The sequence below is a fragment of the Nitrosospira briensis genome (assembly GCF_900115125.1).
GTDB lineage: Bacteria > Pseudomonadota > Gammaproteobacteria > Burkholderiales > Nitrosomonadaceae > Nitrosospira > Nitrosospira briensis_A.
This window is the reverse complement of the sequence record NZ_FOVJ01000001.1, coordinates 1,084,757-1,142,427: the sequence shown is the minus strand read 5'-3', so window position 1 is coordinate 1,142,427 and position 57,671 is coordinate 1,084,757. Positions and strand designations below refer to the sequence as shown.

48 protein-coding genes, 1 tRNA gene and 1 pseudogene (2 of these 50 running past the window's edge) are annotated in these 57,671 nt (G+C 54.3%); 27 read left to right on the top strand and 23 right to left on the bottom strand.

The window, feature by feature from the left end:
* The 7 genes from BMZ14_RS05155 to BMZ14_RS05125 form a co-directional block, all read left to right on the top strand.
* Nucleotides 1-376: the end of an endo alpha-1,4 polygalactosaminidase gene (locus BMZ14_RS05155; protein WP_256208399.1), read on the top strand. The gene continues 2,378 nt to the left of window position 1, outside the view; only the last 376 of its 2,754 coding nucleotides appear in the window; its start codon lies off the left edge, out of view; its stop codon occupies nt 374-376.
* Nucleotides 366-3,098 carry a tetratricopeptide repeat protein gene (locus BMZ14_RS05150; protein WP_074795261.1) on the top strand — a complete coding sequence of 911 codons (2,733 nt, stop codon included), beginning with the start codon at nt 366-368 and terminating at the stop codon, nt 3,096-3,098. The genes BMZ14_RS05155 and BMZ14_RS05150 overlap by 11 nt, the downstream gene beginning before the upstream one ends.
* Nucleotides 3,095-4,366 (top strand): protein PelD, encoded by a 1,272-nt coding sequence (locus BMZ14_RS05145; protein WP_074795259.1) that lies wholly within the window; start codon nt 3,095-3,097, stop codon nt 4,364-4,366. Before BMZ14_RS05150 ends, BMZ14_RS05145 begins: the two co-directional genes overlap by 4 nt.
* Nucleotides 4,366-5,478 (top strand): protein PelE, encoded by a 1,113-nt coding sequence (locus tag BMZ14_RS05140; protein ID WP_074795258.1) that lies wholly within the window; start codon nt 4,366-4,368, stop codon nt 5,476-5,478. The genes BMZ14_RS05145 and BMZ14_RS05140 overlap by 1 nt, the downstream gene beginning before the upstream one ends.
* The gene (pelF, locus tag BMZ14_RS05135) at nt 5,475-7,061 is read left to right on the top strand and encodes a GT4 family glycosyltransferase PelF (RefSeq protein ID WP_083396669.1); all 1,587 of its coding nucleotides are present in this window, start codon (nt 5,475-5,477) and stop codon (nt 7,059-7,061) included. Before BMZ14_RS05140 ends, pelF begins: the two co-directional genes overlap by 4 nt.
* Before the next feature lies 1 nt (nt 7,062).
* The gene (gene pelG / locus BMZ14_RS05130) at nt 7,063-8,433 is read left to right on the top strand and encodes an exopolysaccharide Pel transporter PelG (protein ID WP_074795256.1); all 1,371 of its coding nucleotides are present in this window, start codon (nt 7,063-7,065) and stop codon (nt 8,431-8,433) included.
* 204 nt (nt 8,434-8,637) lie between these two features.
* Nucleotides 8,638-9,624, top strand: a complete 987-nt coding sequence (locus BMZ14_RS05125) for a glutathione S-transferase family protein (protein WP_074795254.1) — start codon at nt 8,638-8,640, stop codon at nt 9,622-9,624.
* Between the two features lie 22 nt (nt 9,625-9,646).
* On the opposite strand, the gene BMZ14_RS05120 is transcribed toward BMZ14_RS05125, so the two are convergent.
* Together BMZ14_RS05120 and BMZ14_RS05115 are read right to left on the bottom strand one after the other, a co-directional pair.
* The gene (locus BMZ14_RS05120; RefSeq protein WP_074795253.1) at nt 9,647-11,161 is read right to left on the bottom strand and encodes a RimK family protein; all 1,515 of its coding nucleotides are present in this window, start codon (nt 11,159-11,161) and stop codon (nt 9,647-9,649) included.
* A gap of 97 nt (nt 11,162-11,258) precedes the next feature.
* Nucleotides 11,259-12,764, bottom strand: coding sequence for a hypothetical protein (locus BMZ14_RS05115; RefSeq protein WP_074795251.1), 1,506 nt, complete (start codon nt 12,762-12,764; stop codon nt 11,259-11,261).
* A 203-nt stretch (nt 12,765-12,967) separates the two neighbouring features.
* Between BMZ14_RS05115 and BMZ14_RS05110 the strand changes: the two genes are divergently transcribed.
* Together BMZ14_RS05110 and BMZ14_RS05105 are read left to right on the top strand one after the other, a co-directional pair.
* Nucleotides 12,968-13,696 (top strand): c-type cytochrome, encoded by a 729-nt coding sequence (locus BMZ14_RS05110; RefSeq protein ID WP_074795249.1) that lies wholly within the window; start codon nt 12,968-12,970, stop codon nt 13,694-13,696.
* Nucleotides 13,693-14,988, top strand: coding sequence for a c-type cytochrome (locus tag BMZ14_RS05105; protein ID WP_256208398.1), 1,296 nt, complete (start codon nt 13,693-13,695; stop codon nt 14,986-14,988). The genes BMZ14_RS05110 and BMZ14_RS05105 overlap by 4 nt, the downstream gene beginning before the upstream one ends.
* A gap of 87 nt (nt 14,989-15,075) precedes the next feature.
* On the opposite strand, the gene BMZ14_RS14760 is transcribed toward BMZ14_RS05105, so the two are convergent.
* The 3 genes from BMZ14_RS14760 to BMZ14_RS05095 form a co-directional block, all read right to left on the bottom strand.
* The gene (locus tag BMZ14_RS14760) at nt 15,076-15,333 is read right to left on the bottom strand and encodes a hypothetical protein (protein ID WP_143071894.1); all 258 of its coding nucleotides are present in this window, start codon (nt 15,331-15,333) and stop codon (nt 15,076-15,078) included.
* Nucleotides 15,334-15,459: 126 nt separating this feature from the next.
* Nucleotides 15,460-15,897: a CHRD domain-containing protein gene (locus BMZ14_RS05100; protein ID WP_074795245.1), complete on the bottom strand. Its 438-nt coding sequence runs from the start codon at nt 15,895-15,897 to the stop codon at nt 15,460-15,462.
* Nucleotides 15,898-16,193: 296 nt separating this feature from the next.
* Nucleotides 16,194-16,670 (bottom strand): CreA family protein, encoded by a 477-nt coding sequence (locus BMZ14_RS05095; protein WP_074795606.1) that lies wholly within the window; start codon nt 16,668-16,670, stop codon nt 16,194-16,196.
* Between the two features lie 365 nt (nt 16,671-17,035).
* On the opposite strand from BMZ14_RS05095, the gene BMZ14_RS05090 reads away from it, so the two are divergent.
* From BMZ14_RS05090 to BMZ14_RS05080, 3 genes are all read left to right on the top strand, one after another.
* On the top strand, nt 17,036-17,392 hold the full coding sequence (locus BMZ14_RS05090) for a DUF488 domain-containing protein (protein WP_074795243.1): 357 nt from the start codon (nt 17,036-17,038) through the stop codon (nt 17,390-17,392).
* Nucleotides 17,393-17,651: 259 nt separating this feature from the next.
* A complete protein-coding gene (locus BMZ14_RS15035) occupies nt 17,652-17,801 on the top strand; it encodes a hypothetical protein (RefSeq protein ID WP_177186911.1) in 150 nt (49 codons plus the stop codon).
* A gap of 33 nt (nt 17,802-17,834) precedes the next feature.
* The gene (locus tag BMZ14_RS05080) at nt 17,835-18,473 is read left to right on the top strand and encodes an SRPBCC family protein (RefSeq protein WP_083396631.1); all 639 of its coding nucleotides are present in this window, start codon (nt 17,835-17,837) and stop codon (nt 18,471-18,473) included.
* 164 nt (nt 18,474-18,637) lie between these two features.
* Here the strand turns inward: BMZ14_RS05080 and BMZ14_RS05075 are convergent, their stop codons facing one another.
* The 3 genes from BMZ14_RS05075 to ypfJ all read right to left on the bottom strand — a co-directional run bounded on the left by BMZ14_RS05075 (nt 18,638) and on the right by ypfJ (nt 21,560).
* Nucleotides 18,638-20,254: a phospholipase D-like domain-containing protein gene (locus tag BMZ14_RS05075; protein WP_083396630.1), complete on the bottom strand. Its 1,617-nt coding sequence runs from the start codon at nt 20,252-20,254 to the stop codon at nt 18,638-18,640.
* 85 nt (nt 20,255-20,339) lie between these two features.
* Entirely contained in the window at nt 20,340-20,654 is a 315-nt protein-coding gene (locus BMZ14_RS05070; RefSeq protein WP_074795239.1) for a phage protein NinX family protein, read from the bottom strand.
* A 39-nt stretch (nt 20,655-20,693) separates the two neighbouring features.
* A complete protein-coding gene (ypfJ, locus tag BMZ14_RS05065) occupies nt 20,694-21,560 on the bottom strand; it encodes a KPN_02809 family neutral zinc metallopeptidase (RefSeq protein WP_074795237.1) in 867 nt (288 codons plus the stop codon).
* A 358-nt stretch (nt 21,561-21,918) separates the two neighbouring features.
* On the opposite strand from ypfJ, the gene BMZ14_RS05060 reads away from it, so the two are divergent.
* Complete coding sequence (locus BMZ14_RS05060) at nt 21,919-22,104, top strand: hypothetical protein (RefSeq protein ID WP_074795236.1); 186 nt, start codon at nt 21,919-21,921, stop codon at nt 22,102-22,104.
* Between the two features lie 64 nt (nt 22,105-22,168).
* Here BMZ14_RS05060 and BMZ14_RS05055 read toward each other — a convergent pair whose 3' ends face one another.
* On the bottom strand, nt 22,169-25,543 hold the full coding sequence (locus BMZ14_RS05055) for a bifunctional diguanylate cyclase/phosphodiesterase (RefSeq protein ID WP_256208397.1): 3,375 nt from the start codon (nt 25,541-25,543) through the stop codon (nt 22,169-22,171).
* A 195-nt stretch (nt 25,544-25,738) separates the two neighbouring features.
* On the opposite strand from BMZ14_RS05055, the gene BMZ14_RS05050 reads away from it, so the two are divergent.
* Nucleotides 25,739-26,617 carry a hypothetical protein gene (locus BMZ14_RS05050; protein WP_074795234.1) on the top strand — a complete coding sequence of 293 codons (879 nt, stop codon included), beginning with the start codon at nt 25,739-25,741 and terminating at the stop codon, nt 26,615-26,617.
* Between the two features lie 64 nt (nt 26,618-26,681).
* Here the strand turns inward: BMZ14_RS05050 and BMZ14_RS05045 are convergent, their stop codons facing one another.
* Together BMZ14_RS05045 and BMZ14_RS05040 are read right to left on the bottom strand one after the other, a co-directional pair.
* A complete protein-coding gene (locus tag BMZ14_RS05045) occupies nt 26,682-27,404 on the bottom strand; it encodes an HAD family hydrolase (protein WP_074795232.1) in 723 nt (240 codons plus the stop codon).
* A 186-nt stretch (nt 27,405-27,590) separates the two neighbouring features.
* Nucleotides 27,591-28,589 carry a phosphotransferase gene (locus BMZ14_RS05040; RefSeq protein ID WP_074795231.1) on the bottom strand — a complete coding sequence of 333 codons (999 nt, stop codon included), beginning with the start codon at nt 28,587-28,589 and terminating at the stop codon, nt 27,591-27,593.
* Nucleotides 28,590-28,845: 256 nt separating this feature from the next.
* On the opposite strand from BMZ14_RS05040, the gene BMZ14_RS05035 reads away from it, so the two are divergent.
* On the top strand, nt 28,846-29,988 hold the full coding sequence (locus BMZ14_RS05035) for an NAD(P)/FAD-dependent oxidoreductase (RefSeq protein ID WP_074795229.1): 1,143 nt from the start codon (nt 28,846-28,848) through the stop codon (nt 29,986-29,988).
* Between the two features lie 32 nt (nt 29,989-30,020).
* On the opposite strand, the gene BMZ14_RS05030 is transcribed toward BMZ14_RS05035, so the two are convergent.
* The 4 genes from BMZ14_RS05030 to BMZ14_RS05015 form a co-directional block, all read right to left on the bottom strand.
* Nucleotides 30,021-31,814 (bottom strand): hypothetical protein, encoded by a 1,794-nt coding sequence (locus tag BMZ14_RS05030; RefSeq protein ID WP_074795228.1) that lies wholly within the window; start codon nt 31,812-31,814, stop codon nt 30,021-30,023.
* A 59-nt stretch (nt 31,815-31,873) separates the two neighbouring features.
* A complete protein-coding gene (locus BMZ14_RS05025; RefSeq protein ID WP_074795226.1) occupies nt 31,874-32,470 on the bottom strand; it encodes a TetR family transcriptional regulator C-terminal domain-containing protein in 597 nt (198 codons plus the stop codon).
* Between the two features lie 127 nt (nt 32,471-32,597).
* A complete protein-coding gene (locus BMZ14_RS05020) occupies nt 32,598-33,260 on the bottom strand; it encodes a hypothetical protein (RefSeq protein WP_074795225.1) in 663 nt (220 codons plus the stop codon).
* 623 nt (nt 33,261-33,883) lie between these two features.
* The gene (locus tag BMZ14_RS05015) at nt 33,884-34,072 is read right to left on the bottom strand and encodes a hypothetical protein (protein WP_074795223.1); all 189 of its coding nucleotides are present in this window, start codon (nt 34,070-34,072) and stop codon (nt 33,884-33,886) included.
* A 574-nt stretch (nt 34,073-34,646) separates the two neighbouring features.
* On the opposite strand from BMZ14_RS05015, the gene BMZ14_RS05010 reads away from it, so the two are divergent.
* Nucleotides 34,647-36,635, top strand: a complete 1,989-nt coding sequence (locus tag BMZ14_RS05010; RefSeq protein ID WP_074795221.1) for a GumC family protein — start codon at nt 34,647-34,649, stop codon at nt 36,633-36,635.
* 159 nt (nt 36,636-36,794) lie between these two features.
* Here BMZ14_RS05010 and BMZ14_RS05005 read toward each other — a convergent pair whose 3' ends face one another.
* Nucleotides 36,795-37,148 carry a hypothetical protein gene (locus BMZ14_RS05005; protein ID WP_074795220.1) on the bottom strand — a complete coding sequence of 118 codons (354 nt, stop codon included), beginning with the start codon at nt 37,146-37,148 and terminating at the stop codon, nt 36,795-36,797.
* Nucleotides 37,149-37,522: 374 nt separating this feature from the next.
* On the opposite strand from BMZ14_RS05005, the gene BMZ14_RS05000 reads away from it, so the two are divergent.
* On the top strand, nt 37,523-38,959 hold the full coding sequence (locus BMZ14_RS05000; RefSeq protein WP_143071893.1) for a homospermidine synthase: 1,437 nt from the start codon (nt 37,523-37,525) through the stop codon (nt 38,957-38,959).
* A 196-nt stretch (nt 38,960-39,155) separates the two neighbouring features.
* On the opposite strand, the gene BMZ14_RS04995 is transcribed toward BMZ14_RS05000, so the two are convergent.
* Nucleotides 39,156-39,362 (bottom strand): hypothetical protein, encoded by a 207-nt coding sequence (locus BMZ14_RS04995; RefSeq protein ID WP_143071892.1) that lies wholly within the window; start codon nt 39,360-39,362, stop codon nt 39,156-39,158.
* Between the two features lie 353 nt (nt 39,363-39,715).
* Entirely contained in the window at nt 39,716-40,966 is a 1,251-nt protein-coding gene (locus BMZ14_RS04990) for a vanadium-dependent haloperoxidase (RefSeq protein WP_074795217.1), read from the bottom strand.
* Nucleotides 40,967-41,151: 185 nt separating this feature from the next.
* Between BMZ14_RS04990 and BMZ14_RS04985 the strand changes: the two genes are divergently transcribed.
* The gene (locus tag BMZ14_RS04985; protein ID WP_074795216.1) at nt 41,152-41,388 is read left to right on the top strand and encodes a hypothetical protein; all 237 of its coding nucleotides are present in this window, start codon (nt 41,152-41,154) and stop codon (nt 41,386-41,388) included.
* A 397-nt stretch (nt 41,389-41,785) separates the two neighbouring features.
* Here the strand turns inward: BMZ14_RS04985 and BMZ14_RS04980 are convergent, their stop codons facing one another.
* Nucleotides 41,786-44,389 (bottom strand): class I SAM-dependent methyltransferase, encoded by a 2,604-nt coding sequence (locus BMZ14_RS04980; protein ID WP_074795214.1) that lies wholly within the window; start codon nt 44,387-44,389, stop codon nt 41,786-41,788.
* 311 nt (nt 44,390-44,700) lie between these two features.
* Here BMZ14_RS04980 and BMZ14_RS04975 point away from each other — a divergent pair, with 311 nt between their 5' ends.
* The 8 genes from BMZ14_RS04975 to BMZ14_RS14615 all read left to right on the top strand — a co-directional run bounded on the left by BMZ14_RS04975 (nt 44,701) and on the right by BMZ14_RS14615 (nt 53,150).
* The gene (locus BMZ14_RS04975; RefSeq protein ID WP_074795213.1) at nt 44,701-45,834 is read left to right on the top strand and encodes an HAF repeat-containing protein; all 1,134 of its coding nucleotides are present in this window, start codon (nt 44,701-44,703) and stop codon (nt 45,832-45,834) included.
* Nucleotides 45,835-46,040: 206 nt separating this feature from the next.
* A complete protein-coding gene (locus BMZ14_RS15030; protein ID WP_177186910.1) occupies nt 46,041-46,193 on the top strand; it encodes a hypothetical protein in 153 nt (50 codons plus the stop codon).
* 377 nt (nt 46,194-46,570) lie between these two features.
* Nucleotides 46,571-46,646 (top strand) — tRNA-Asn (locus tag BMZ14_RS04970).
* A gap of 741 nt (nt 46,647-47,387) precedes the next feature.
* A complete protein-coding gene (locus tag BMZ14_RS04965; RefSeq protein WP_074795211.1) occupies nt 47,388-48,428 on the top strand; it encodes a hypothetical protein in 1,041 nt (346 codons plus the stop codon).
* A 221-nt stretch (nt 48,429-48,649) separates the two neighbouring features.
* On the top strand, nt 48,650-48,859 hold the full coding sequence (locus BMZ14_RS04960; RefSeq protein WP_074795209.1) for a helix-turn-helix transcriptional regulator: 210 nt from the start codon (nt 48,650-48,652) through the stop codon (nt 48,857-48,859).
* Between the two features lie 11 nt (nt 48,860-48,870).
* On the top strand, nt 48,871-51,858 hold the full coding sequence (locus BMZ14_RS14755; protein WP_177186909.1) for a DUF927 domain-containing protein: 2,988 nt from the start codon (nt 48,871-48,873) through the stop codon (nt 51,856-51,858).
* Nucleotides 51,848-52,351 (top strand): hypothetical protein, encoded by a 504-nt coding sequence (locus BMZ14_RS04950; protein ID WP_074795207.1) that lies wholly within the window; start codon nt 51,848-51,850, stop codon nt 52,349-52,351. Before BMZ14_RS14755 ends, BMZ14_RS04950 begins: the two co-directional genes overlap by 11 nt.
* Nucleotide 52,352: 1 nt before the next feature.
* Nucleotides 52,353-53,150 (top strand): hypothetical protein, encoded by a 798-nt coding sequence (locus BMZ14_RS14615; RefSeq protein WP_083396629.1) that lies wholly within the window; start codon nt 52,353-52,355, stop codon nt 53,148-53,150.
* Between the two features lie 135 nt (nt 53,151-53,285).
* Here BMZ14_RS14615 and BMZ14_RS04940 read toward each other — a convergent pair whose 3' ends face one another.
* Together BMZ14_RS04940 and BMZ14_RS04935 are read right to left on the bottom strand one after the other, a co-directional pair.
* Complete coding sequence (locus BMZ14_RS04940) at nt 53,286-54,596, bottom strand: Y-family DNA polymerase (RefSeq protein ID WP_074795204.1); 1,311 nt, start codon at nt 54,594-54,596, stop codon at nt 53,286-53,288.
* 1 nt (nt 54,597) lies between these two features.
* On the bottom strand, nt 54,598-55,068 hold the full coding sequence (locus BMZ14_RS04935; protein WP_083396628.1) for a LexA family protein: 471 nt from the start codon (nt 55,066-55,068) through the stop codon (nt 54,598-54,600).
* A gap of 64 nt (nt 55,069-55,132) precedes the next feature.
* Here BMZ14_RS04935 and BMZ14_RS04930 point away from each other — a divergent pair, with 64 nt between their 5' ends.
* Nucleotides 55,133-55,834, top strand: a complete 702-nt coding sequence (locus BMZ14_RS04930) for an SOS response-associated peptidase (protein WP_074795202.1) — start codon at nt 55,133-55,135, stop codon at nt 55,832-55,834.
* 49 nt (nt 55,835-55,883) lie between these two features.
* Here the strand turns inward: BMZ14_RS04930 and BMZ14_RS04925 are convergent.
* A pseudogene (locus BMZ14_RS04925) lies at nt 55,884-56,958 on the bottom strand (IS481 family transposase).
* Between the two features lie 82 nt (nt 56,959-57,040).
* Nucleotides 57,041-57,671 carry the 3' portion of a DNA ligase D gene (ligD, locus tag BMZ14_RS04920; RefSeq protein ID WP_256208419.1) on the bottom strand. Its footprint extends 1,112 nt past the window's final position, so only the last 631 of its 1,743 coding nucleotides appear in the window; its start codon lies beyond the right edge, outside the window; the stop codon is at nt 57,041-57,043.

The following is a 57,671-nucleotide window of genomic DNA, read 5'->3' as shown; positions in this document are numbered from 1 at the left end:
AACGGTGCGGTTGCCTGTCGCCGAAATGACACCCGCGATCTCGGCCGATGTCGTCGGCTATTCCGACCGAAATGCAGATCGCTATGTTTACCTGGCACGCAACCATGCCGTCCTCAAGCACAAGCGTGAGATTGAAGAGACGAGCCCGGCTTTAAGGCTGATCGATGCAAGTGCGCCGCTGAAATCCTGGCACCTCAATGATGATGGTTCTGCAACTCTCTTGTTTGAACCCCACGGAGATTTGACGCTTGAGGTACCCAAATCCTGCTCGCTAAACCTGGACAGCGGGGCATTGGCTCCTCGCACCGAGGGCTCGCGATCTGTTTACGCAATACCAGCGAACAGTGCATCGGGAGAATTCCGGCTTGAGTGTTGATACCCGCCGGGAGTCACTGTTAAACGCGCCCGCGTTAATGTTCATGAGTGCGGTGCTTCTGGTCGCTTTCTGGGTGTTGTTTCCACGCCAGCCCGCGTTCAGGGACCCAGCCAATCTCTCTGCTAATGACGCTCTATCCGTGGCTTATCTTCGCGTTCTTGTCCAGTCCGATCCTAATAATGTGCCGTTGCGGTTGTCGTTCGTCCAGGTATTGACGGAAGCCGGCATGACCGATGAGGCTGTTCTCGCATTTGATCCTTTGCAGCAGGCGCCTGAATCGGGCCTGACTTATGAAATCCGCCTTGCGGAGCTCAAGCTGTCCTTGCAGCAGCTTTTCCGGCATCCCCCGGAGGATGTCGAGGCGGCGCTGCGCAAGCGTATCGCCGAGCTCGTTCCGGCATTGCTGCGCATTGCCGATAATGACAACAGAGTGAGCCTGGTGGTCAAACTGGCGGAACAGTTCGGCGAGCCCACCGTATTGGCCGAAACCTTCGAGCAATTGCTTGTTATGCGAAATGAAACCAGCGAAAAAAAATCGCGCTGGCTGATTTTTGCCGCGAAACAGCGCATGGCTGCTGCTCAGCCCCGGCTCGCGGCACGGAATCTGTGTCAGGCATTTCTGCTCGAACGAACCCCGAAGAAGAAAACGGAAATCGCGAAATCGTGTTTGCGCGCCTATCTTCAAGCCGGTATCGATCAAGAGGCCTTGAAGGCCGCGATGAAGGTCCTGGGCGCATCCGCAAGCGCCAGCAGTCTCAGGGGCGATGCCGAGCTCCTGTTGCTGGCCGCAAATATTGCCGAGCCGCTTGACGATCGCGAGCACGCATTGGCCTGGCTGGAAGAATCAAGCAGGCTACTGCCTCGCGATCAGAAGCTTGCCGAGCGTATCGTTCGATTGCAGGTTTCGATGGGCTTGCTGGATGAGAGCCTTGCGCGTGCTGCATCTCTGCGAACATCGCTGGTCCCCGGGAGCGACCGCCACCGTTTGCTTGCACACATTTATGACTGGAACGGGCAGTCCGACGAGGCTCTGACCCTGTGGTTGTCTTTCGCTCGCCATCAGGCCGACGAGGAAGCGGAAGCTCGCGCCTTTGCGCTTGCGCAGGCGAAACCGGATTATGAAGCCGTGGTACAGTTGCTGGAGGCTGTCATGCCGCGCCGCAGGCTGACCGCTGCTGAAGCGGAGGCTTATGTCAAGGCCGGCCTTAACATAGCGCAGCCTTCCCACGTAGAACAGCAATTGCGCAAGCACGCCGAACGCTTCGATAACCCCGCCGAGACAATGAAAGCACTGACGGATGTCCTGGTCCTTCAGGGCAAACCTCGTGCGGCCCTCTCGTTATATGAGGAAATGCCCGATACGCACAACGGGCGGCAAAGACTGGCGCTGGCCAAGCTATATGAAGAGGCGGGGAATGCGCAAAAGAGCTTCAACCTGCTGCTTCGCGAATCGGGCTCCCCTGACCCGGCGTATGCCGAAGAGTATTGGCGGTTGTTGGCTAATGTTGCCACACAGCTGGGTCAGGATAATCATGCGAGTAAAGCATACGAAAAGGTACTGAGTCTTCGGCCAAAGGATGTGGAAGTACTTGAGCATCTGCAGCGATTGACGGCGCGTCATCGCGACGATAAAAAAAGCGAGAGCCTGGCGCAATACGGATGGGATCGGTTGCGGCGCATCGAAGACCTCCAGCGCCTCATGCGTTTTTCCTGGAAGCGGAAAAACTGGAAAGAGCTCGATCATTGGCTCTCGCTGGCCGAGTCGCAGCCATCGATGGCCCAGGCGCCCGATTACTGGTATTTTCGTTCGATACGAAAAATGGCAAGCGGAGAGCGGGACGCAGTTCGTCACGCCTTGCGCGAGCTGCTGCGGCTGCGAGGGCCTGATCCTGAAGTTACGGAAGCGCTGATCTGGCTGCTTTTGTCCGACAAAAAAATCGATCACGCATTGCTTCAGGCAGTCGTAAAGCCGTACCATAATCCATCGGGTACTCAACCCGCGGTAAGTCCACCTCTGGCCGAAGCCCTGGCTGCGGCGGAGCACACCTTGGGCAGGTCCATCCAGGCAGCGCCCCGGTACCTGCAAACTTTGACAAAACGGCCGCAGGATTTTTTGTGGACATTGACATTGGCCGATAATATGGAGTGGGCGGGCTGTCCCGCCAGCGCCAACCACGTTCGCTTCTACGCGCTACAATTGTTTGCGTCTCCGTCTTTTTCTCAAAAAGAAGTGGAATATCCTGCGCGGTTGTCACAGTACCTGTTCGGATCGAAAGATCAGTTGCTGCAGCATGCTGATCGGGATGACCTGAAAATATTGCAGCCAATACGCGAACGCTGGAACTTGACAAAACCCCTGGATAGCGCACAGTACTTTGCTCTGCGGCGTCAGACCGAGCGGCTCCGGTCGTCCGGCTGGGAAAAATTTGCCGATGCAGTGCAAAAAGATGATTATCCCGCACTGTCAGCGCAGCTAGCGCAAGTTTCAAGGCATTTGGAGCGCCAGCCAGCTGACCCCGCTCTTCCCGAAACGATGCCGTTGTCCATGGATGACGTCGACCGGTCGACCCGGTGGCTTGCAGGCGAAGCTCCGCCGAATGAAAGCGCTGTACATACGGAGTTGGAGATCTGTCGCCAGACGCTGGCAAAACTTCGCGAAACGCCTGTGCCACCACTGATGCGAGATATATCCAAACCAGACAAGGAGCCCGCAAAGCAATGAAAAAACCCTGGCTGGAGGGCATTGAAGTAGTTGACGTCAATACTCCCGTATCGGTATGGGGTGGATGGCTCGAAACATTCGCGTTAACCATAATTGTTATCGCGGCATCGTTCCTTACTCAACAGCAAGATCCTTTCCGGCTGAGCGGGGGATTTCCGTGGCCCGTCCTGGCTCCTTTACTGGCTGGACTACGCTATGGATTCGTTTACGGTTTTGCCAGCGCCTTGCTGATACTGGCAAACCTGGGCGTGGCTATCAATCTGGAGTGGCAAAGTTCGTCCGGATTTCCGCTGCCGTGGGCAGTCGGAATTGTGGTCGTGGCAATGGTGGCCGGAGGGTTTCGCGACATGTGGGGACGCCGTTTACACCGGCTGGAGGGCGCCTATCAATACCGCGCGGAACGGCTTGAGGAATTCACACGCAGTTACCAGCTATTACGCCTGTCCCATGATCGCCTGGAGCAAACGGTCGCCAACAGCGGATTCTCTTTGCGTGAAGGCATTATGCACCTGGAGCCGGTATTGAACGGCATTAGCGGGTTAACCGAATCCTCGTTACAAAAACTTATCGAATTCATTGCGGAATACGGTGCGTTGACCCAGGCATGCATTGTGGGAATAACGGCTGACAATATCGATACAGGTAGAGTCCTCGGCAGTATCGGGGACAGATTTCCGATTGACGACGGCGATCCTGTGGCGAGAAGTGCGCTTGAAAGCGGCGAACTGACAGCGGTAAACCTTATGGAAGAATATGCGCTTGATCAAAACCAGTTACTGGCCGCCATTCCTCTGGCTGACTCCACCGGTGAGATTCATGCGATGTTGCTGGTCAAATCCATGCCTTTCTTTGCATTTCACGAAAGCAATTTGAAGCTCATCGCGGTACTTGCCGGACATGGCGTGGACCATCTCCGTTTTGGCACGGGCGGCTCATCCATTGCGCGTTTTATCGCTGCATTTGGACGGGTGCATCAGGATTTTTTGAGATTCAGGCTAGATGCAACCTTGCTCAGGCTGTCGGGTGCGTACTCTGAGATCATGAGCGTTTACGAAAAACTGCGATCTTCAACCCGCGCTATCGACCTGATTTGTATTACCCGGTATCAGGACCAGCCGGTCATCTGGATCCTGCTGCCTTTGACGAATACTTCAAATGCACAGGCGTGGATGCAGCGGGTTGATGGTGTTCCGGCAACGTTGACGCTGGAGTTTGTAGCGGTTGGAGACATCGATCCCCAAAGGATCCGATCCATGGAAGCGCACTGATGTATCGCCGCCCGATGTTGCGGGGATTAGCAGCCGAGGCGATGGCCGGATCGCTGCTGTGGTTGAGCGGAAGCGGCTGGGCTGCAAGCTCGATTGCGAATCTGGCGTTGTTGGCCGCGGTGGCATTGCACTCTATCTCATGCTACTTTTTTGCCCGGGGTTTCTGGCTGCTACTGCCGCGCCGCTACAAGCTGCCCGTGCGGGAAAGCCTGGCTTTTCTGTTTGTCTTTTTATGGATTCTGCCGGTGGTGGGTGCGCTGGGCGTGTGGTGGAGCGTGGCCACGGCCTTGAGACGCCCGCGCAGCCGTTCTTCAAAAAATGTAAAGACGGTGGTGTTGCCTGAACTGCCTTTTTCGCCCCCGGCCATTTTCCCGGTGCCACCCTATAGCGAAGGCGCGTTGCGCCAGATCGTTCATTTCGCCGGGCGGCCGCTCAAGCGCCTGAAAGCGGTGATGGCGACGCGGCACATGGCGCCGCGCGAAGCCATGGTCGTGTGGTCCAAGGCGACCCGCGATCCGGTCGACGATGTGCGATTGCTGGCGTATGCCATGCGGGACGATAATGAGAAAAAACTGATCGATCGTATCCTGACCCTGACAGAGGCACTGCCGGAGGTTCCCCTCCGCATGCAGCACTCCTACCATAAAACGATTGCCGCATTGTGCTGGGAACTGGTATATCACCGCCTGGTACAAGGCGCGGTCAGGCAGCACTGGCTGCAGACGGCCAGGCATCACATGGAGCTGGTACTCCTCCCGTCATCCCATGCGCCGGCCAGCGTTCCTCCGGCATCCGCGAGGCCGGCTGTGCCTGCATCAACCGATGGACCCGATCGATCTTCCACATCCCCTGCATTCCACACAATAGATGCGAACAGCTGGCTATTATATGGACGGATTCTACTGGAATCCGGCGATCTCGCGTCTGCACGGCAGGCTTTTACCAGCGCGCGCGCTGGCGGCATGGAGGAACAAAAAATTCTGCCATGGCTTGCCGAAACAGCTTTCCGCGAACGAAAATTTTCGGATGTAAGGCGCTATCTCTCGGCGCTTACGCGGCCTGGCGAAAAGGGACGCGAACTTGCTCTGGTGAAAGCGTGGTGGAACAGGTGAACAGCACTGTCCGGGCAGGAGCGCGCAGACCGGTAGCGGCCCCGGCGCGAGAATCGGTGGCAGACATCGCCTTGTTGCTGGAAGGCACGTACCCTTACATCCGCGGCGGGGTTTCGTCGTGGGTGCACCAGATCATCGGGGGTTTGCCGGAGATTCGATTCGCCGTTATTTTTATCGGCGGTGAATCGGAAATGTACGGTCCCGCGCAGTATCAATTCCCGCCCAATGTAACGCATGTCGAAACACACTACCTGATACACCGGGAAAAAACGCTTAAGCCGAATGCGCGCAAGGGCAACCAGCGGGCTTTTTCGGAAATGGATGAGTTGCACGCGTACATGCGTCAATCCGGGCAGATCCCGGATGATAAAATGATAAGCGCATTCACCCGGCTGGGCTCGGCAGGCGGTATCAGCCAGGAAGACTTTCTGTATAGCGAAGCCTCATGGGATTACATTACGCGGCAGTATCGGGAGCGGTGCACGGAGCCATCGTTTGTCGACTATTTCTGGGCGATACGGGCCATGCACACGCCTCTCTTCGTATTGGCGGATATCGCGGCCGGACTCCCTCCCGTACGTGCCGTGCACGCCATTTCTACGGGATATGCCGGATTGCTGGGCGCCATGATACGCCTGCGGCGCAATATTCCATTTGTGCTCACTGAGCACGGCATTTATACCAAGGAGCGGAAAATCGATTTGGCGCAGGCGACCTGGATTCATGATCACAACGATGACGTATGTAATACGCTGCATGATGAAATGGGATACATCCGTGGTCTCTGGATCAGGTTTTACGAACAGATCGGGCGCATGGCCTACGGCCAGGCGTCGCCCATCGTCAGCTTGTACGAGGGCAACCGCTTGAGACAGATTGCGGATGGAGCGGCCGCGGAAAAAACGCTCGTCATTTCCAATGGAATCGATGTTCAACGCTATGAGGCCGCACTTGAAAAGCGCCCGGAAGAAATCCCGCCCGTGCTCGGACTGATCGGGCGTGTCGTACCCATCAAGGATATCAAGACATTCATCCGTACTCTGCGAATACTGGTCAAGGAGCGCCCCGATGCGCAAGGATGGATTGCCGGGCCTGAAGATGAAGACCCATTGTATGTGAGCGAGTGCAAGGAACTGGCCGCCAGCCTGGGTCTGGAAAACAATGTTAAATTCCTGGGTTTTCAAAACATGCTTGAAATTCTTCCACAACTGGGCCTGATGGTACTGACCTCGATCAGCGAGGCACTGCCGCTGGTGGTGCTGGAGGCGTTTGCCAGCGGCGTGCCATGCCTTGCCACGGACGTAGGTTCCTGTCGTGAGCTTATAGAAGGCCGTACCGAGGAAGATCGTGCACTCGGCGCCGCGGGAACCGTCGTTTTCATTGCCGATCCCGAGGGGACGGCAAAAGCGGCATTGGAGCTGCTCAATAACCCGGCGCGGTGGCGTACCGCGCAGCAGGCAGGGCTTGAGCGGGTGAAGCGTTATTATAACGATGAGCTGATGTTCTCCTCCTATCGGAATCTTTACGCAAAGGCGCTGGACTCGGCAGCGGATCCGGCTACTCAATCTGTTATAAGAGCTTGACATGGCGGGTATCGGTTCTGAAATTCGCACGATCCTGGAGCGCGACAGCTACTGGTCAGTGCTGCGCGCCTATGGCTATGCGGGTTTGGTCAGCGGCGGCCCATGGGTGATTTCCATCCTGAGCATCATGATGATAGGCGTTCTCGCTGTCATACTTGGTGTCGCCCAGCAGGAGGTCAACGCATTCCAGATTTGCGTAACCTATCTGATGGCCGGATCGTTGATCTGGACCGGGGGCATGCAATTGATGTTTACCCGTTTCGTCTCGGACCGAACGTATGCGAATGACAAGGCAGAGGTGCTGCCGAACCTGTTTGGCGTTCTCATTGTCACGATGGCGGCTGGTTTTGCCTGGGCTGCACCCTTCATATTCTGGTCTTTCACCGGTTCGTTTTTCCAGGAATTGCTGTTACTGAGCAATTTCGTGGTACTGAGCGGCATGTGGATCGCCCTGATCTTTCTGTCGGGAATGAAAGCCTATCGCCGCATAGTCTGGACATTAAGCAAGGGGTATCTGCTCGGTATCGTCGTGGCGCTTCTAGCGTCTCGATGGGAGTTGACCGGCTTGTTGCTGGGTGTATTGACGGCTCATGCCTACCTGTTGTTTTCCTTCCTGCATCATATTGTTCGCGAATATCCCGGCAGTTCCCTGCTCAAGTTTGATTTTCTCGACCGCAACCGGAGTTTGTACAGCTTGTTCGCGGTTGGCACGCTTTATTATCTGGCGGTCTGGATCGACAAGTTTATTTTCTGGTTCGTGCCGTACACTTCGGAAGCGGTCATTGGTCCGCTTCGGGCATCCGTCATTTACGATCTTCCCATTTTTTTGGCTTACCTGTTCATTTTGCCCGGCATGGCTGTATTCCTGGTAAGCATCGAAGCCGATTTCGCCGAGCAGCACGAGCGTTTTTACCGCGCGGTCCGGGAAGGAGACACGCTTATGCACATCGAATACAGGCGCGACCGGATGGTTTATGCCGCACGGCAGGGAATCTACGAGATTTTCAAAGTACAGGGCTTGACGGTGGTGCTGTGCCTGCTATGGGGCAGGGAGCTATTGCATGCGGTGGGCATTTCTCCTCTTTACATCCATTTGTTCTACATTGACGTGGTCGCGGTCAGCGTGCAGGTCTTGCTGATGGCGATTCTCAACGTGCTTTTTTATCTCGACGCCCGCCGCGAGGTGCTGATCGTTACGACATGCTTTTTTATCACGAACCTGCTGTTCACCTTTGCCACGCTGCAACTGGGCGCCGAAGCTTTTGGTTACGGATTTGCCGCCTCTGTAACGTTTTCGGCCTTTCTCGGTCTGTTTATCCTCTCGCATAAATTCAACCGGCTGGAATATGAGACTTTCATGTTGCAGAATTAACGCGTGGAAGCTTATCCCATCGCACGTAAAGCGGGGTGGCGTCAGGCTTATCTGAAGAGTTGATCGTTTCCCAGAAATAATGCGCAGCCCGGATACGCCTCTGACGTGTTAAATCCGATTTGCTTGTTTGATCATCATCTTTCCTGAAATGTGGGTATCCTGGCGTACACAGGCAAACGCAAGTCAACGAAACAGGAGATTTAAATGGGCTTACTGGTCAAGGGGAAATGGGTCGACGAATGGTACGACACCAAATCGACAGGTGGCAATTTTGTCCGCACAGATGCGCAGTTTCGCAACTGGATCACGGCCGACGGAAGCCCGGGGCCGACTGGAGAAGGGGGTTTTCCCGCGGCAGCGGGCCGTTATCATCTATATGTGTCGCTGGCCTGTCCGTGGGCGCACCGCTCGCTGATTTTTCGCGCCGTGAAAGGCCTGGAAAGCAGGATAGGGGTCTCGGTTGTCAATCCCTACATGGGCGATCATGGCTGGACGTTTGAAGAGGCCCCGGGTGTGGTGGCTGACCCGATCGGCGCGGCACGCTATCTTTATGAGGTTTACCTGCGCGCTGCACCTGATTATAGCGGCAGGGTAACCGTGCCGGTGTTATGGGACTTACAGCGGAATACGATTGTCAATAACGAGTCGTCCGAGATCATCCGCATGTTGAACTCGGCCTTCGACGGCATCGGCGCATCAGCGGGAGATTACGCACCCTTTGCGTTGTTGCCGCAGATCGAAGAGAGCAACGCGCGCATCTATGACGCGGTCAATAATGGGGTATATAAGGCAGGCTTTGCCACTGAACAGGGGGTCTACGAGAATGCCGTCACGGCTCTGTTCGACTGTCTGGACGAACTGGAACAGCGTCTCTCACATCAGCGTTATCTCGTGGGTGGCCGGATCACAGAGGCCGACTGGCGGTTATTCACTACGTTGATCCGCTTCGACCCGGTTTACCACGGCCACTTCAAGTGCAATCTCAGGCGCCTGGTGGATTACCCGGCCCTGTGGGCCTTTACCCGCGAGCTGTATCAGTGGCCGGGCGTCGCCGCAACGGTGAACATGCAACATATCAAGGAGCACTACTACCGCAGTCATCCCACCATCAATCCCAACCGTATCGTGCCAGCCGGACCGCTCCTTGACTTCCTTCAACCTCATGATCGAGCACGGCTCCCTTCTGAATGAGGATGAAGAGATCGGATCGGGATCAGCGGAAATGTTCCTGTTTGCGTGCCTCGATACGCCTCAGGAAAACGCTCATTACTTCCCGGTAGAGCCTATCCTTCAGCACGGCATCTTCATTGCCGGCGTCCACGTTGGGGTTGTCGTTCACTTCAATTACATAGCAGCGATTCTCGACCTGCTTGATATCCACTCCATAGAAGCCGTCACCGATGAGATTGGCCGATTCGAGCGCGATCCTTACGACTCCTTCCGGGGTCTGGTCTATCGGGATTGCCTCTGTGACACCTTCGCTCAGCTTGCGCCGCTGTTCGTCGCGCTTTATGATTTGCCAATGCCCCGCGGGGAAGTAATATCTGGCCACGAATAGTACCTGCCGGTCGAGTATGCCAACGCGCCAGTCAAACTCCGTTGGCAGCCATTCCTGGGCAATAATCAGTACCGATTTTGCCAGCAGTTCGTATACCCTGGGTATCAGATCGGCTTCTGTTTCAACCTTTAAGACCCCGCGTGAAAAGGAACTGTCGGGCTGTTTCAGTATGCAGGGAAGGCCGAGCTCAGGAAGGATTTCAGCAATGTTGTCCTTGTGCACCAACAGCGTTTTCGGGGTCTGTATATTGTGCTGAGCGAGGAGTTCGGCCAGATAGACCTTGTTGTTGCACTTCAGGATGGAGTCCGGGTCATCGATCACCGCCAGCCTTTCGGCATACGCGAGACGCGAGAAACGATAGGTGTAGTGATGGACAAAGGTTGTATCGCGGATAAACAGAGCGTCAAACTGAGGCAGGCGGCCGATGTCTGTACGGGTGATGAACTCCACCCGCATGTACAGTTCCTCGGCGGCCTTCCTGAATTTTTGCAAGGCCTTCGCATTGGACGGCGGTTCCGGGTTATCCGGATCGTGGAGAATGGCGAGATCGAAGCGCGGGGGATGCTTCCTGGACCATTGCCTCCGTCCCGAGAAATATTCGGTTGCCGCCAGCACTGCAAGCTTCTGGTCGCCCGAAGGTATATCACTTGCACCCATGGCCCGTACGCTGCGCAAGCTCCATTGGCCATGGCGTCGTTCCAAGTGGGCGGACAGGAGCGGTACCTGCAACAGGTTGAAAAGCTGACGGCTGAGCGAGTCATAACGTTTGGCTGTGGTGCGGCCGAAGTAGCTGGCGATTTCAAAATCATCCATTTCCAGCGGCCCCAGCAGTCTTTGCATGAGCGCGCTCAGATCCTCTACGAGGTAGCGCATCAGATGCCGGGATTGTAAATCCTCGATAGCGCCAACTTTGGGCAGCGGCTTATGCCCTCGCGCCTCCGCGAGCAAGGAAACGTAATAGCCCGAACCCTGGTAGTGACAGGACTTGCAAAGATTAAACAACCTGAGGGAGTGGACAATTGGGCTCCCCGCGCGGTCCGCATCCTCGCCGGCAGTATGGTCAGCAGAAAAAGCCGGGCCAGCCAGATAAGTTTGCGCCGTAACAATCCTTACATCGGGAATATCCAATGGCCAGTCTTCAGGCTCATCAACGACAATGAGTATACTCATGCAAGCTCGACTCTCGGATACGCAGGCATCGCCCACCCGCTGTACAAGATTTAAGCCTGGCGGCCCGACCGTCTCTTCACCTGCCTTCGATCATGCGCTATCGGCGCGCCGCAGGCTTGCCAGCGCTTTTGCTGGTCTCGCCAGGAGGAGTGCCGGCACTGCGCAGATTCACGACTTTACTCAACAGGTCGAACCAGAAGGGTGCGCCCAACGATACGGCGAGCACGGAAATCAGCAGGCCGAACAGCTTGTAAAACGCCCAGCCCGCGTATTCCAGCGATAGTTTGGGGCTTCGGAAATATCCGGGATCACCGGGATTCAACGACCACCCTATTGGCAACTCAAGATTTGCCGCGGTATCAAGGACCAGTTGCAGATCCGGAGTGCTTCGGCGATCTCCTGCGTACGGGGTCGCCGCCGGAGTTGCCGTTCCCTCGGTAACGGGCTCCGGGGCTTTTTCCTTCGAAGCAGGTGCAGGTTCGGTTCCTTCCCGAGAGGGAGCAGCATATTGCACGCCGGACTGAGCCTTCACTACATCCGCTGCCGCGGCCACGAGCGATGCGCGCAGGACGTTATCGTTTGAAATTCTCTTGACAAGCATCACCGTATCCGCATTGGAAGCGATAACAAGGAAAGCTGCCAGCCAAAGCAGGATTCGTTGTGTCCAGCGCTTATACCATCCGCCCACCCGTTCCATGGAACTGATGAACCAGCCTTCGAGATTTTCCCGGAAGGCTTCCGCCTGATGCTCGATGGCAGTGACTTCGCGACGCGTTTTATCAACGAGGACGAGAAGAGTTTCTTTGGTATGCCCTTCGGGAAGCCTCTTCAGCCCTTCTTGAATGTTGCCCAGTGGATTTTGATTTCCGGCCGCGAAGTCACGGGCAAAGGCGAGCGCCTCTTTTAAAGTTGTACTCGCTGCCAGGAGCAACTTGACCTCTTTGGGATTTTTCGCGGAGGCTATTGCAGCGCGGCGTGCATCCAGCATTTTTAGCGCAGCATTGATGCCATCCATGGTATTCCTGGCCTTCACGGCCAGTTCAGCAAGACTTGCATTGCCCGGCGCCGCATCAGCCGCTTGTGCGGCCTGATCGTGTGCTGCCTTTGCCTCGGCCGCGACAGTTTCCAGCGCTGTCCGGGCTTGTTCCCGGACAGCGCTCGCCTGATTGACGGCTTGCGCAAGCGCGGGATCATTTGGTGCCCCGGCGGCCGCTTCCAGGGCTTCTTCATGCGCGTCATCCGCCCTTTCGGCATTGGTCAAAAGATCGCCATATTTGCTGGCGAGCGCTCCCCTTGCGGCAAGAATATCCAGTAAAGCCAGTGAAAAGCTGGTAGGTGACATATAGGAAGGCAGGCGGGTTCGCTTCCCCGGATTGGAAGCATACTGTGAGATGCCGCCTATCAGTCCGTGATTGTAGACTTGCTGAGCCAACCCGGTAAACTTGGGATCGTTGAGAAGGTTCTTGATTCCTTCCAGAAGGTTTTTTCCGCGCTTGTCAAAAAGTGATGCTATCCCTTCGTTTAGTGCCGTACATATCAGGCTGAGCAGCAGGTAGATGAAAATAATTCCGATCGCCACTTCCAGTATATTTGACCCGAACATTTACGCCTCCATTTGCAGGAATCACCAGCGCCCAATACATAATGCAGTCTAGCAGAATAACGCTATTTCGCTGTAATGGCCGGCGTCACGTTTCTACAGCGCATGAGCTTGGCCGGGTTGCCGGAAACATGGCCCTTGCTGCAACTTCAGCAGCCTGCCACAGTCTCATCATTACAATCCGGTCCCAATGCAAGCGGCAACACATGAAGCGAGATATTCCAGTAACGTTTTTATTTGCAATTGCGCTTGCCCACGCCGCCGGGTTTGCTACCGCTGCTACACCGATTGAAGTGCCGAATACCATGGCGGAGCGGGTTAAACCCTGTGTTGTTTGTCACGGCCTGGAAGAAAAGACGGGGAGGGGCAATTACTATCCGCGAATCGCAGGGAAGCCCGAAGGTTATTTGTTCAACCAGTTGCGAAATTTTCGTGATGGCCGGCGGTACTATCGGCCCATGGCTTTGCTGCTTGAGAATTTGACCGACCAGTATCTTCTGGAGATGGCCGTCTATTTTTCCACGCTTGAACAGCCGTACCCTCCGCCGGAGCGCGTGGCCTTATTGCCTGCCAAGACCAAACTGGCCCAGAAGCTCGTCAATGAGGGAGATCCGGCGCGAAATATTCCAGCCTGCACCGAATGTCATGGCCAAGAATTGATGGGGACGGCACCCTTTGTTCCGGGTTTGCTGGGCCTTCCGCGCGTCTACATGATTGCCCAGTTTGGCGCGTGGAAGAGCGGGGGCCTGATGCGAGGGCAAACGGAGGATTGCATGTCGGAAATCGCAAAGCAGCTTACTGCGGAGGAGACCAGCGCGATCGCGGCATGGCTGGCGTCCCAGCCTGTTCCGCGGAATAGTGGTCCCGCCGCCGGACTTTCTGCGGGGATGGCAGAGCGTTGCGCCGGTATCGTTCACGGAGGCGCACGCCGGTGAGACGACGCTCCGCTGCCGCAGCAATTCTTTGTCTGGCGGGCTTTGCATGGCCGGGTATGTCATCCGCATTGACAGGCGCAGCGCCTTTGGAAGAGAAAGCAAGGGCCGGGAAGGCAGCGCCTGCCGAGCAACGCCGGATCCGCGGGGCCTATCTTGCCCGGGCGGCAAACTGCATGGGATGTCATACGGCTCGAGCGGGACGTCCTTATGCGGGAGGCCGAAGTCTCTCCACGCCCTTCGGCACATTCATCACTACTAATATTACGCCGGATATGGCAACCGGAATTGGGGGTTGGAATGAAGAGGATTTCTGGAAGGCGATGCATGAAGGAAAATCGCGCGATGGCCGTCCCTTATATCCTGCATTTCCTTACACCGAATATACAAAAATCACGCGTGAGGATTCGGATGCGATTTTTGCCCATCTTCAGTCGCTTTCACCGGTGAGCCAAAAAAATCCATCCAGCCGGATCGATTTTCCCTACGATTTCGAGCCACTGTTGATCCTGTGGCGCGCCGTGTATTTCAAACCCGGCGTTTACCAGCCGGACTCCTTGAAAAGCCGGGAGTGGAACCGCGGCGCGTACCTGGTGCAGGGCCTCGGGCATTGCAGTGCCTGTCATACCGAACGCAATCCCCTGGCTGTAGTGAGAGGCGCTTACGACGAGGATTCATCTGGTGCCCAGATCATGGGCTCTAACTGGTACGCGCCATCGTTAACGTCGAGCGCGGAAGCAGGCTCGGCGAAGTGGCCTATGGGGGAGATTATCCGGTTACTCACGACGGGTGTCTCTCGGCTGGCAACCACGTCAGGCCCCATGGCGGAGGTCGTTGGACAAAGCCTGCAGCATCTGACAAAGGAGGATGCGCGTGCAATGGCTGTCTATCTCAAATCATTACCTGAGAGCAATCCGCGCCCGAAAGCTGGCGCGCCTGCTCTCACAGAGGAGGTGCAGAAATTGTTCCGGCAAGGCGCGGGAATCTACAAACGGCATTGCCAGGATTGTCACGGCGATGCAGGGCAGGGCGCGCCCGGCATCTATCCGCCGCTGGCGGGTAATCGCGCGGTTACCATGAATCCCCCAGTCAACGTGATTCGCAGCGTGCTCAACGGGGGGTATCCACCCGTTACCGCAGGCAACCCGCGTCCTTATGGCATGCCGCCGTTTGCACAGACTTTAAATGACGGCGAGGTCGCGCTCGTCTTGTCATATATCCGAAACACATGGGGTAACCGCGCCAGCTTCGTCACGCGAGCTCAGGTCGACAAGAGCCGGGAAGGCATACATTAAAATGCCGGGCCGGAGAAGGCAAAGCACTCGGGAATGAGCTACTGCCTTGTGCTGAAGCCACGATTCCCGATAATCTTGTTCGAGTTGTTATAGTAGAGGTTCGTCCGCCGGATCTATTGGGGGATCTCCCGGAGTGGGATCAGGATCATACGGCCGGGGATCTACCGGCTTATCCGGGTCGAATGGCTGAGGGTCTTTCCTTGGCTTCTCAGGGTCGATAGGATGAGGAGGATCCTGGACGGGTTTGTCTGGAGATGGGTCAGGACGGGGTTTGGGGCCCGGGCCATCCGGCCTGGTGGACAAACCTGGTCTGGGCGGCCGGTCTTCGAAGTAATATTTCGTCATGGTCACTCTTTCTAAAAAAAATTGTTGGCCGACTCCCGGCTATCGGAGAGATGCATGGTGCACTTTTTTCAGGGCGACCGCCAGTCCTGACAGGGCGGGCGGTACGCAAACAGGTATCAACGTCGGTCAGCGCTTCAGTTGACCGCGTATCTCGCCGTTCTTGTGTTCATTGCTGTGAACATTGACGTAGAGGCCTCCCGCCTTGAAGGCGTCGTATTGGGCATCGGTCAATTTTGCGCCGCTTGGAACGGTCCACTCGTCGTCTGAAGTTTTCTGGAGCGTAATGATATCCGGACCATTTTTCCCGACTTGCGCCTCGTGTATATGCGCGCCCGTACCCTTTATATTGGAAGTGGTAATCTTCCCCTGGATGGATTTGTCATCTTCAACCGTTATGGTGCCGCTGCCGGTCGCGGTAGTCTGAACGGGAGGCACTTCCTGATCACCGCTCAGGCTGAAACTGATTTCGTTAGCATTTGCTATCCCTGCGCTTCCCGCCAGTGTACCCGCTATCAACGCAACAATGGCCAGGCTGAACCGCGATTTGCGAACAAATATATTCATTTAACTGCCTCCTTTAAAATGATACATATAAATCACGAAAATTTCTCGACGAACTCCGTTTGCGGGCTTGTTTGAACTGCCCGATCCAAATCCTGTTTTCCGATCTGCCAAATTGATCTGCGCAATTTTATGCCGGGATTAATGATGAGTCCGTACGGTAGCGTACGTAAGTTAACGATTCTCATTACGTTTCTTGCTGGCCGTTTCGATGGAACACGGATGCTCGCACAATATTATGCCTATTCAAGACCCTCTGGTGGCTGTTCGCTGTTTTTCTGTGATGGCTATCCACCTGCTTATTTGACGGGAATGGATTTTTTATGCGGGACAGGTACGGCGCTGATGCTGTTCTGAGGGCTCCCTTCTATCAATTTGTCGGAATAGGTAAGATAAATAAGTGAGTTGCGTTTGGAATCGACCACGCGCACCACATGGAGACGTTTGAACAGGATCGACATGCGTTCAGTAAACACGTCTTCCTGCCGGGGAAGTTTTTCCAGGAAATGGAGGGATTCCGCCACTTGGCGACAGGCGATGGATGCCTCTGCCCTGTCCTCCGCCAATCCTACCGTACCTTTTATACCACCGGTCCTGGCGCGGGAAACGTAGCACGTAACTCCCTGCACCTTGGGGTCATCATAGGCTTCTATTACCACGCGGTCATCCTTTCCCAGCCATCGGAAGGCGGTGTCCACTTCTCCCACGAGCTCGGCTTTTACCAGCGTGCAACCTAGTGCCATGGCAATTCCCGCTATAAATCCGCGTTTCAACATTTTCCTCCTCTCCTTGCAGGCAATCTCCACTTCCATGGACAATAAACGAGCTGAAACTGCAGTTGCAAATGTCCAGGACGACATATCGCCCGATTTCCTGTCCTTGGACATTTTTCCGTACGTGAACATTATGCGCCTTACGCGGGGCCGGTTTTAGATTATATAGCGGCTGGTAGAGGCATCTCCGTTGGGACGGCACGTTGGGTAGCCATTGCACTCATCAGGGCAGGATTGCGACATGGTGTAACTCGCGCTAAGCTTTCTTGAGGGTAATCGTACCAGTAATCAGGCTCGGCGGCGATAACGCCACTTTACGAATTCACGGGCAATGGAGCTTTTTTTGCAAAGACAAAGGGAGGACAAGAATGAACGTCAAAATCAAACGCGTGTATGAGCCGTCAGAAAAAAAAGATGGGACGCGTATCCTCGTCGACAGGCTCTGGCCGCGAGGTCTGACAAAGGCTAAAGCAGATGTCGGCCTCTGGCTGAAGGAAGTTGCTCCGAGCACGGAACTTCGCAAGTGGTTCGGTCACGACCCCGCAAAGTGGGCGGAGTTCAGGGCGCGTTACCGCGCCGAGTTGAAGGAGAACGATGAGCAGTTGGCGCGTCTTGAAGAAGAAATAAAGAAAGGAGCAGTTACGCTGGTATACGGCGCCAGGGACAAAGAGCACAACGAGGCTGTTGTTCTGCGAGACTTCCTGGCCACTGAGAATTCGAGGTAAAAACGCCGAGGGTTCCGCAAACGGGAAAATGAGATGGCGGCGATGCCCTGCTGAACATTTGCCGAGGATGCGGTCAGACGCGTGGAGAATGCCGATTGTCTGGCATGGCCCTATTGCTGGCTGCGATCAGGCGCTGTAAAACGCCGGTATGCGATCGATCGCGGTACCTATGCACGAATAACCGGCGAAACTTCTGCGGAGATCGGCAGGGCTGATCACTATTATTTTTTCATCGCATTTTTTTATTATTATAGACTGCGTGAATAATGTCGGAAACCTGCCTGCGGTAGTAGATGTGATATGCGAGACAAGACGGCTGGCGGCAGGCAACGAGACAATGGGCAGCGGAAACCGGTACCTGCAATCATGCAGGAAAGAGACGGGCTTCTTTTATTTCGAGGTAGGATGAATGCTACTGCAGAACGTGTAAAACGGAATTTTGATGAATAAAATCGGGATCACGTTTGCCACTATTTTATTGAATCTGTTTCTTTGCGATGCGATTATCGCGGGCGAGGAAAAGCAGCCAAAGAGCGAAAAAATCACTGCTTTGCACCCGGTCAAGCAGGTCCTCGAACCCCATGACAGAAATATTGCGATCAAGGTACAGAATGACGGTGAGCAAATTATCGTGGATGCAAACTTTCTGGTCCCGGTTGTGGCTCAGCAAGCATGGGCGGTACTCACGGATTTCGATAACATGCACAAGTTCAGTACCGGCGTCTTGTCCAGTAAGATCACCGGTGGAAGCGGGAATAACCTGCATGTCTCGCAAAAACGCATCAGCAGGTATGGCTTCTTTACCTTTTCGCTTGACTCGATACGGGAAATCAATTTAATTCCTTTCGCGAAAATTCATGAACGCATGATTAGCGGCAGCATGCGTAAAATGGAAGAAACAACACAGCTATTGCCGGAAGGAGATCAAACGCGCATCACTTACCGTGTAGTGTTTATACCTGGGAGCTGGATTCCCCCGGTGGCAGGGGAAGTATTCATAAAGCAGGAGGCGCGAGAGCAATTGCAGGAAGTCGTAAACGAGATAATCAGAAGAAAGCAGACGAAGCTTGCGAACCAGTAAAAGGTATGGGATGAAAAAGCTGTCATGACAGGAATGCGATTTTGATGCAGGAGACCGGGTAATGCATTTCCGGGAATGAAAGCGTGGCAAAGCAGGAAGGTATAAAGGGGAACCGGGCATATAAAGCGTGAACCGGCCGGCGGCAAAACTGCTGGCGAAATGCTTCAGGGTTTGCTCGAGGTGTCGTGCGGTGTCCGACGGGATGAGCTTTCACGACCCGGTTCGGCCTGCAAGCGGGGAATCTCGACCACCTTGTCCTTCATTCCGTTCTTTGGCATGTCCGATTTCACGTCGGATTCCCCATTTGATGTATCGTCTTGTCCACTTTTATGCAATTTATAGGCCTGGATCAGCAGCGAAGTGCCAATCCAGCCCGCGAGCAGCGAGAAAGGAATTACCATCAGCAGCGGTTGCAGCAATGCAAGCAGGGCCATACCCAACAGCGTGCTACCGCCGAACAGCATGATTTTCGCCTCAGCCGCGCCTAGAACAAGGCGACTGGTAATGGCAGCCCCAACAGTATTGCCGACACGAATTGCGCCCGCCGTCAACCGGCTCGCGCTGCCGTGTCTGGATCCGCCCACACGCTTGAGGGCTGACGGGCCGGATTGGCGTGAGCCGGGTTCTGCTATTGGTCCAACCCGGTTTTTCCTGCTGAGCACGATCTCGGTAGCGTTTTCCAGATCCTCTAAATACATTTGCTCCATTTCTTGCGCAAAATCCATATCTTCAATCGCTACGTCCAATTCCCAATTGCCGAGCCAACTGGCCATGTTGAGGTTGCTTGATCCGACGCGTGCCCAGCGGCCATCCGCGACCGCGGTCTTGGCATGCAGCATCGATCCATTCCATTCGAATACCCGGACTCCTGCTTCCAAAAGGGGACGATAACCGGCGCGCGAGATCGGGCGCAGAAATTTCAGATCGCCGCTCGACCCGGGAACCAGCAAGCGCACATCCACGCCGTCCATCGCCGCGCCCCTCAATGCTTGTACATAGCTTGTCGTACCAGCATAATAGGCATCGGTAAGCCAGAGCGTGCGTTGCGCCAACACTGTTATCAAGTGTTCGAGCCGATATAGACCTGCAGTGGCGGCTACATTGCCCAACACCCTCAGGTCTACTGTCCCCGCGATAGGGATTGAATCCCGGCTCGGCACTTCGTCCGCGGGCAATTCCGGTCCGGTCTCGGCCCACACTCGGGAAAAAGAATGGACCACGTCGGCTACAACCGGGCCGCGTATCTCTATACCCGTATCACGCCATGGCGGAATATTGCGGTCGGGATAACCCGACCACATCTGACCCACACATAATCCGCTGACAAACGCAACGCGATTATCCACGCACAGCGATTTGCGGTGAAGGCGGCTGACCCAGCCCAGCGGGCTATCAAAGCTCAAGGGGTTAAAACAGCGGACCTCGACGCCCCCCGCGGCAAGTCGTTGCCAGAAGCTGCCAGATGTTTCGGTCAGGCCACCCAGCCAGTCGTAGAGCAACCTTACCGGCAGGCCTTCTTTTGCTTTTGCAATAAGCGCGTCGGCAAACTGGTGGCCAATATCATCGTCGCGAATAATATAATTTTCGAAATAAATGTACTTTTGCGCGGACCGGATTGCTTCCAGCCATGCGGGATAATTCTCTCTTGCGTCCTTGAGAAGACGTATGCTGTTGCCATGCACGAGCGGTGCGCCCGCTGCGCGTGAAAACGCTTGCGCAGCGAGAGTACGTGTTGCGTGCGTCCTTACGCGCGCATGTTCTTTCAGATTCATCTTTGCCATAGGTTAGCGCTTCACGCACGTTGTCAGACAGCAGACCTGCTCTGTACGTTCGTTCCACTTTCCGAATGGCAGTGCAGGCATCCGTTTAGTCCGCAACTTCCTCGCCGAACTTGGAGTCGACATAGCAGCGCATCGCCGCGATCAGGGGAGTGAGCCCCTTTTGCCGGTTCCTGCCCGACCGCATATACGCAGTGCAGTGCTCTGAACCTGCTTCCAGGCTATGACTGAGGTTGATTCCCTCACTTTCTATAATCGGCCCCCCCTGACACCAGTCGGTCGATGGCTCCCAGCGGACGTGATTGACGACACAGTGCGAATCGATGACATGCACTTCTGCCGCATCGTTTGCTTTTGCCACCCAATAATCGAGCAGTTCATCTTTCAGCTCGGATACCCTCATGACATTCTCCTTGTGTTCCTTGTTGTTCGTGCGGATAAGTCAAAGCCGCCCTGCTTCCAGCGTATTGCACTGGTTAATGCTTCCCGTTCGAAGTCCGCGTGTGAACCAGTCAGTGCGCTGAGCACTTGTGCCATGCGTGAAGCTCTCGGGCAACACAGTCCCTTGAGTATTACGTTGCAACGCATCGTCGCCGATCTGTGCGGCGGCGTTCATGGCCTCTTCAATGTCACCCTGCTCAAGCCATCCTTTGGATTTTTGCGAATGATAAGCCCAGACGCCGGCTAAACAGTCGGCCTGCAACTCGATGCGTACCGACAGGGAATTTGCCTGGGCCCGCGACATACTGCTGCGCGCGCGGTTTACCTTCTCGGAAATACCGAAGAGGTTCTGAACATGGTGACCGACCTCGTGTGAAATGACATAAGCTTGCGCGAAGTCTCCCCCCGCTCCGAGGCGGTTGTCCATGATATCGAAGAAGTCAAGGTCAATGTAGATCCGTTGGTCGTCTGGACAGTAGAATGGGCCCATCGCCGCGCTTCCCCGGCCGCAGGCCGTCGGCACAGCGCCTCGGAACAGCACCAGCTTGGGCGCATGGTAAGCCTTGCCTTCCTGCTGCATCAAGCTTGTCCACACATCTTCCGTATCGGCAAGCACTGTTGAAACAAAGGTCGCGCGAATATCGCCGGGAGGGGGCGCAGGTGCCGGTCCTTGCTCCTCGACTGCACTGCCTCCGCCCGTAAACATGCCGAGCATGGTAAGCGGATCAACGCCAAACAATAGCCCGCCGAGCAAGGCTACAATAACCGCACCGGCGCTGAGCCTTCCTCCGCCCAGCCCTACTCTTCCACCGCCTGAGCCTCGGCGATCCTCGACGTTGTCACTCCGGCGGTACCCTTCCCATTTCATTCTCGCCTCCCTGGTCAAACCTGACTTAAACAATAACAGTTGGTGGGCCGTTCGACGGTTATGAGGAGCGAGAGGCCGGGCCTCGCTGGCTCCGCCAGGATCAGCGGCGGGAATCACGCCCGGAACCCACCATCGGTAGTTTTCCAGCCGCCTGGCGCGGGCCCCGTCATGGCAGGCGCTGTCGACTGTTAACTTCCAGCACGTGTTTTACAGTATAGCGCCGATACATGAAGACAAATGTTTGTCACCGTACAGACGTCTGCTCATATCCGCTTATTATTGCAAGGTATTCGCTTCCACATGACGTCGAAGCGCTGGTGCAGATCCGGCATTTTGCTAATTTCTCTGGGAGACGGTTATGAAAGCAAAGAGGTTATTCTATCTGGGAACGCTCCTGCTCGTGACTCCGGCACTGTCTGGTTGTTGGCTGCTCGCCGTTGGGGGTGCAGGCGCGTATGGGGGGTACAAGGCGAAAGAGGAGGGCTATACCCTGCAGAACCCGGTTAAAAAGGAGAGACCCGGAGAACAGCCAGACCGGGACTAAAAGGTCGAAACATCGCGAACGCCAGGAAGTTGTTCCTCGGTATTGAGGACGGGGATTACCGATTTCAAGCCGCGCGGCTTTGCCATGCTTTAACCCATGTCTCGAACTCGTCGGCGTCCATAGGCCAGGCATAAAGGTAACCTTGACCCTCCTTGCAAAAAACGCTCTGCAGAAATTCAGCCTGAGCCTGAGTCTCCACGCCCTCCGCAATAATGCGCAAGCCGAGATTGAGCCCCATGGCTACTATGGCGGACGCGATGGCTTCAGCATCGATATTGCCTGGCAGATCCCGGACGAAGGAGCGGTCGATCTTTAACCGGTCAACAGTAAACTGCCTCAGGTACGAAAGGCTTGAGTAACCGGTGCCAAAATCATCGATCGCGACCTTTACTCCGAGAGCGTCCAATTCCCTTAATTTTGCCAGGGTTGGTTCTACGCCCTGCATCACCACGCTTTCGGTAAGTTCCAGTTCCAGGCAGCCCGGCAATAGTCCCGATTCCTTGAGCGCGCGCTTGACCACATCAATGAAATCGGTTTGACGGAATTGCACTGCCGAAACGTTGACCGAGATGCATGCCTCAAGTAATCCGCGCTCGCGCCACGATTGAGCCTGACGGCAGGATTCGCGCAAAGCCCATTCTCCTAGCGTGAGAATTAAACCTGTATCCTCTGCGACAGGGATAAATCGGCATGGTGAAATCAACCCGTGCTCAGGGTGGCGCCAGCGCATCAGCACTTCCGCGCCGATAATGCCTTCAGTTGCAAGTTCGATCTGCGGCTGGTAGACGAGAAACATTTCCGCGCGTTCAACCGCCCCGCGCAAATCGTGTTCCAGGCCGAGCCGTTCAATCGCTCGTGCTGTCATGTCGGCCGAGTAGAACTGATAGCGGTTCCGGCCGGCTTCTTTGGCGGTATACATGGATGCATCCGCGTTGCGTAACAGGATGCCGGGTTCGGTGCCGTTATCAGGATAAATACAAATGCCGACGCTTGCAGTCAACAACAGCTCGTGCTCTTCGATGCAGAATGGGTGCGACACTCCCGAAATCAGTTTTTCAGCAACGCGTGCCGCATCCTCCGACGTTTCGATCTCGCTCAGAAGAACCACGAATTCATCGCCTCCAACCCGGCTTACCGTGTCAACGCTACGGACCGAGGCTTGCATGCGTTCGGCAACGGCTTTCAGCAAGCTGTCACCAATATCGTGACCGAGCGAATCGTTGATCGGCTTGAAGCGGTCCAGATCTACGAACAGTATGGCGAGGCGGGTTGATTGCCGCGCCGCGCGCTTGATGGCGACCTTCATGCGATCCGCCAGTAGCGCGCGGTTGGGAAGTTTTGTCAGCATATCGTAGTGGGCGAGGTTCAGGATACGCTGCTCAGCTGCCTTGCGTTCCGTAATGTCGCGTGCAAGGACTATGAAACGAGGCTCCAGTCCCGGATCGACATGCTTGCGGGAAACGGAAAGTTCGAACCATACGTTGCCTTCCGGAAGTTCCAGCTTCAATTGCTTGCCGGACGAGAGGCCTTTTTTCCTCGCCTCCAGCAATGCCGAGGCGATGGTGTCCGCGGCGGCGGGCGGAAGGACGTCTGAAACCTTTTTTCCCACCAGGTCTTCAAGATGCGCACCCCGCGAGTCGGGATGGCGAACGGTATGACAAACATGAACGCAGCCATCGTCGTCAAGCTCGAACAGCAGGTCGGGTATTGCGTCGAGCGTCGCCTGCAGTTGGCTTCGAGCCGCCAGAATTTCACTTTTTTGACGCTCCTGCTCTGTAATGTCGCGGACCATGGAAACAAAATAGTCGACCTTGCCGTCGTCCCTTCGCACGCATTTGACATCGATACTGGCAAGCATGATTGATCCATCCTTGCGGATGAAGCGCTTGTTCGCCGCATAGCCCTCGGAATGTCCATTTATAATGCGTTCGCGCTCGGCGATATCCTTATCGATGTCGTCCGGATGAGTCATCTCAACCCATGTTTTTTCCGCAAGCTCCTCGCCGGAATAGCCGAGCATTTCGCACAACTGGTTGTTGAACCGCAGCCAGCGCCAGGTGTCGGGCGAGGTAATCGCCATGCCGATGAATGGAAGGTCATAAAAATACTTTAGCAGGCGGTCCTGCTCCGCAGTACGGACAATGAGTGCCAATTGGTGAGCGCGCTGCTGCTGACGCCATAACAGAAGCACTACCACGCTCACCGCAGCCATTGCTATCAGAATTACTACGCTGACCCAGAACACCAGGGTCCACAACTGTGCGAGTACCTCGCTGTGGTCAATTTTGGCGAGCAGCCGCCATTCGCTACCCTCGATCGGCCGGTAAGCAGCCAGAACAGGCTCCCCGCGGTAATCCACGCCAGTTGCCGTTCCACGTTGTCCCTCTTGCGTTGCGACAGTGCTCGGTAGCTCTTTTCTGGCCTTCAGGGACCGGTGCTGCGATGCGCCAGCTTCGGAGTGGCGCCATTTATTAAGGTAGGTGATGTTTTCACCATCTTTACGTATGAGCAGGCTTTCCGCGCTCATACTCTTGCCAGGCCATTTTTCGACTAGCGGGAGCAGAAATTCCTCAAGATCCGCCCGCAAGACTACAATAGCGACGGGTTTCTTGCTCGGCGGGTCAGGCACCAGGGGCACCACGATATCCAGGCGCGGTTTTCCGTTTTCATCCAGAAACAGATCGCTGCTCTGCATATGGGATGTTTGTATGGCCTGGGGCAGCAATGCCCTGGTAGCAGCGGGTAGTGTTTGCGTTTCGCCCAGCGCCAGCAGAGGCCGGCCTGCGGTGTCCATCAGAAGCACCGACTCGTAACTATAAGCTCGCCGTACGGCTTCCAGCCTGTTGCGGATGAGTTGGCGCAGCCGAACGTCGCTATCATGTTCCAGATTGGCCACGCGTTCGATAAATGCCTGACTCACCGCTATTGCTTCCGCATCACCGTTACGCTCGGCGAGCCATAGCTCGATCTGTCCCGCTTTCAGGTCGACGATGGTTTGCAGATCCGCATAGGCGTCCCGTTCCATTTCCGGACCGTATACCTTGACAATGCCGATACTCACCAATGGCGCAACCATTACCAGTGAGAAAAACATCAGCATCAAACGACTTAGCGGGACCAGCCCCGAATCGGAGCCTGCTACGACTGCCGGAATGGATTTGTTCCGCCCCAGCTTGAGAAGAATATAGAAGAGGCCACAGCTAATTGCGACAAGAACAAGTTCTTTCGCCAGATAGGCGTTCCCGCGCAACACCGGATCATCCAGGGTGAGCGAAATCAAGTAGCCGGCGACTACGATCCACAGCGTTGAAAAGGCAGCGTAGAGCAAAACAATGAGCCATGGGGAGCGACTCGTCATATAACGGCCGTGCAGGAGAGAAACTTTATCATCATGGCGTAAAAGGCCTTCTCCTCGCGTGGCGCTGCTTGCCTCGCTCATGTGTGGTTATTGATTGTAACTCAGAGGCGATCAGGCTTCGCCTTACAGGAGATGCGGGCACAGTTGAGCATAAGAGCACCCGCTTGTCTGTGTGATTGCTAACAATGGGAAGACCAGGGTGACGGTCCGCTTCATCTTATTGCACGAGGTGCACCTTATCTTATATATAATACGCATACTGTCACGAGGAACATCATGAAAAACAGGTTCTCCCCTACCACCTTCATTCTGCCCGTTTCACTCATTTTGTTTCTGCCGGTAGGCGCGTCTGCCGGGGACAGCTGCCGTAACATCCTCGCGGATGGATTCTATAAGGAATACGCAAAGAGCAACGTCCAGCGTAGGGACCGGTCGATGTATGCGGACTTGTGTTCTTTAGACTTTCAGCAAGCCAGTAACGCAATAAAACGCGTGCAGCAGACGGGGGCCGATCAAGCGCCCGGTCTGACATATGGACTGTACAACCTTGACGAGGTTGATGTGGATGCCGGCGGCAACCCGAAAGTTGGGTCGCCGGTTCCCGATGTGAGCGAAGAAAAATTCGGCCAGTGGAAGAGCGGCTATTGCTCGAAGAGTTCCCCAGCGGATTCCTCCCAGGCGGCTGAGTTCCTGATGCAGAAGACTGTTGGCGGGAGCACGTCGTCCCCAGCGCCTGCGGTTGATTCCTGGGCCGCCTGCAAGAAGAAGCAGCAGGGGCTCACATGTTGGGCTGCGCCAGCCCCGGCATCAAGCGGGGGACAAAACGAAGAGTTTCTGCTGAATGTCAATTGGACAAAAACGGGATCTTCCCAATCCCGGACACCGCCGGAGATAAAGTATTCTTTTCTGACCAGGGGCGCGGTCTCTAAATTCGAAGGCGCTCCAGCTAAAAGGATTTTGCCGGCTGATTACAAGCTAAGGGCGGGAACTTTGCAGATCCCTGTCGTGCGGCCAGCGGATACGGGAGTATTCGCCAGTCTCAAGGTCAATCACGGCGGGACAGAACATAGCTGCAAGGTTTTTGTGCCGGGGGAAAGGGACTTTACACTTTCGGAGCCTTTCCTCAATCGATTGAAGTTCAGGTATCCAGGCTAATAATCACGATTCCTGACTCTGATCATTTAATACGTTCCCTCAGCGGGGCAACTCCGGAGATCGACTATGTGAGGGCCGCCACGCCCTTGAGCACATCCTCGAATTGCTGGACCCGGTAATCCGGCATCACGTTTTCAAAGGATTTTACGCCTTGGTTGGAGTCGATAAAAATACTTTTGATGCCAACCTGCTTTGCCCCGTGGATATCCCGGAACATGTCGTTGCCCACCCATATCACTTCGGCCGGTTTGAGCTTCAGCTTGTCAAGCGCTCTTTGAAAAAGACGTGGATCCGGTTTCCGGAACCCATAATGACTGGAAATGACGACCGGCCCAAAATAGCCTTCCAGCCCAACTGCTCGAATCTCCGGAAGTGCGTAACAGGACTGGGCGTCCGAGATGAGCGCAAGGCAATACTTTGCCTGCAACTCGTTCAATACTCTTTTGACGTCGGGATATAACTGAAGGCGATGGCGGGAGATTGCACGATAAATATGCGCAATAACCTTGGCCAGTTGCCCTCGGATAAGTTCCGATCTAATTCCTTCCTGCATGAGGAATTCGTTCCATATTGCTTCCACGTCAATTTCCGGATATTCCTCGCCGCGGACTTCTTTCTGCTGTTTCATGATCCGATAGTAGCGTTCCCGAACCTCCCAACGGTGCAAATACACACCATGGTATGTCAGATAGTGAGCAATCGCGCGGTAGATTTCCTCCTTTGATTCATCGGTCTCGATGTCGATCAAAGTGCCGTAGAGGTCGAACACTATGCTTTTTATTGTCATACTTTAAACCCTCCAAACAAGTTCGAGGTAGAGCGGTTGTGACAAATCGGGATGCTGCAAGCGCGCCAGGCAGGTCCCTAGCTTAGTCCACGATGCCAGAGAGTGCAACGCGGCGGGAGCTCGATTTCGCGCAATTCATCCCACAGGCAACCGCCACTTCTGTGGAGGGATTACTGCGAGGTTCTCTTACCTCAATGTTTTCCTGGCTTCATCCCGTAATTGCCAGCTGTAGCTTCCCTCAACCCAGGTATTGCGCGCGATACGCAGGAGCGTAAGTCCCGCATAAAAGGGCGTACGCCGGGTAATGGCGGCAAAAGCAGCGTCACGGTCGGGAAATTGGCAAGCGTATTCCCACAGGAAGTGCCCGATAAAAGGCTCGGCCAACCATTTGTCACCCGCCTGCTGCATGAAAAAATGCTGGAGTTCGCCGACGACCCTACCCAGATCAAAAACCCTGTCTGCCGACTTCATTCGTTCCAGATCGATAATGATTACCCAAAGGCCGTCACCAAAGAGAATATTAGCGGGAGTCACATCGCTGTGGACAAGGACCTGCTGGTCTTCCCACATACAGGCTCTCCCTCGCCATTGGTTCTTTAGCTGATGGAACTCGCGGACCTCCTCCCATCCGGCGCGTCCGGCATTTGTCAACTGCTCCATAATGCGGTTGAAGTATTCACATTCCTTGTTGAAGTCCACCTTGTTATCAATCACAGTGCGGTTGTGCAGGGTGGCGAGAAAATAAGCCAGGGCGGTCAGTTTTTGAAAAAGTGCGTCTCGGGCATTTCGCCGGATCGCGTTGACGATGAAATCCGTGAGAGGCACCCCGTAACAGAATTCCTCGACCAGTACTTTATTAAGGTTGGCGTTCCGCCCCAAAGGGCGCACCACATAATGCGGGTAGCCGGTAAAACCGATGTTACGCAAATGGTTTAAATTATTGAACTCCCGTTCCATATGGCGCAGCGCCGCTCCAGGATCAAGACCCGGAACGCCGCCAAAAAATTTTCCGATAATGCGAGCCTGGCTGTGCTGGTCTTCGTAGAGGTAGACATGGTGGGAGGCGGGAAGCTGGTAAACCCGAAAGTCAGGACAACTTGCATTCAAGCTCAGCAGTGGGAGGATGTCGCAACGAAGGTAGGCAAAAAAAGGGTCATCCGCCGGTAGATGGCCGAGGTATTTCATGCGAGTTGCTTTTTCTAAGTATTTCCCTTGCATCTGCAGCAGTTCATGCAGGCGCTTTTACGTGTTCTTTCATGCTAAATCACATTAGTACAGAATAGAAGCATTTACCAACGCGATTAATGCGTCAATGGCGAGATTCATTGCTTTGCAGCATAAACTGTTTCCCCATGAACTGGCATCCATATTTGAACGCGGTTTTCAACATAGCGAAAGCTGAGCGAACCCGGCCTTGGCAAGCTTGCGGGTGGCGGCCGGGATGACCATCCCTATTTCCGAGGAGCCCGACAGGGATGTCATGGTCGTGGGCGGGGGACCGGCCGGTGCGATGTGCGCGCTCATGCTTGCTCGCGGTGGTGCGCGAGTAAGCCTTGCCCATTGGAGCGGCTACGCTCCCGGCGGCATTGAACTTGTGTCCGGTCATGCACGCAGCATTATCGAACGGCATTGTTCCAGCTTTTTTCGGGAGGCCGTACCCGGAGTGGAAGTCCACGAAACAATATCCGTGTGGGATACGCCCGAGCCCGTTACATTCAACGCCATGTTCAACCCGTGGGGTCCCGGCGTGGCCGTGGAACGCCAACCCTTCGATCGAGCATTGTGCGATCTCGCCCGAGCGGCGGGCGTATCGATCGTTTCCGATGCCAAAGTTACAGGAATTGAGCGGCGGGGCGACCGGTGGCGCATTTTGATGCGCCTCGCGAAAACCTCCGCGGATGAGGCGGGAAGCAGTGGCGTGTGCAGCGCCAGTTTTCTGGTCATTGCTACCGGACGTGTGGCGGCGCCTTTTTTAGAGCGCTCGCCATTGGTCGAATCATCACAAATAGCGCTGATGACATTGTTGCAGGAGCGAAGCGATAAACCTTGCGCCGCGCCGGCCCATGCCCCGCAGCATGCCCTCTATATCGAGGCGACGGATAAAGGCTGGTGGTACGCCCTGCCGGCTATGGGCGGCAAATATTTCGCGGGTTTTTGTATTGACCGAGATGAGCTGAAACGGAGGCAGGTCCCATTGAAAGATTTTTTTTTCCAGGAACTGCAACGTACTCGGCTGCTCGCTCCCCGGCTGCCGAGTACTCAGGGCATGCAGCCGATATCCGGGCGTACGGCTGGCGCAGGTGCATTCATCAGCGCCGCGGGAGATGGCTGGCTGGCAGTTGGCGATGCGGCTTATGCGCCGGATCCTCTGAGCGGAATGGGAATCAAATGGGCGATCGAAACCGCCGAGCTGGGAGCACGCACGTTGCTGGAAGAGATGCAACGCGCGACGCAAAGCCCGACGCACCGCAATTCATCCACCGGTTTTGCGGGATATGAAGACGCCATTCGCGCCCGCGCCAGTCAACAAGATAAAACAGCCGCCTATCATTACGGCCGGTTTCAAAAGTGGAAGCATAAGTAAAATATGCTGAGATCCCGTACATCTTGTACCCGTCATCGTCCAAAACGCGATGAACCGAGTTCCACGTCGGCCCGCGCCCAGGATTTTTTGAAACGTGTCTCGATAAGCGCTGCCTCATCGTACTTCTTCTGAGCCCGCAACGCTTGCATCAGCCCATACAGCGCCCAGCCGCTATCACGGTTGCGCCGCAGATCTTCCCAATACACCGTCTCCGCTTCAGCCGGACGCCCCGCTTCCAGCAGAATCGCGCCCAGCGCCAGCCGCGGCGGGTAGTGCCATTCCGACGGCTCCGTGTATATTAGAGCATCCTCGAGGCGAACCGCGCGTTCAAGATGCGCGACTGCGGAATCAAATTGCCCCCGCGCAGCGGCGATTTCACCCGCAAGTACCTCAGGCCCGACCTGTAACACGGTGCGCGGCGTATTTTTCGAAAAGAGCGGACCATCGAGTGAGGGATCTTTCATGATCTCATGCAACGCGCCAAGTTCCTTCTCGGCCTGGCCGAGCTGCCGGGTCGCTACGTACGCCAGACCTCGCACATGATGCCAGCTGCCCTTCAAAAATGTGTTGGTGGAGGGTGGCGCCGGTTCCTCGAGGATCTCCTTCCAGTGCCCGAATCTTGCCAGCGCCCAATACGGCACCATACGGAACACGGCGGTAAACGGCATCTCCTTCAGCACCTCATCGTTTATCTTGGCGGCAATCTCCCGCGCAGACTTGATCGCAACCCTGCTTTGACCATCGGCAGTGGCCGCAAACCAGAGAAAATGAATGTTATGGGGATAGTACGCCATCGGGTATAAGCCTTGGGCGCGGCACTGGGCGATGTAATCCTCATCAGCGGCGATTGCGAGACGATTGCTCCTCATCGCGTCCGCGTACCGCCCGACCCGCTGATAAATGTGCGATGGCATGTGTATCATATGCCCGGCGGCTGGCATCAGCGTCAACAGGGTGTCGGCTGCCTTCTCCGCGCGCTCGGGCGTAGCCGTTGGCTCGATGAGGTGAATATACATATGCAGTGCGGCGGGATGGGCAGGGTGGCGGCGCATCACGTCCTCGGTGAGCGCCACGATCTCAGCCGTTCCCTCATGTGGGCGTCCATCGGGCATCCAGTAGCCCCAGGGACGGAGGTCCATCATCGACTCCACATAAAGCATCGCAATGTCAGGGTCATCCGGAAAGCGGCGGTGTACCTCCCGCATCGCGTCCGTATAGGCCTCGTCGTTTGCCGTGCGATGCTCTGTTTTGCCCGAATAACGCTTGTCGAGAGCGCTGATAAGCGCCTGCTCTCTCGGCGACGCATTACCCATAAGCGACTTGGCCTGCTGCACCATCTCGAGAGCCTGCGGCTCCTCGTTCGGTTCCATCATCGCGTTTATGTTGGGACCGAGTACGAGTGCCTGGCCCCAGTAAGCCATCGCAAGCGTGGGATCGAGCCGGGCGGCTTCGCGGAATGCGCGGCGCGCCTCGGCGTGGTTGAAACCATACGCAAGATTAAGCCCCTGGTTGATGAATAGCTGTGCCTGTTTGTTCCGCGTGCTGACAGGAAATATGTGAGAACCGAGTTCTTGCAGCCTGGGGGCAAGTTGGCCGTCCGGTCCCGGCTGCTCGGCCCCGTCTGATTTCTCATAATGTTTGTGGCCTGCTCCAGACACTGTAGAGCCTGCTGCAGAGCCGTCGCGCTGTTTCGCTGGCGCTTCCTTGGCAACCCGAGTGTCAGCCTGAGCGCCCGCCTGGGCGTCAGCATGAGCAAATGAACCTGGTACGCTTATAACAGATAGCACCAGTGCTGACATCAAAAGCTTCAATGTATGGAATGGCATAAATCTCCCAAAAAAACGTAAATTAAAACGACCGGTCGTATTCGATAAGAGCAAAAAAATTACGCTCTGAAAAACTCGCCTAACAACTGTTCACAACACTGCTTGACGGGCATGGACGACTTTTCTATTTTCATCCTCAATAAAGCTCCCTGCCAGGTATTTATCAATAAATCCGCCATGTCTTCCGCTGATTTATCCAGCCTTACCGTACCCTGCTGTTGCGCCTTGGCCAAACCGGCCTGCAATAAATCGCGGTAGCGCTGCACCGCCGATTGGAGAGATTTCTGGCAAACCTCGCTGGTATCTCCTATTTCTCCCATCAGATTTCCCAGCAGACAGCCGCCTCTAAACTGGTCCTTCTCCAGCTCCGCTATGAGTTCATCGAAGTAAAGCCGTATCGCGCCCAATGCATCCGTCCCGGATTGTTGTAAATGAGCGGCTAAACGCGTAATGAATGGATCGATATAGTGTTGAATGACTTCTGCGCCAAAATTTTCCTTGCTTCCGAAGTAGTTATAAAAAGAGCCTTTGGGAATGTTGACCGCATCCAGGACCTCCTGCAGTCCCGTACCATGATAACCCTGCCCCATGAGCATGGTTACACCCTGGTTTAACAGGTTTTCTCTATTGGTCTCTTTTTTTGTTGATCTGGTCATGTACAAATGATACGACCGGTTGTCTTACTATGTCAAGAGACGCTAATTCCAGTCATGGCGCCTCGTTTGATATCGGGGTTCAAGGACGCGGAGATTCAAGGAACCGGAGTTTTGGGGTGGATTAGCGTTAGGGAACGCCTGTGTTCGTCGTCGCCGGTTTGGGACGCCAGAAATGGATAAAGCCGCCGACGAGCCCCGCAAGACCTGCCACCAGTAACAGAAAACCCCATCCGGTTCCGCCATTGCCGGTATGAACATAGTCACCCGCCTTTCTTACTTCCAGAGGAATGCTGACGAGATTATCCGTTTTTCCCGAGGCATCGTTGCCAATCAGCAGCACCTTATACTTGGCGAGCGGCTCCAGGTTAACTGCAAGGGGAATGTTTCCGGAAGTATATTCTGTAGCCGGCACGGACAAAACCTCGCGCTCTTCCCCGCCTTCCACTTTCATCAGTCGCACGGCAAGTGGAGTGTCCCGAACCTCTCGCGCAAGTATATCTATCACAAGATTCAAGGCGCCGGCGGGTACTGGCGAGCAAAAGGGAGGATATGAAGGATGGTCCCCATCCGGCACGACGTACGCATTGAAGCCCACCGGAAAAGCGCCTGTCTCGACGACACATGCGCCGCCGGAGATAGACTCTTTTTGGGTCGCGTGATTGTCTGGGCGGTGAAGTTGCAAGATCCCGCTCGAGGCTTCGGCTTGTTGGGCAAGAACGCTCGGCGAAAATGCCAGGGCCATCAGTGGCAATGCTAAATTGAGTGCTATGCGGAAAATTCGTTGAGCCATGCTTGTTTTTCTCCTATTGCTTGAGCCCGAGGAGCAGACTTGATACATGAGTGCAACATTATGCCGTAGATGTCCTTGATGTGTAATAACTCCTGACTCTCGAATCGGAAGTAAAAAAACGGGCTTTAAATTTTAGCTACCCCCGGATTATCCATTCAATGTAGCGATTGCATAGTCCATTCTTCCTGTTGGAACATACAGCAGAGCCGCGTAGGATGCATATTCCGTTTTTCGCTTTTTACCCGCCTCGTTGGATCCGCTCAATAACAAAGGTTATAGGCGTCCTGCGGAATTGATTCTTCTGGTATACCGGCGGACAGGTTATCAACTATGAGCAGCAGCTAACTGGTAACGGCTAATCAGCAGTATTCCCTCTGAAAAGGGTAGACGTGTGCTGTCATTATGCATGACGGCTATCCGGCAAATACTATCGGACAACAGGTTGAAGAACGGGATGGGAAAGGATCAAAGGACAGGACAATATCGGGGAGGGGCGATGGGTTGATGATCATCCGAATGCAGCCATGAACTGAGCAGCCAGGATATCAGGTATCGATCGTCTGACATGAGAGCGGGGGAGGCAAGACAGCGCGTGTGACACGCATACCTATGCTAAGCCGGCATCATGCGCTTTCTTTAAAAAGTATCACTGCCTCGTCTTTTTTTCTTTCCCGTATTTTTTCAACGTTTGCCAGATGGTTGTAGCCGCTCGACTGGAAGTGTTTGAACCTTTTTTGCCGAAAGGCTGCTGATCTGTAGTCGAACAAGGTAAAAGCAGTGCCAAACACATCCTGATCATGACGTTTTTTCATTTTGCTGTCCCTGAGGGGAATAAATAAAAAGCTGAATAAACCACAGCCCGTTCGCCAAAGCGCATACCGATAAGATTGACGGGGTATCTTTAAAACTGGCGGTCATGATTTTTCAGTTACCTTGAAAATTTACTACGGCTCTCGCTAATGTCTTCAGCTTAGGGCTAAACTTTTACAGTAATATTAAAAGCTTCTTTTTTCGAGTTGTGCACATTGTCATGGCGCAGACCGCTTTCCGTTTGTGCGCAACCGTACGAAAGTTGTCTTTGCAGCATGGGATTTCAGTATTTGTTGTTTTTCGGGTTTTCGACACCCGTGCAGCACTTCTCCCGGCCATGACGTTCGCCAGCGGTTATCATTGTTTTTATCCAGTGATGCCGGGTAAATAGAGAAGAACACTTCACAAAACAACAAGGCAGGTTTTACTTTCAATCCTAGCTGAATTTCGCATACCTGAAATTTGTGCGTACTTGTCATCTCCGGATGTATCCCGCTAATATTTGCCCAGCTATCGTAATCGCGGGTTGCGTTCGCCTATATCGAATTTTGAGGCCGTTGAGGGTTTAGCCCGTTTATGAAAAACAGGATCAGTTCACGCTTGTCCGGAAGTGTCCCGCTTTCTGCGGATGTGGATGAGCAGCCATGGTACCGCTCGCGCAGATTCAGCATTTTCGTTTTGGTATTTTTAACCAGCGCTGCTATCAGCCTGGCTTACATCTACAGTCAGCCCGCCGTCTATCAAAGCAGGGCAACATTGCTGACCTCGGCGATGACGGCCATAGACCGCGAAAGCAGCGACGCCGATATCCAGCACGTGGCCATTCAGCGTCAGATTTTTTTAGGCCATGAGCTTGCTGCCGAAACCGTGTCCAGGCTGAAAGCATCCGCTGCCGGCAAATTTCTGGTTCAACTGAAACCATCCGATATCCAGAATTTGCTGAATGTCTCCCCTGTCGCTGAAACCAATCTCGTCGAGATTATGGCGGAGGGTACCGATCCCAAGTTTTTACCGCTGCTCATCAACACGTGGATAGACGTTTACCTTGATGCGCGGACTGAAGAAGTCAAAAAGTTGACGAGCAATACCGAACGCATTGTCGAGGACGAACTGGATGGCCTGGCCGACAAGGTCAACTCCGCCAGGCTGGCACTGGAGGACTTCAGGAGAAATAACGATATCTCTTCTACAGAGCGGGAAGAAAATGAAGCCGCAGCCCGCATGAGAGGCCTGAATGAAGCGCTGAATAAAGCCTCCGAAGCTGAGGTCAAGGCGAAATCAAACCTGGATGCTGTGAAAGCCGCGATATCCCGGGGAAAAGCAGTTGTCCCTGATGACGAGAAGGGTAGTCTGGTTGATCTGGAAACAAGGTTGCAGGATTTGCGCGAGAAACTGGCGGGACTTGACAAGAAATTTACCCGCGAGTATTTGAATCTGCAGCCCGATTTGAAATCAATTCCGGAGCAAATCAAGGAACTTGAGACAGCGGTCAACAACAAGCGCCGATATGGTCAAAACGTGGTATTGACGGATGCAGAAATGGCTTACACAGCCGCACAGCAGACCGTCAGGGATATTCGGGCGCAACTGAGCGAGCATAAAAAGGAGGCATCGGCGTTCTCATCGAAATTTGCGCAACATGATGCGCTGAAAACCGATCTGGAAGGGCTTGAAACCCTTTATCGTGAAGCGCAGGAGCGGCTGGTACAGGTCAAGACGGGGCGCAAGGACAAATACCCTCAGGTAACCGTCATTAGCAGGGCTTATGAATCAACGGATCCGGTGAGGCCGGCCTATACGCAAGAAGCTTTGATAGCGATAGTTGGGTCCCTGTTTTTAGGGCTCTTTGCCGTCTGGGTTTTCGAGTATTTAACCCAGAAGAAGGATCAACATCCGGCTATTGCCATTTTCGGCATGCAGAATTATTCAGCTGCCAATGCAGGTACCAAGTTGATTGATGATCCTCATCCCGCGCTGGGGACCACAGCCCGTTCACTGGATAATAAAGCGGCTCACGTGCTGACGAATTCTGCGCCTCCGTATCGAGAGCTCAGCAGTCATCAGTTAAGGACTTTAATCAATGCTTCAAACCTGAAAGGAAAGCAACTGATCGGTTTATTGCTCAGTGGCGTGAGCATTAATGAGGCTGCGATGTTACGGCCGAATCAGATTGATCTCGAAGCGGCAACGATCAACCTCGACGGGACCTCGTCTAGAACCATTCCTCTGAGCAAGCCGCTCAAATCCCTGCTCATTGAATCAGACGGCCACCCCGTCTGGAGTCCCGGCGATGCGGGGACGTGTATAGATCTGTCAGCGGCACTGGTGTGCGCAGCGGTTGACTCGGGCTTGCCCGATCCCGAGGAAATAACCGCCGACGCAATCCGGCATAGCTATATCACTTATCTCGTGCGCCAGGGGCTGCGGCTGTCGGACCTTGAACAGATCACGGGACACCTGGAGCCTTCAGTTATTTCCAGCTATAGTGCCTATTCACCGCCGCAACAAGGCCGTCACATTAGCGATATTGAGTTAACTCACCCTGCATTGATCAATACAGTTTGACCAGGGAGGTATGCACGGCTGTTCACAGGGCAGGGTGACAGTGCAAAACCGGGAAGCTAAGTCGAGCAGAATCTGGACTGGAGCACAGCCCTGTAAAGCGCCATTTTGCGAGTTGGCAAATGAGTGCTCTAACGAGGTTTTTATTCCCGGATCCTCGGATTATGCCAGCGTTACCGGTCCGTGATCGTCACAATGATCACCATGCGGGTGATGAAGATGGCCGTCAACCAGATAGTCGATATGTTCGCCATGCGGCACCATCTCGTGCCCGCATTCCGGGCCGTGAGTATGCTCTTGTTGATGGCTGTCGCATTGGTGCCCAGGCGTGCATTCGTCCGGATTGCTCTCCGTTATATCCAGTGAGTGTTCGTCCATATGGTCGCCGTGCGGGTGATGCAAGTGGCCATCGTGCAAGTAGTCAACATGGTTGCCGTGCACAATACGTATATGCCCGCATTCAGCGCTATGCGGATGAGTATGATTTTCGTGCTGTGGCAGGATACAATTAGCCATTTGCCGCTCTCCTTCAATAAAAACATGGATTAATCTCGGTATACACTGCATGCAAAGCAATTAAAAAGATGCGTGCGACCGGATCCTGACGTTAGCGATTGCCACGAGACCTTCGATCATTTCGCCCAGCCGGATCCCAGCATACCAAGAATTGATTTGACCGATACTACGGGGTTGCAGTTCCTTCAGCGCGGGTGAATAACACCTAGAACGAGCAGGTCGAGACAGAAATCCAGGCTGGATAAAGGCGAGTGCCGCCAATAGAGCGTTCGCTTGCGCACGGACGCAGTGTTTACAGTGTTTATATGGCAAGGGAGTGGCGATTGAGCCAGCTTGGGTCAAGCAAGGCCGGTTAAGCAAGGGAAAATCTCGTAATGGAAATGAAAGCACACAAGCAAGCACATACCAAACAGGGGCATTTACAGGGAAACCTGGTAATAGTAGGTTTTGGCAGCATAGGCCAAGCCTTGCTAAGGTTGCTGTTCCACAACATTGAAATAGCCCCCGAGCAGGTCAAAATAATTTCTGCCGACGAGAATGGACAGAACATTGCAAGAGAATTCGGCGTTGCATTTACGCCTCATTTGTTGACAGAGGAAAACTATCTTGCCGTGCTCGAACCGTGCCTGAACAAGGGGGATTTCCTGCTCAACCTGGCAGTGGATGTTTCCAGCCTTGCGCTTGTAGATCTGTGCTGGCGGCGAGGATCATTATATCTTGATACTTGCATTGAGCCCTGGTCAGGCGGCTATACCGACAGGTCGGTCTCGGTGTCGCTGCGCTCCAATTACGCTTTGCGAGAAAAAGCCCTCGCTTTCGCGCGTGAAAAAGGGGAAGGGCCGACGGCCCTCCTGGCGCACGGCGCCAATCCCGGCCTTGCTTCGACATTCGTTAAGCAGGCTCTGCTGAATATCGCCGCCGATACAGGCATGAAAGTAAAAAAACCGGTAAGCCGGGTAGAATGGGCCGAGCTGGCATCTCGCCTTGAAATAAAGGCCATTCATATCGCCGAGCGCGATACGCAAATAGGGGCGCAGCGTAAACAGGCCAATGAATTCGTCAATACCTGGTCTGTGGATGGATTCGTGGGCGAGAGCCTTCAGCCTTCCGAGCTCGGATGGGGCAGCCACGAGCGTCACTGGCCCCTTGACGGAGCACGTCATGGATTCGGCTGTGATGCAGCCATTTACCTTAATCGCCCGGGTGCCGCTACACGCGTACGTAGTTGGGTACCTCTTGGCGGTTCTTACCATGGTTTCCTGATCACACATGGTGAATCCATTTCAATAGCGGATCATCTCACCTTGAGAGAACATGGAAAGGTGGTCTATCGTCCGACAGTGAATTATGCCTACCATCCCTGTGACGACGCTGTGCTTTCCATCCACGAGCTGGCAGGCAGAAATTGGCGCTTGCAGTCCAGCAAGCGAATTCTTCGCGACGATATAGTGGATGGCGTGGATGAGCTCGGCGTCCTGCTCATGGGGCATCGCAAAGGAGCCTATTGGTACGGTTCGCGCTTGTCGATCCATGAAGCGCGGCGATTGGCACCGTATAACAACGCAACCAGCTCGCAAGTCGTGGCTGGGGTTCTGGCTGGCATGGTCTGGATGCTTCAAAATCCTTACGCGGGCGTGGTAGAGCCCGATGACATCGACCATGAAGTTATCCTGGAAATTGCACAGCCTTATCTTGGCGAGCTTGTAAGCGTATACACCGATTGGACGCCCCTGCAAGACAGAGGATGGCTGTTCCATGAGGATGTGGATGGCGCCGACCCGTGGCAGTTCAAGAATATCCGGGTGATTTAGCGCTTTCCTTAACCTGGATTACAGTAAATTGGACGTGGTAACGACCGGCCTGATCCAGCAAGATCTAAAGAGGAACAGCCAGACCTGTTTTTCTTTTATTACCAGTGTTTGGATTGTGGGATTTTTGACGTTGAAAGCTGCAGGTTCCCCCCTTTGCGTGGGGCTTACTACCAGTGGTCATGCCTGGGCGCGGTGATCAGTTCCGATTCAACCCTTCCTTTCTCGACCTGGATTTGATGGCGACCATTTTTTCTTGCCGGGTTTTTTTTATGTCGTCCCAGACTTCCTGAGTCTTTGATTGAGAATGTTTGAACATTTTTTGTGTGAAGACCTCCGCTCCGTGGTCCAGCGGACCAGAAAAGGAGGTGAATGCTTCATGATGATTGTGATTTCGCTTCTTCATTTTTTTCTCCTTCCAAAAAACAAACGGCAAAGAAAAAATCCGGTGATAGCACAGCCGGCCCTGCGTCATACCCTTTCCAGATAGTTCTATCAAAAAAATTTAGTCAACGACATGCGGGCTTGGTTCCCAAAACCCGGACCTGTGCAACGTATTTTTTATGTGGATGCCGAGGGAAATCTCGACCTCGGCAAGAAGCTCGTCATCCATAATTGCTATGGATAAGTATGTGGATAATCCATGGGCACGATGAGTAAGTCGCCCCTCCGCGCGAATTGGCTATCACGACCGATGTGCTGCTCGGTATCCAGTTAACACAGACGCAGAAGAAGGGCGTTATATCCGCCCGAGCCGTTCTACTTGAGCGGTTGAAGGTATTTTTTCACTGCAAGTTCGCCGATCTGTTTACCCATTGCGGTTCCCACTTCCGCCGAGCTACGATAGTGCACGCCATCATAGATCCGGGCATTCGCAACTTCCCGTGTAATATCTTCGATTCGCGTCCAGCTTCGCGACGTGCCACCCGCGGCCTGGCTTACCGTCGTCAGAAGCGGCATGGGTTCTGCTCCAACCTCCGCTTCCAGTACTGCGCCGACAGCGCCGGAAATAATGCAATGCGCGCAGGGATATTCAGGGTGCATGGGCGTATCGATGAAGGGCAGCCAGGACGGATCCCGCTCTGTGCGGTCGTTTCCGTCGATATCGCCGTTGCGGATCGCCGTGACGGGCCGCCAGAAGCCATAGTGGTACTTCGCATCAAATACCGCGATCAGCGCATCGTTCGTGGCTTGGGTCACTGCTGCGAACAAGCGCGCGTTCCGGGTAGTTTCTCTTCCCGGGACGTCGGCAACAGAGCGCACGATCCCGTGATAAATGGGGGGCATCACCTCCTCCCAAAAACGGGCGATATCGGTCTGTTCAGCAGTACGCTGCCTACTATTCTTGCCGCCCAGCGCTTTGACCTCGTTGTAGTCACGTGCCCATACGTCACTGTTGAGCCGGGGAGGCGGAGCGGGACGAAATTGCGAGGCGCTCGTCATCAGCCATGGCGTGATCTGTAACCAGTGGGGCGCTTCCGGTATTACGGTCGGCACGTATACGCCTGGAGAGGTATGAGGCCGATATGTTTCCCCTGTTGCGATTCCATCATTTGCGCGTCTGGACAGAATTCCCCTGGCAGCTTTTTCTCCCACTAAAATACCGTCGGTCTTTGCCGCGCCATCGCTCACCTTCGTCAACGCAGCCTCATAAGCGGCTTCGACAGCAGGTTTCCGGGATGGCACGAGCTCCGACAGCACGATGCGATTGACGGCCGCAACGGCTGCATCTACCGAAGCCCCCGGTGGCGCCTTCAAGCCGGACTTATCCGATGGATAGCGTTTGGTAATCGCATTTACGGCTTCGTATACTGCCGCATGCATAATAGCCAGTACCCGATCAGCCGGCAGCGGGCCCAACCGGGCATCGACAATGGCGTCGCCTGCAATGCGATTCCAATCGGTCACTGCATCGGCTTTCAATGCTGAACTTGAGAGCGCCGAGACAAGGGCAACCACCGAGGCAACGGCCAGTCCGGGTGTCAAGCGCTTCCTGATGTTTTGAATCATAGATTTTTCCACGCTGGAGTTAAACAACAATATACTTAGGACCAGGTGCGTCCCGGCCAGACTTTGGTTCAAGGAATGCAGGATTTGAATTGATCCTGCAGGTATCTGCAATATGCGCCGCACGATGGCTTGGCTTGAGGTAAATGTCCAGCTTGTGTATTGTAACGTATCAAGGAGACTGAATTATGGATATAGAATGGAAGGTGGTTGACGAAAATCATCACGAGGTATTTGTAGAGCAACATGTCAGAGGTCTACTCTGGATTACAACGGCCGGTTTTACATTTTGGCACAGTTATCCCAACCCCGCCGTGGACCTCACCCATGCGAAGACCGTCGAGGAGGCAAAAAAAGCCGTGGAAGCCGCTCTTCGTTTAGGGGAGTATGAGGATCCAGTCGGGATGATGAACCAACCGCATTAGCAGACTGTATCAGAGGCTTGCCCAGACGCGGGCCGGGCATTTCCCTGGTGCCCGGGTGCAGGAATCGGTCCGGCCCGGAGGAAGAGCTTCATTGTCCACAATTTCTGTGGATAAGTTTGTTGATAAGCTCTTAACACGGTGAGTAAGTCGCCTTCCCGTAACGCTATTTTCTTGTTTGGCTATTTTTTAAACATTTAAGAAGTACGTTTAATTTCAGCATGTTAAGAGAAAAGCCAGGCGTGGCGCGCGTTTGCTGCGGTCGATGGTGGCTGATTATACGATTATTGTTACGCGTGTGGATTACTGTAAAAATGTCAAGCGAAATTTCTCGTATATCTTTGTCGGCCCGCAGAAATTTCCCCGGGATTCATGGGGACTAGCCGTCATACCAGGGATTTCAGCCGCGCTTCTGTACCCAGAACTGATACATGCCGGTAAAAGTATCAGGATGTTCCAGTTCGAACATATGCCAATTGTCCAGATTGGCCTGAGGGATATCATCCGGAAAGCGTTGCCCATATTGTTTGATGACGGCGGAATCAAGGGAAAATCCGATAAACGTCAATTCAAGTTCCCGCAGATTTTCCTTCAGTTGAGGCAGGGTGTAACGATGCTCCTGAACATGAAAAAGTAAATCGCGGCATTCACTGACGGTATAAAAATCTCTGGCCGATAAAATTTGCCTGAACTGCGCAGCGTTTTCCGCAGACATCAGTTCCTGGCGGCAACGCCGGATATCTCCAGGATTCGATGCATATCCCCGTTCTGCAATGAAACGTCGCGCTGCGGTTTCGTTCCGCCGGGCGTACTCACTATAAAAACCGAGGCGCATGAACGCGCCAGGCCGCATTAAGGAAACCAGTTTTCGCCATCCCGCCAAAGGATCTGCAAGATGATGCAGCACACCCACTGATTCCACGATATCGAAGGTGTGATCTGCTGAACTCAGTGAATCGAGGCTCAGGATGTCGGCCTGCGCGTAATCAATATTCTTCAGGCCCAGCTCGCGAGTCTTTCTTTTCGCATAGCAGAGGCTTGTCAAGCTCAAATCGACAGCAAGAACTTTGGCGTTCCTGTACCGCTGCGCCGTTGAAATCGAGTGCTGACCCGTTCCGCATCCGGCTATCAGAATGTCGAGCCGCCTGTCCGCCTCGTTAACCCGGCTCCTCGGCGTGAACGAGGAAAGAGGAAACTTGTTGCGCAGATAATCCTCTATCGAGACCGCTTTGCTGCGCGGGAGCTTGACCCACCTCGGGTACGGATTCTCCTCATACTGCTTTTGAACCGTAATGGAAATGGCATCCGCAATGGGAGTCAAACGCGGCATAAGCGGGCGATAACGGCGTTCTTCCAGAGGTTCTTCTACCTGTTGCACCAGCAGTGCAGCCACGGCATCAGGCCATGGAGAGGCCAGGAGCGCTTCGACGGACGGTAATGAAGCCAGCGGGAAATATGCCGCCACGGCTGGCAGCCATAAAGGAAGAACCGGTTCTTTCGATGCGAGAGCAGCAGCAAGGCGGTTTTTCAACGATTGCGCCTGATTGAACTCTTCCTGAGGGCAGGAAAAAACGTATTCATTGATGAAGGACTGCCGCGCCAGTGCGCAATAGAAAGCCAGTTTATCTTTATCAGCATCAGACGCGTCACGCACCCTGCCGTGATTTTCGCTGCTAACTACCGCGTCCAGCATGGCAGATCGTATGGCGGTGAGAACCCGTTCGAGTTTCGCATCACAGACAGGTGTAGTCTCCAGCACACAATGAAGCAGCAGGTCGTCGTAAACAGGGGCGAGGTCAGGTGAGCCAGAGGAACGGGCCAGTTCTTGCTCCGGTGACCTGGTCCCAGCAGCACAGTTCCCGTTCAGAGCTCCATTCGACGCCCGAGCAATCCATTTTCTGATACCGGGATTCAACTTGACCAATGATATGGCCGGGTTTGCCAGTTCGGCGGGCCGTTCCCACGGCTCACGCATGGCTCTGATGATGAGTGGGCGAATACCGGGAATTTCATGAGTAAAGGAGACGTTTCGTATGCACTGCGCGAATCCTTGTTTTATGTCCGGGTCCTCACTGATTCGCAACCCGGACTGGTAACTGATAATCGCCTCATCCAGCTTGCCTTGTTCTCTCAGCGCGTTCCCTAGATTGCTGTACGCCTGGGCATAGTCTGGCCTGAGCGCGAGCGCGTTTTGGTAAGAGGCAACCGCCTCGTCCAGCCTGCCTAGTTCCCTCAGGGCATTTCCCAGGTTGCTGCAAGCCTCCGCAAAATTCGGCCGCAAATGGAGCGCCTTTTTAAAGCGGAGAATGGCTTCCTCGCGCTTGCCCTGCTCATTCAGCAGGTTTCCCAGGTTGTTGTGTGCTTCGGCGAAACCCGGATTCAAGGTCAGCGCCTTGCGATAGCTGGCAGCCGCGTCATCCAATTTGCCTTGTTCCCTTAGCGCATTCCCCAGGTTGCAATGCATTTCGGCTAAATCCGGCTTGACCGCAAGGCCCTTGCGATAATTCGCAATCGCGTCGTCCAGCTTGCCCTGTTCCATAAGGGCATTTCCCAGATTGGCGTATACCTCCGCCATATCGGGTTTAAGATTGAGGGCCTTGCGATAACTGTTAATCGCATCTTCCAGCCTGCCCTGCTGCTTGAACACATTTCCCAGATTCCCATGGGCCTCGGCATAGTCAGGTTTGAAGGCGAGCGCCCTGCTAATGAGCTCAATGGCGGCTTCAATTTTTCCCGTTTGCCTGGCTATTAGCCCCATGAAGTGCAGCGCGCCAGGATGCTCGGGCGTTACCTGAAGTATCCGATGATAGATTGCTTCCGCCTGAGGTAAGTGCCCGGCCTGATGATATTGAATTCCGGTCTGGAGGTATTCCGAAATTGATGGAGTAGGGGAAGCTGCCGAACTCGTGCGTGCGGTTGACATTTTTTCCAGCTCCTGGCAGCAATACTTGTATTTTTTGCCGCTCTTGCATGGGCATGGATCGTTACGTGAAATCTTTTTCATGCGGCTACTCGTAATTGATATTCATAATGCAGAGCAAAGAGCTTAATGGCTGGTCTGGTGTTGAGCCAACTGCCAACTGTTTAGCCAGTCGTTTTGCCCCTTAAAGCAGCCATAGACCAGGTTATCCCGGGTAGCACCATGAACTCAGGCAGTGGCATGGATGGACTCCTATGTATCCAACACATAAGGAATTTGATGGGGCTACATCAGTTGATTTTACCTTGAGATTTTCAATACGTGATCTAAGCTAAAACGTAAAGCTCGTCGGATTACACTTTTCGCCTATTCCGCTTCATCGGAGCACATAAACCATGAAAACAAGCCATAGCTCAAAAATCAGCAGTCTGGTCCTGGCCTCGATCCTGATCGGTCTCGGTTTGGTATCCCCGGCGTTTGCCGGTTTTCGTTCTTTCATTGTTGACCCAAATAGCAAAATGGTTGCCGATATTGGAAGTCTGGGCGGAATCGACGCTTACGGCCGGGGGATCAACGATGCAGGGCAAATAGTGGGTTGGTCAAGAACGCCTGAAGGAAATACCCATGCCTTTATCACCGGCCCCAAAGGCGAAGGAATGGTTGATCTGGGCACCTTGGGAGGCAGTGATAGCTGGGCCTATGGTGTCAACGCTACGGGACAGGTTGTAGGACGTTCCCTTATAGCCGGTGACGGCTCTTATCATGCTTTCATCACCGGCCCCAATGGTATCGGCATGACCGACCTTGGCACTTTGGGGGGTAGCAACAGCTGGGCTCATGCAATCAATGCCTCCGGACAAGCCGCCGGAATTTCCCTTACAACCGGCGACAATTCTTCCCATGCTTTTATTACTGGGCAGGGTGGTGTGAATATGACCGACCTTGGCACGCTGGGTGGAGACTACAGCGCAGCCCATGGTATCAACGAAGCGGGACGGGCAGTGGGAGATTCATTCATCAGTAACGGGAGTCAACACGCCTTTATTACGGGCCCAAACGGTGTTGACATGGCCGATATCAATACGCTGGGCGGTGAGACGTTTGCAAACGGAATCAATAGTACAGGGCGAACAGTAGGGCAGTCAGACTCTCATGCTTTCATTACCGGCCCCAATGGCTCAGGCATGACTGATCTCGGTACGCTGGGGGGAGATGAAAGCGTAGCGTTTGGCATTAACGATGCCGGACAGGTAGTAGGTTCGGCGCAGGTAGCCGGAACGCCGCAGTCACCTCAGGGTGATATGCATGCCTTCAGCACCGCCCCTGATGGCGTCGGCATGAGCGATCTTAACTTGCTGGCGGCCCTTCCGGGAGGGTTTCTGAGTGAAGCCAATGGGATAAATAATTCAGGACTGGTGGTTGCCAATGGCTTTGTCGCTCCCATTCCCGAGCCTGCATCCTCTGCCTTAATGATTGCAGGTCTGGTTCTTCTCGGAGTCATCATGCAAGGCAAGAAGCAACTGACGTAGCTTTTCCCCATAACGCCAGAGCCCGCCAATCACTTTCGAGGAACAGGACGGAATAGATAACGGCAGGCAGCGCCAAAAATTTCTCCGTCTACTATCGCACGCGGCAGAGAATACGGAATGTGTGTTAACGAACAGTTACAGCTACAGTTTCGGGTTAATCTGCGCCTGCAGGAGCGCTTATAATTAACTTAAAAAAGGAAAATCACATGAAAAGCCTGAAGCTGTTTATGTTGGTAGTGATGCTTGCAGGAATTACCGGTTGTCTATCAATAAGTACAGATAAATCCGGTCCTCCCGGTCCAAAGGGAGACCCGGGAACCAGCGAAAAGATTATTGTCGTGCCCGAGAAAGATTATTGAGCGGGTGGTTTTCGCAAATCGCGCGGACCCGTTCACGCTTTGTCTTTGTAACGGGTTCGGCCTAACCATACACACGTAAACTGCGTATTGCATTCCTCGGAAAGATCGATGTTCACTCTTTCAGGAAATACTACAGATGGAGGCGGCTAAAGACTGGTTATCTACTATAGCCTGATAAAGCGCAGCGATACTGTAGAATAGACCCCTATCAACTAATATTACCCTCACCCCATATCTGCTTACTCGCAGCAGACGATAGGGAATGAGCGAGCTTTTAAACGCACCCAGGCGGGCTCCCAATTTATCAATGCGGGAATTACTTCACCTCCGGCATTGACCAGCTTCACCTAAGTCATTAGTATATGCACCTCTCCAATTCCCCGATAGCTCAGTCGGTAGAGCGACGGACTGTTAATCCGCAGGTCCCAGGTTCGAGCCCTGGTCGGGGAGCCATGAAATCAAGCACTTATGGTTTGGTAGCAGTATCCGCAGTCCTAGATCTTCTTCGTTGTTATCCGTTTGTTATCCGTTAGCCCAATAACAGAGCTGTTTCTGATTTCACCGACCAGATAAGATGGAAGTAATATCCGTTCCTTGATCCCTGCAGAAGCTCCCGCAAGCTGTCCTATTGCCGTAGCTCATACAACCCTGATTGCAGCAATAGTTGAGGTTTTAGTCAAACTTGATAAAGAAAGAACGGGGGCACGCGCAACCTCCTGCTTTTCGACCGGTTCATCATTCCTCTGAGTGTCCGGTAACACTGGTCTCCCGTAACATCTAGCAAAAAAGCGGTATCCCATCCCCCATAGCAATGTTGGTCCGCTTGTGATTGCGCGCCAACATGAGCCCGAGCAGAAGTAACAGGAACTCTATACGTACGCGTACGTTACGCGTGTTAAAAACATATACGCGTCAGGTAACTAGACAAAATATAGTGCGGTAAGATTGGATTCAGACAAGTAAAGGCTGGGCAAGGTTGTGGTCATGAAATATACCTTGCTTTAGAAGTTTTCTTATTTGCTGTCCAGTGCAAACGCCACCAGTTCAATCGATGGCGGGGGCACAAGCGGGGTTACGAACAAAACCTAGAGCAACTGCCTCGCGGAGCTGATGATTGAGCATGGGTGGATTATCTAAACCAGGTAAAGTCCCTTCACCGGGGCAATTGTAAGAGAAGTAAAGGAGGACGCTTTTTTGAAAAGGTTTGCCAAAGTACAAGAATGGCTTCTAGTCGAGGACGCTGCCAAGTACCTTTCCCTCGTTTTTAAAGAAGAAGTATCCCAAGCTCATGTAATGAGGCTTGCGCTTGACGGAAGGCTACCGTTATCCGTGGATTTGGTAACGACAGCGAAGGCGAAACATGGAGTATTAGTTAAATGCACTCAAGATGAGATCGACATATCTCGCGTTGCTGGGGCACCACTTCCGGCTTTGGAATGGCAAGAGATCTCCCCGGATGAAGTCCCAACCCGTGTCGGAGGGACTGCGGAGGAAGCAACAGGAAAATTAAGACTTGAAGTCAGGAGTCTGAAAATTGGAGATGGCTTATACGTCACCTTCCATAACAGCAGCATTAGCACTGTTGAGGGCCTCTGGGATTTGCCCATGGTCGGTGGTGAGCGCATTGATATAGAAAGCAGATATCAGGTGCTCACGAATGGGACGGTGCTGGATTTCTCAGCAATCGAAGGCTGTATTGTGCAGAATACTGATGGGCAATTCTGTCAGCTTCAAGAGATTTTGGACGTGCCTTCATATTTACGTTCCTGGAATGCCGATCTCGAAGAGCTGAAACAGCATATAGCCGACTATGACCTGGGGAAAACGGAGGCGGAAGCGTTACTTAATAATCACCAGGAAGAGCGAAAGAAATTCCTGGAGATGCAGAGGCGCCACCCCACTTCGAAATTCTATTATCCGGCGCCACGCTTACCCAAAAGCAGTCGCTTAGTAGTACGTACACAGGCCCTACGGGAATTTGAAAATAGTCCAGCCCACAGGCAACGGGACGTTCAGTATGCCGATACACTGACAGGAACAGAGAGAATCACTGCGTTAAAGATGGTCGGTGGAATGGCAATGATGGGCTATGGAATGGACATTCACGCCGGCCGGCTAGAACGCATCGGTGAAATAATAAAAGATCTCGAGCGGGCTGGAGCGGCTGTCACTGAGAAGACAGTTAGGGAATGGCTTAAAGAAGCCGCAGGCGTTATTAATTCCCCAAAGCGATAGACTCCCGTTCTAGCAAACCCCCTCAATCCTGAATCACTGCGGTAATTACCGAAGTCCAAGCGGTAATTACCGCAGTTTTTTTTTGCTATTTAGTAAGGTGATCATGCAAATCCCGGATGGTCCGGGAAGCGCTTAACCGGTGCAATCCAGGCTAATCTGAGAGCAAGTAGTCAGTGCAGATACGGAAAAGCCGGGAAGCACCTAAATAGGAGCTTTCAAGCATGGTGCAGGAGCTCAAAGTGACGCTCGTCATTCTGCGTCTTAAACAAGTGTTGGCTCGAACGGGAATCTCACGTTCGTTCATGTATCAAAAAATGGCCGAGGGCCTGTTTCCACCGCCCGTTCGCTTAGGCGCACGAGCGGTCGGTTGGGTCGAGAGCGAAGTAGAAGCATGGCTTGCTGCCCAAGTCAAAAAAAGCCGCAGGGCTTGAGGGTGGCTACCATGACTACGGCACCAAAAAGCAGCAATCAGTGCAACGAGGCAGATTCTCAGGCATTGGGCAAGCAAAACCTTGCCACAACCTGTCCCGTATCAGAACTTCAATCACCTGTATCGTCTGTCGGAACACAATCTCCTTCGAGCTGCCAGATTGCACCGAGCGGCATCGATGGCCGCACAACATTTGGTCCCATTGAGCAATTCCGAAGCGCAATTCGAGCGGCGGGCCTCACCCCTCCAGATGTAGTCGAAGCAGACGGAAAGTTGCATCGCTTTGCGAGCAACGGCAAGCCTGGCGACGATGCGGGCTGGTATGTGCTTTACCTTGATGCCATTCCTGCTGGATGCTTCGGTGACTGGCGAGGGGGAGTTACTCAGACATGGCGCGCTGACACTGGTCGTACCCCGACTTCCGCTGAGGAAGACCAATATAGAGCCAGGATAGAGGCGATTAGGCGCGAGCGCGAAGCGGAAGAAGTGAGCCGTAAGACAGAGGCACGAAAAAAAGCGAATTGGATATGGGCGAAAGCCGAGCCATGCAAGGAACACCCCTACTTGGCAGCCAAGCGCATCAAAGGAAACGGGGCAAGGCTATATGAAGGTTTGCTTGTCATCCCGATGCGGGCGGGGAGTGGGCTTCAGTCCCTGCAATTCATCGATTCTGATTGCAACAAGAAGTTTTTAACTGATGGTCGTGTGGCTGGCTGCTACTTCAGCATCGGCACTACCGTTGGTGCGCCTGTGCTGTGTATTGCCGAAGGCTTTGCCACCGGCGCAACTATTCATGAGGCAACCGGCTACCCTGTTGCCGTAGCCTTCAATACTGGCAATCTTGAGGCTGTGGCAAAAGTCCTACGCGAGAAATTCCCCGACCTTCCCCTGATCCTGTGCGCTGATGATGACTGCGGCACATCAGGTAATCCCGGACTGACGAAGGCAACCGAAGTGGCACGCGCTGTAGGAGGGCTACTGGCAGTTCCTGACTTCGGTTCCAGCAGACCGCATGGGGCAACAGACTTCAACGATGTGGCAAAGCTGCGCGGCATGGAAGCAGTACGGCAGGCCATAGTGAGTATTGTGGCTTCAGAAACAGGCGAAGTTAGGGGAAATGAAAGCAGGGAGGATCGCCAAGGTCCTGACCAAGCCACTTTGGTATCACCGGAACCCGAGGTAACACAGGTAACAGAGGTGCAAGCGAGCAGCGATGGGCCTTTCCCTGTTACCTGTGTCAATACGATAGAGGTAACACAGGTAACAGAAGTCACTGCCATCCCTGTTCCTGACATGACCGCACGGCCCGCCTTCCGTGTCTTTGATGATTGGGTGGAGCATAACGGGGAGAGATTCCGCCCCGGTGTATGGCATTTTGGCATCGACAAGGAAGGTAATCCGACCCAAACCCGCGTTTGTTCTCCTCTGCATGTTGACGCTCTGACCTCCGACGGCCAAGACACCAACTTCGGACGCATGCTGCGCCTTCGCAACAGCCTGCATCGGTGGCGGGAATGGGCCATGCCAATGGGAATGCTCGGTGGTGCCGGCGATGAGCTTCGCAGCGTACTGCTAGCTTTCGGAGTGGAAATCGAGCCATCGGGGAAGGCGCGCAGCCTGCTCCTCAAGTACCTGCAAGGAAGCTCCCCGAAACGGCGCATGCGCTGCACCAGCCAAGTGGGCTGGTGTGAGGATTCTTTTGTGTTGCCTGATAGCGTTATCGGGCCCAAGGCATCAGGGGTGATCTTTCAAAGTGGCGAGACCGGACACGATGAACATACGCGGGGTGGCACCCTTGCTGATTGGCAGCGTGAAATCTCGCAGCTCGCTGTCGGCAATCCGCTTTTGATGCTGGCCCTGTCGGCATCGTTTGCCGGGCCAATACTCGCCCTGTGCAATGCCGAAGGTGGTGGATTGCATTTTGTAGGAGACTCATCCACCGGCAAAACAACCTTGCTTGAAGCGGCTTGCTCTGTCTGGGGTGGTCCCAATTATCGCCGCAGCTGGCGGGCGACTGCGAATGGCATGGAAGGCACTGCTGCACTGTTCAATCACTGTCTGTTGGCGCTCGATGAAATCAGCGAGTGCGATCCGCGCGAAGTCGATGCAATTGTCTACGCCTTGGGCAATGGGCGTGGCAAGCAGCGCGCCGGACGGAGTGGGAATGCGCGAGCATTGACCCGGTGGCGCTGTAGTGTGCTGTCGAGTGGCGAGCGGACCATCGAAACCACCATACAGGAAGGTGGACGCAGAGCAAAGGCCGGTCTGGCTGTACGCCTGCTGGACATTCCGGCAACCCGTGTCTTTGGCGCATGGGATGACCTGCAGGGTTTGCCGAGCGGCACCGCCTTTTCTGATGCGATCAAGCGGGCAGCGGCGACCCATTACGGGCACGCCGCGCGAGCCTTCCTGGAAAAGCTGACCCGCGATAATCAGGATTTTTGTGCCTTGCTTGAACGCATCAAGGGGCTGCCTGAGTTCTCCGCCAAAGATAGCGAGGGCCAGGCAAAACGAGCGGCTGCACGCTTCGCCCTGATGGCCCTGGCAGGTGAGGTCGCGACCGAATACGGCATAACAGGGTGGTGCCCAGGCGACGCAATCAAGGCGGCAGCGGTAGGTTTCACGGCATGGCAAGCATCTCGTGGGTGCGGCAATAGTGAACGAATGCAGGTACTCGAACAGCTTTCGGGCTTCATAGAGCGGCATGGCGATTCGCGTTTTTCCAATGCCGACGCAACAGGGGAGATTCCAACCCGTGAGCGGGCGGGATGGTGGCGCGATTCCTCTGAAGGGCGCATCTATCTTTTTAATGCAGAGGGGTTCCGGGAAGCGCTCAAGGGGTTTGATTTCGATCGCGCACGCGAACTTCTGGTGGAAGTCGGAGCATTGCCGCAGCGAGACGCCGAGGGTAAGCACTCCAGGAGCTTCCGGGTCAATGGGAAATCGAGAAGGGTGTATCCGATAGACGTGAATAAGCTGGAGGTCCATCATGCTCGATGACCTGCTCACAACCCTGGAAAGAAGCGGTTCTGATACCTCTGTTACCCCCTGCGACCCGGCAGAGGTAACGGCAAAACCCGCATCAATAAAGGCTTGCACCCTTGTTACCTCTGTTACCTCAGAAAACAACGATGCCGGAAATGATGGAGCGAACCCGAACGAATGTGGGTTGGCGAGTTTTTCTCATTGGTGGCGGATTCACTATCGTGACCGCAAACCCGAGGAAGTATCATGCACTCCCCCGGCAACTTATGAGGAAATCATGGCATGGCGTCCGGAGGCAATAGCAGCTGAACCTTTCAAGCCAATACCACGGAAACCAGACGGTCCCCTTAGCGCGGATGATGAAGCCAGAATTCGGGCGTGGGTTAGGTATATTGGCGAAACGGAGGAGGGCATCAGTGAGGTGATTGATCGATGCCATATCGATGCGGATGCGAGGTGTTTCCATATTGAAATGGCGAGGAAGGTTGTAATTACCGAAGGATTCTGACATGAGAAAAAAGGGAACAGCGCGTACTTATGGAAGTGACGGGTATAAGGGAGAGCATTTGGTAGAAACGTCACCAATACGCGCACCATGCAGGGCTCAAGAAAAGGTATCTACTAGCCTGGAAAAGAGATCAATCGCGGACCGCAAGCAAGACAAACCCACTGCTAAATCTGGGGAGGAGGAATATCCTCGCAAGACGGTGCAGTGCGAAGACGGAAAAACCGGGGAGGAAAGAGGGCGCAAGTATGCACGGCTTATGACCTCTCCAGAGCTTGCGGCTTATCGTGTAATCAATGGTGTTGAGCAAAACTCGGGTATCGACAAACATCTTGATGTGCCAACCTTGATGAAAACCCTGCGGGATCAGGCAAAGGCGGTGAATCGTGGAGACTTGTCGGAAGCCGAGGCGATGCTGATGAATCAGGCAACGGCGCTTCAAAGTCTGTTTGCGCGGCTGACAGAAAAAGCTTTTTTAGCCACACAGCTTCCGCACTTTGAAGGTTTCATGCGAATGGCGCTCCGAGCACAGAATCAGTGCCGGGCAACACTGGAAACGTTGTCAACGATCAAGAATCCTCCGATCGTTTATGCCAAGCAAGCGAACGTAACAACTGGGCCACAACAGATCAATAATGGGGTTGGTTCAACTTCGCACACGCGTGAAATCGAAAACGGGCAAATCCAACTATCAGTGGAAGACAATGAGCTACGAACGGACACAGGAATACCGGCGCTTACGGGCCGAGTTAATCAGAAAGTGGAAACCATGGGAAAAATCCACAGGACCGAAAACTCCTGAAGGTAAGGCCGAGTCTGCCAAGCGTGGATATAAAGGCGGATGGCGGAAGCAAATGCGGGAAATACGGAGCATTTTGAGGGGTCAGGAACGGGCGCGGCAGCACATGATGGAGTAGAACGGACAGGAACAGGGGCACTAATGCGCATAAGCAACCGGCACATCGCTCCATCTTGTCGTGTAGCAGGGCGAGGTGTTTTCCCGGCGCATGGCCCAGGGCTTGGGAGCGACTGAAGAAAATACCGATACGGTATTGCGCCCATAGCGCAGGTTCAAGGCATCGATTGCTTTCATCAATCCATCGGAACGATTGCCGGTTCCATGTTGGGCAAGCAACGAGCCCTGTATTGTCCGTGCTTCACCGATATCTATGAGCATCACCCCGGCTTTATTATAGGTATAGCCCGCCCGGTAGATTTGCTTGAGTCCGAACAGGGCGGCGCGCACCAGCAGGCGGGTATCGGAGCTCTCGTTTGGCAGAGGAACAACCATGCTGTTGCTGTACTGGGGATCTTGCTCCCGGAAGCGATTGGTCTGGATGAATACCTGGATGGCGCCGCACACCCCGTTTTGGCGGCGCAGTTTTTCCGCAGCGCTGCTCGCGTGGCCGGCGACGGACTCGCTCAAGTGTGGCAAGGCCCGGACCGGCTGGCCGAATGAGCGGGAGGAAATGATCTGTTTTCGGGGCGGGGCGACTTCTTCCAGCGTCAGGCATGACAGTCCGCGCAACTCGTTGCCGGTGCGCTCCATCACTACCCCAAACCTTGCGCGCAGCCAGGATAGGGGCGTGTCACGCAAGGCCTTGACCGTGCTGATCCCAGCCGCGTGCAACTGCGACCCTATGCGCGGGCCTACACCCCATACTTCCCCGACCTCTATGCCGGAGAGCAATGCATCGGTCTCTGCCAGCGGCATGGTCGCTAGATCACAGACGCCATTGAACCGGGGCTGCTTCTTGGCTATATGATTCGCAAGCTTCGCCAGCGTCTTGGACGCGCCTATGCCCACGCATACCGGTAGTTCCGTCCACTGGCGTATGCGATGGCGGATGGATTGCCCCATGTAGGCTGAGGTTGGCCACAGACTGCCCAGCCCATTCAAGGTCAGAAAGCTTTCATCGATGGAATACACTTCCATATGGGGGCTATAGTCCCGCAGCATCGCCGCGACGCGGTTGGACATGTCGCCGTAGAGCGCATAGTTGGAGGAGAGGGCGACGATATCGTATTTGTCCGCCAGTTCCTTCAACTGGAAGCAGGGCGCGCCCATCCTGATGCCGAGCGCCTTTACTTCATTGGATCGCGCAATAGCGCAGCCGTCGTTGTTGGAGAGGACAACCACCGGCCGGTTTTCAAGGGACGGGTTGAATGCCCGTTCGCAACTCACATAGAAGTTATTGACGTCCACCAGCGCAAAGAGCTGCCGGCTGGGGCTTGCATCTGTCGCCATGCTACACGGCGAAACGCGCTACCGCTCCGGTCCCCACACCCCACACCTGCAGTTCCTCGTGCTCGCTGAAACGAATCGGCGGGTAAGCCGGATTCTCTGCATGGAGCTCGATCACTCCATGATGGCGATAAAGGCGTTTGACCGTGTATTCGTTATTGATGACTGCAAGCACAATATGGCCATGCCTGGGCTCAATCGAGCGGTCCACCACCAGCAGGTCGCCATCGTGGATGTTGGCCCCGGTCATGGAGTCCCCAATCACGCGAAAAAAAAAGGTCGCGGTCTTGTTACGCACCAGGTAGTTATTTAGATCGAGCGCGGATTCCAAGTATTCGTCAGCAGGGGAGGGGAAGCCTGCTGGAATGCGGTGCTGCAGCAGGGGCAACAGACAGAGTTCGGGGTCGGTGGCGGCCGGCGGCAAGTCAGGTAACGATACAGGGGTGCGTGACGCGAGCCGAATTATCGGGTTCATAGAGAACAATCGTTCTGGAAGGATGCTAGTATAAAGCGTCGGCCTAGGGGATTACAATCGAGACATGTGTGGACGATTCGAGCAATCCGGAACGCGCAGGCATTACGCTCGAGTGTTGGGCGCGGATACGCACGGCCATGAATGGCAGGGGGGAGATACCGTTCCTCAATACAACGTCAGCCCTGGCAGCGCACCGCTGATGCTGCACACCCTAAACGGTAAGCTGCAGTCTGACTACGCAACCTGGGGCTATCGCACGCCAGCTGAGGGGGCCGCCAAGAGACGCCCATGGATCAATGCGCGTGTAGAAAAAGCCCTGACAGGGCGCTATTTCCGGCACATGTTCCGGGAGGGAAGGGTAATCATTCCTGGGGGGGGTTGGTTCGAGTGGACGGTAGAGGGCAGCAAGAAGCAGCCTTGGTATATCACCCGTAAGGTCGAGGCGCCGATTTTCATGGCTGGGCTAACTAACTTCCGCCCCTACACCGAGCAAGACGTTGAAGTCGGATTCGTCATCGTCACCGAGGACTGTGAAGGCGGCATGGTGGATATACATGACCGTCGGCCTGTTGTGCTGGAACCGGAGGACGCGTGGCGCTGGATGGACCCTGATACGCCGGTTGAGGAAGCGGTGCACATCGCGCACACGCGCTCTTTGCCTACCGAAGCCTTTACCTGGTGGAGAGTAGATAGAGCAGTGAACCGAGTCGATCCGAATAACAATAGGAGAGAGTTGATAACACCGATAAACGAATTAACGCGGTAATGAGAAGGTCTTTATGTGTCCTAACCTAAACTTAATCTGACAGACAGTGTTAGGCCGTAGGGGCCACGGACACGGGATCCTGCATTGCCCGATCCAATTGTTTTTCCAACGCCAGATGCCGACTATCAATGAAGGTCTGCATCGGCGTCTTGCCAAAGCAGTGCTTGCCAGAGTGCGTACGCTGTTCATTGTAGTCCTTCATCCAGATGTCTACATCGGCTTGCAACTCTTCCAGCGAATGATATAGCTTACGGCGGAAAGCGGTGGCGTAGAATTCGTTCTGGATCGTTTGATGGAAGCGCTCGCAGATGCCGTTGGTCTGCGGACTCTTCGTTTTTGTCCTGGTGTGGTCAATGCCTTCCAGGTCAAGATACAGCGCGTATTCGTGCTGCTCGCGGTTGCCGCAATACTCGCTGCCGCGGTCGGTCAGGATGCGCAGCAAAGGTACACCGTGTTCCTCGTACCACGGAAGTACCCGATCGTTGAGCATGTCGGCGGCCGTGATGGCATGCTTGTGATCGTACAGCTTGACCATTGCCACCTTGCAGTAGGTATCGATGAAGGTTTGCTGGTAGATTCTCCCAACGCCCTTGATATTGCCTACGTAGTAGGTATCCTGGCTGCCCAGGTATCCGGGGTGCTCGGTCTCGATCTCCCCGTGCGCTTCCTTCTCTTCCCGTGCTTTCTCCAGCGCACGCAGTTGGTCTTCGGTCAGGATCAACCCATCCTGCGCCACCTTGGCCGACAGCGCCGCCAGGCGCTTCTTGAACGTCTCCAGGTCATGGCGCTGCCAGATCGAGCGTACCCCGCCTGACGAGATGAACACACCGCGCTTCTTCAGTTCGTTCGATACTCGCAGTTGCCCGTAGGCTGGCTGCTCCAGCGCGAAGCTCACCACCGCCTCCTCGCGCTGGATCCACCCGGTTCTTCAGGATCGGCTTGCGCCGGCTGATCTCCTGCAGCGCAGCTTCTCCACCTTGCTCGTACAATTCCTTGAAGCGATAAAAACTATCGCGGCTAAATCCCATCACCTTGCAGGCCTTCGATACGCTCTCCAACTGCTCAGCCAGTTTGAGCAGGCCTACCTTGTTCCGAATGATCTTCCGTTCCGTCATCACGTTCATCTTGACTCTCCTGTTTTCATCAATTACAACAGAAATGTCAGATTAAGTCATGATTAGTACACTTTATGCGGGGCCATGCCTCCTACCGTTTGAACCCCAATATTTTCATTGCCGGTAATATGGATTGCCTTGCCGCTTCATAGTCGGACCACGGCTCATTTCCTCTATCCAACCGGTCATGAATGTTGGAGGCAGTCCAGCGGTCTGCACTCGTCAGCCCCGCCAGTTCTTCCCAGGCCAGCGGCACCGACACTCCCATGCCTGAGCGGGCACGAACTGACCAGGCGCATACGGTCGTGGCGCCAAAGCCATTGCGCAGGTAATCGATAAAGATTTTTCCCCTCCGGTTGCTCGGGCCGCTCTTCGCCACAAAACGCTGGGGTATCGTCTTCGCCAGATGCACGACGATAGCCTCGGAAAAATCCTTTACCGTATCCCAGTCACGCAGCCTTTTGAGCGGAACCACAACATGCAAGCCCTTTCCTCCGCTGGCCTTGAGGAAGGATTTCAACTCTAGCTCATTGAGAAACACGCGCACGAGCTCCGCCGCTTCCTGCATATGGCTCCACTCAAGCCCCTCTCCAGGGTCGAGGTCAAATGTCATTCGGTCGGGTTTGCCGATAGCGTTCTTTGTGGCGTTCCAGGTGTGAAATTCGATCCCATTCATTTGCGCCGCTGACAGGATGCCCTCAGCGATGGGGATTTCCAGAAAG

What these genes read in the sequence shown, in the direction of transcription:
- BMZ14_RS05145 (WP_074795259.1), top strand. Translation starts at nt 3,095, where the DNA reads ATGAAAAAACCCTGGCTGGAGGGCATTGAAGTAGTTGACGTCAATACT.
- BMZ14_RS05140 (WP_074795258.1), top strand. Translation starts at nt 4,366, where the DNA reads ATGTATCGCCGCCCGATGTTGCGGGGATTAGCAGCCGAGGCGATGGCC.
- pelG (WP_074795256.1), top strand. Translation starts at nt 7,063, where the DNA reads ATGGCGGGTATCGGTTCTGAAATTCGCACGATCCTGGAGCGCGACAGC.
- BMZ14_RS05125 (WP_074795254.1), top strand. Translation starts at nt 8,638, where the DNA reads ATGGGCTTACTGGTCAAGGGGAAATGGGTCGACGAATGGTACGACACC.
- BMZ14_RS05120 (WP_074795253.1), bottom strand. Translation starts at nt 11,161, where the DNA reads ATGAGTATACTCATTGTCGTTGATGAGCCTGAAGACTGGCCATTGGAT.
- BMZ14_RS05115 (WP_074795251.1), bottom strand. Translation starts at nt 12,764, where the DNA reads ATGTTCGGGTCAAATATACTGGAAGTGGCGATCGGAATTATTTTCATC.
- BMZ14_RS05110 (WP_074795249.1), top strand. Translation starts at nt 12,968, where the DNA reads ATGAAGCGAGATATTCCAGTAACGTTTTTATTTGCAATTGCGCTTGCC.
- BMZ14_RS14760 (WP_143071894.1), bottom strand. Translation starts at nt 15,333, where the DNA reads ATGACGAAATATTACTTCGAAGACCGGCCGCCCAGACCAGGTTTGTCC.
- BMZ14_RS05100 (WP_074795245.1), bottom strand. Translation starts at nt 15,897, where the DNA reads ATGAATATATTTGTTCGCAAATCGCGGTTCAGCCTGGCCATTGTTGCG.
- BMZ14_RS05095 (WP_074795606.1), bottom strand. Translation starts at nt 16,670, where the DNA reads ATGTTGAAACGCGGATTTATAGCGGGAATTGCCATGGCACTAGGTTGC.
- BMZ14_RS05090 (WP_074795243.1), top strand. Translation starts at nt 17,036, where the DNA reads ATGAACGTCAAAATCAAACGCGTGTATGAGCCGTCAGAAAAAAAAGAT.
- BMZ14_RS05080 (WP_083396631.1), top strand. Translation starts at nt 17,835, where the DNA reads ATGAATAAAATCGGGATCACGTTTGCCACTATTTTATTGAATCTGTTT.
- BMZ14_RS05075 (WP_083396630.1), bottom strand. Translation starts at nt 20,254, where the DNA reads ATGGCAAAGATGAATCTGAAAGAACATGCGCGCGTAAGGACGCACGCA.
- BMZ14_RS05070 (WP_074795239.1), bottom strand. Translation starts at nt 20,654, where the DNA reads ATGAGGGTATCCGAGCTGAAAGATGAACTGCTCGATTATTGGGTGGCA.
- ypfJ (WP_074795237.1), bottom strand. Translation starts at nt 21,560, where the DNA reads ATGAAATGGGAAGGGTACCGCCGGAGTGACAACGTCGAGGATCGCCGA.
- BMZ14_RS05060 (WP_074795236.1), top strand. Translation starts at nt 21,919, where the DNA reads ATGAAAGCAAAGAGGTTATTCTATCTGGGAACGCTCCTGCTCGTGACT.
- BMZ14_RS05055 (WP_256208397.1), bottom strand. Translation starts at nt 25,543, where the DNA reads ATGAGCGAGGCAAGCAGCGCCACGCGAGGAGAAGGCCTTTTACGCCAT.
- BMZ14_RS05050 (WP_074795234.1), top strand. Translation starts at nt 25,739, where the DNA reads ATGAAAAACAGGTTCTCCCCTACCACCTTCATTCTGCCCGTTTCACTC.
- BMZ14_RS05045 (WP_074795232.1), bottom strand. Translation starts at nt 27,404, where the DNA reads ATGACAATAAAAAGCATAGTGTTCGACCTCTACGGCACTTTGATCGAC.
- BMZ14_RS05040 (WP_074795231.1), bottom strand. Translation starts at nt 28,589, where the DNA reads ATGAAATACCTCGGCCATCTACCGGCGGATGACCCTTTTTTTGCCTAC.
- BMZ14_RS05035 (WP_074795229.1), top strand. Translation starts at nt 28,846, where the DNA reads ATGACCATCCCTATTTCCGAGGAGCCCGACAGGGATGTCATGGTCGTG.
- BMZ14_RS05030 (WP_074795228.1), bottom strand. Translation starts at nt 31,814, where the DNA reads ATGCCATTCCATACATTGAAGCTTTTGATGTCAGCACTGGTGCTATCT.
- BMZ14_RS05025 (WP_074795226.1), bottom strand. Translation starts at nt 32,470, where the DNA reads ATGACCAGATCAACAAAAAAAGAGACCAATAGAGAAAACCTGTTAAAC.
- BMZ14_RS05020 (WP_074795225.1), bottom strand. Translation starts at nt 33,260, where the DNA reads ATGGCTCAACGAATTTTCCGCATAGCACTCAATTTAGCATTGCCACTG.
- BMZ14_RS05015 (WP_074795223.1), bottom strand. Translation starts at nt 34,072, where the DNA reads ATGAAAAAACGTCATGATCAGGATGTGTTTGGCACTGCTTTTACCTTG.
- BMZ14_RS05010 (WP_074795221.1), top strand. Translation starts at nt 34,647, where the DNA reads ATGAAAAACAGGATCAGTTCACGCTTGTCCGGAAGTGTCCCGCTTTCT.
- BMZ14_RS05005 (WP_074795220.1), bottom strand. Translation starts at nt 37,148, where the DNA reads ATGGCTAATTGTATCCTGCCACAGCACGAAAATCATACTCATCCGCAT.
- BMZ14_RS05000 (WP_143071893.1), top strand. Translation starts at nt 37,523, where the DNA reads ATGGAAATGAAAGCACACAAGCAAGCACATACCAAACAGGGGCATTTA.
- BMZ14_RS04995 (WP_143071892.1), bottom strand. Translation starts at nt 39,362, where the DNA reads ATGAAGAAGCGAAATCACAATCATCATGAAGCATTCACCTCCTTTTCT.
- BMZ14_RS04990 (WP_074795217.1), bottom strand. Translation starts at nt 40,966, where the DNA reads ATGATTCAAAACATCAGGAAGCGCTTGACACCCGGACTGGCCGTTGCC.
- BMZ14_RS04985 (WP_074795216.1), top strand. Translation starts at nt 41,152, where the DNA reads ATGGATATAGAATGGAAGGTGGTTGACGAAAATCATCACGAGGTATTT.
- BMZ14_RS04980 (WP_074795214.1), bottom strand. Translation starts at nt 44,389, where the DNA reads ATGAAAAAGATTTCACGTAACGATCCATGCCCATGCAAGAGCGGCAAA.
- BMZ14_RS04975 (WP_074795213.1), top strand. Translation starts at nt 44,701, where the DNA reads ATGAAAACAAGCCATAGCTCAAAAATCAGCAGTCTGGTCCTGGCCTCG.
- BMZ14_RS15030 (WP_177186910.1), top strand. Translation starts at nt 46,041, where the DNA reads ATGAAAAGCCTGAAGCTGTTTATGTTGGTAGTGATGCTTGCAGGAATT.
- BMZ14_RS04960 (WP_074795209.1), top strand. Translation starts at nt 48,650, where the DNA reads ATGGTGCAGGAGCTCAAAGTGACGCTCGTCATTCTGCGTCTTAAACAA.
- BMZ14_RS14755 (WP_177186909.1), top strand. Translation starts at nt 48,871, where the DNA reads ATGACTACGGCACCAAAAAGCAGCAATCAGTGCAACGAGGCAGATTCT.
- BMZ14_RS04950 (WP_074795207.1), top strand. Translation starts at nt 51,848, where the DNA reads ATGCTCGATGACCTGCTCACAACCCTGGAAAGAAGCGGTTCTGATACC.
- BMZ14_RS14615 (WP_083396629.1), top strand. Translation starts at nt 52,353, where the DNA reads ATGAGAAAAAAGGGAACAGCGCGTACTTATGGAAGTGACGGGTATAAG.
- BMZ14_RS04940 (WP_074795204.1), bottom strand. Translation starts at nt 54,596, where the DNA reads ATGGCGACAGATGCAAGCCCCAGCCGGCAGCTCTTTGCGCTGGTGGAC.
- BMZ14_RS04935 (WP_083396628.1), bottom strand. Translation starts at nt 55,068, where the DNA reads ATGAACCCGATAATTCGGCTCGCGTCACGCACCCCTGTATCGTTACCT.
- BMZ14_RS04930 (WP_074795202.1), top strand. Translation starts at nt 55,133, where the DNA reads ATGTGTGGACGATTCGAGCAATCCGGAACGCGCAGGCATTACGCTCGA.